At 61.4% G+C, this 57,671-nt stretch carries 48 protein-coding genes and 2 tRNA genes (1 of these 50 running past the window's edge); 17 read left to right on the forward strand and 33 right to left on the reverse strand.

Features of this window, described 5'->3' with window-relative positions:
- Window positions 1-166: 166 nt before the first annotated feature.
- The 6 genes from msrQ to IFT44_RS18320 all read right to left on the reverse strand — a co-directional run bounded on the left by msrQ (window position 167) and on the right by IFT44_RS18320 (window position 6,144).
- Window positions 167-787 carry a protein-methionine-sulfoxide reductase heme-binding subunit MsrQ gene (gene msrQ / locus IFT44_RS18295; protein WP_185795368.1) on the reverse strand — a complete coding sequence of 207 codons (621 nt, stop codon included), beginning with the start codon at window positions 785-787 and terminating at the stop codon, window positions 167-169.
- Window positions 787-1,800 (reverse strand): protein-methionine-sulfoxide reductase catalytic subunit MsrP, encoded by a 1,014-nt coding sequence (gene msrP / locus IFT44_RS18300; RefSeq protein ID WP_185795369.1) that lies wholly within the window; start codon window positions 1,798-1,800, stop codon window positions 787-789. The genes msrQ and msrP overlap by 1 nt, the downstream gene beginning before the upstream one ends.
- A 66-nt stretch (window positions 1,801-1,866) precedes the next feature.
- Window positions 1,867-2,715, reverse strand: coding sequence for a CDP-diacylglycerol--serine O-phosphatidyltransferase (gene pssA, locus IFT44_RS18305; RefSeq protein ID WP_122480158.1), 849 nt, complete (start codon window positions 2,713-2,715; stop codon window positions 1,867-1,869).
- A gap of 146 nt (window positions 2,716-2,861) precedes the next feature.
- Entirely contained in the window at window positions 2,862-3,878 is a 1,017-nt protein-coding gene (gene ilvC / locus IFT44_RS18310; RefSeq protein WP_043190697.1) for a ketol-acid reductoisomerase, read from the reverse strand.
- Between the two features lie 47 nt (window positions 3,879-3,925).
- On the reverse strand, window positions 3,926-4,417 hold the full coding sequence (gene ilvN, locus IFT44_RS18315) for an acetolactate synthase small subunit (protein ID WP_043190700.1): 492 nt from the start codon (window positions 4,415-4,417) through the stop codon (window positions 3,926-3,928).
- 2 nt (window positions 4,418-4,419) lie between these two features.
- Window positions 4,420-6,144 (reverse strand): acetolactate synthase 3 large subunit, encoded by a 1,725-nt coding sequence (locus IFT44_RS18320; protein WP_122480255.1) that lies wholly within the window; start codon window positions 6,142-6,144, stop codon window positions 4,420-4,422.
- Between the two features lie 396 nt (window positions 6,145-6,540).
- Between IFT44_RS18320 and IFT44_RS18325 the strand changes: the two genes are divergently transcribed.
- On the forward strand, window positions 6,541-6,975 hold the full coding sequence (locus tag IFT44_RS18325) for a DUF4124 domain-containing protein (protein ID WP_192056412.1): 435 nt from the start codon (window positions 6,541-6,543) through the stop codon (window positions 6,973-6,975).
- Between the two features lie 4 nt (window positions 6,976-6,979).
- Here the strand turns inward: IFT44_RS18325 and IFT44_RS18330 are convergent, their stop codons facing one another.
- From IFT44_RS18330 to mrcB, 3 genes are read right to left on the reverse strand one after another with little or no spacing between them, the layout of a single operon-like run.
- Window positions 6,980-7,309 carry a YqcC family protein gene (locus IFT44_RS18330; RefSeq protein WP_185795370.1) on the reverse strand — a complete coding sequence of 110 codons (330 nt, stop codon included), beginning with the start codon at window positions 7,307-7,309 and terminating at the stop codon, window positions 6,980-6,982.
- Window positions 7,309-8,076: a hypothetical protein gene (locus IFT44_RS18335; protein WP_192176360.1), complete on the reverse strand. Its 768-nt coding sequence runs from the start codon at window positions 8,074-8,076 to the stop codon at window positions 7,309-7,311. Before IFT44_RS18335 ends, IFT44_RS18330 begins: the two co-directional genes overlap by 1 nt.
- Window positions 8,077-8,091: 15 nt before the next feature.
- Window positions 8,092-10,416, reverse strand: coding sequence for a penicillin-binding protein 1B (gene mrcB, locus IFT44_RS18340; RefSeq protein WP_122480163.1), 2,325 nt, complete (start codon window positions 10,414-10,416; stop codon window positions 8,092-8,094).
- 119 nt (window positions 10,417-10,535) lie between these two features.
- Between mrcB and IFT44_RS18345 the strand changes: the two genes are divergently transcribed.
- Together IFT44_RS18345 and IFT44_RS18350 are read left to right on the forward strand one after the other, a co-directional pair.
- Complete coding sequence (locus IFT44_RS18345) at window positions 10,536-12,080, forward strand: AAA family ATPase (protein WP_192176361.1); 1,545 nt, start codon at window positions 10,536-10,538, stop codon at window positions 12,078-12,080.
- Window positions 12,081-12,203: 123 nt separating this feature from the next.
- Window positions 12,204-12,476 carry a TfoX/Sxy family protein gene (locus IFT44_RS18350; protein ID WP_185795373.1) on the forward strand — a complete coding sequence of 91 codons (273 nt, stop codon included), beginning with the start codon at window positions 12,204-12,206 and terminating at the stop codon, window positions 12,474-12,476.
- 214 nt (window positions 12,477-12,690) lie between these two features.
- Here IFT44_RS18350 and sfsA read toward each other — a convergent pair whose 3' ends face one another.
- Together sfsA and IFT44_RS18360 are read right to left on the reverse strand one after the other, a co-directional pair.
- A complete protein-coding gene (gene sfsA / locus IFT44_RS18355) occupies window positions 12,691-13,404 on the reverse strand; it encodes a DNA/RNA nuclease SfsA (RefSeq protein WP_192176362.1) in 714 nt (237 codons plus the stop codon).
- Window positions 13,401-14,576 (reverse strand): pyridoxal phosphate-dependent aminotransferase, encoded by a 1,176-nt coding sequence (locus IFT44_RS18360; protein ID WP_192176363.1) that lies wholly within the window; start codon window positions 14,574-14,576, stop codon window positions 13,401-13,403. The genes sfsA and IFT44_RS18360 overlap by 4 nt, the downstream gene beginning before the upstream one ends.
- Window positions 14,577-14,820: 244 nt before the next feature.
- Between IFT44_RS18360 and dksA the strand changes: the two genes are divergently transcribed.
- The 13 genes from dksA to IFT44_RS18425 all read left to right on the forward strand — a co-directional run bounded on the left by dksA (window position 14,821) and on the right by IFT44_RS18425 (window position 31,648).
- The gene (gene dksA, locus IFT44_RS18365) at window positions 14,821-15,264 is read left to right on the forward strand and encodes an RNA polymerase-binding protein DksA (RefSeq protein WP_122480168.1); all 444 of its coding nucleotides are present in this window, start codon (window positions 14,821-14,823) and stop codon (window positions 15,262-15,264) included.
- A 64-nt stretch (window positions 15,265-15,328) separates the two neighbouring features.
- Window positions 15,329-16,216 (forward strand): tRNA glutamyl-Q(34) synthetase GluQRS, encoded by an 888-nt coding sequence (gene gluQRS, locus IFT44_RS18370; protein ID WP_192104430.1) that lies wholly within the window; start codon window positions 15,329-15,331, stop codon window positions 16,214-16,216.
- Window positions 16,217-16,308: 92 nt separating this feature from the next.
- Window positions 16,309-16,485, forward strand: coding sequence for a hypothetical protein (locus tag IFT44_RS18375; protein WP_003250005.1), 177 nt, complete (start codon window positions 16,309-16,311; stop codon window positions 16,483-16,485).
- On the forward strand, window positions 16,469-19,423 hold the full coding sequence (locus tag IFT44_RS18380) for a sensor histidine kinase (RefSeq protein WP_163007662.1): 2,955 nt from the start codon (window positions 16,469-16,471) through the stop codon (window positions 19,421-19,423). Before IFT44_RS18375 ends, IFT44_RS18380 begins: the two co-directional genes overlap by 17 nt.
- A 22-nt stretch (window positions 19,424-19,445) precedes the next feature.
- Window positions 19,446-20,879 (forward strand): sigma-54-dependent transcriptional regulator, encoded by a 1,434-nt coding sequence (locus IFT44_RS18385; RefSeq protein ID WP_192056408.1) that lies wholly within the window; start codon window positions 19,446-19,448, stop codon window positions 20,877-20,879.
- 707 nt (window positions 20,880-21,586) lie between these two features.
- Entirely contained in the window at window positions 21,587-22,966 is a 1,380-nt protein-coding gene (locus IFT44_RS18390; protein WP_163007663.1) for a polynucleotide adenylyltransferase PcnB, read from the forward strand.
- A 2-nt stretch (window positions 22,967-22,968) separates the two neighbouring features.
- A complete protein-coding gene (folK, locus tag IFT44_RS18395; protein ID WP_185795378.1) occupies window positions 22,969-23,445 on the forward strand; it encodes a 2-amino-4-hydroxy-6-hydroxymethyldihydropteridine diphosphokinase in 477 nt (158 codons plus the stop codon).
- 200 nt (window positions 23,446-23,645) lie between these two features.
- On the forward strand, window positions 23,646-24,446 hold the full coding sequence (gene panB, locus IFT44_RS18400; RefSeq protein ID WP_192056406.1) for a 3-methyl-2-oxobutanoate hydroxymethyltransferase: 801 nt from the start codon (window positions 23,646-23,648) through the stop codon (window positions 24,444-24,446).
- Window positions 24,443-25,312, forward strand: coding sequence for a pantoate--beta-alanine ligase (panC, locus tag IFT44_RS18405; RefSeq protein ID WP_122480174.1), 870 nt, complete (start codon window positions 24,443-24,445; stop codon window positions 25,310-25,312). Before panB ends, panC begins: the two co-directional genes overlap by 4 nt.
- Before the next feature lie 219 nt (window positions 25,313-25,531).
- Entirely contained in the window at window positions 25,532-27,196 is a 1,665-nt protein-coding gene (pgi, locus tag IFT44_RS18410) for a glucose-6-phosphate isomerase (protein ID WP_122480175.1), read from the forward strand.
- A 110-nt stretch (window positions 27,197-27,306) separates the two neighbouring features.
- Window positions 27,307-28,323, forward strand: a complete 1,017-nt coding sequence (locus tag IFT44_RS18415; protein WP_192176364.1) for a class I SAM-dependent rRNA methyltransferase — start codon at window positions 27,307-27,309, stop codon at window positions 28,321-28,323.
- Window positions 28,324-28,436: 113 nt separating this feature from the next.
- Window positions 28,437-31,346 carry a DUF748 domain-containing protein gene (locus IFT44_RS18420; protein WP_192176365.1) on the forward strand — a complete coding sequence of 970 codons (2,910 nt, stop codon included), beginning with the start codon at window positions 28,437-28,439 and terminating at the stop codon, window positions 31,344-31,346.
- A complete protein-coding gene (locus IFT44_RS18425; protein ID WP_192176366.1) occupies window positions 31,343-31,648 on the forward strand; it encodes a DUF2845 domain-containing protein in 306 nt (101 codons plus the stop codon). Before IFT44_RS18420 ends, IFT44_RS18425 begins: the two co-directional genes overlap by 4 nt.
- A 101-nt stretch (window positions 31,649-31,749) precedes the next feature.
- On the opposite strand, the gene IFT44_RS18430 is transcribed toward IFT44_RS18425, so the two are convergent.
- The 16 genes from IFT44_RS18430 to rlmE form a co-directional block, all read right to left on the reverse strand.
- Complete coding sequence (locus IFT44_RS18430; RefSeq protein WP_192059934.1) at window positions 31,750-32,100, reverse strand: BON domain-containing protein; 351 nt, start codon at window positions 32,098-32,100, stop codon at window positions 31,750-31,752.
- Window positions 32,101-32,420: 320 nt separating this feature from the next.
- Window positions 32,421-34,526 carry a polyribonucleotide nucleotidyltransferase gene (pnp, locus tag IFT44_RS18435; RefSeq protein WP_122480180.1) on the reverse strand — a complete coding sequence of 702 codons (2,106 nt, stop codon included), beginning with the start codon at window positions 34,524-34,526 and terminating at the stop codon, window positions 32,421-32,423.
- 251 nt (window positions 34,527-34,777) lie between these two features.
- Window positions 34,778-35,047 (reverse strand): 30S ribosomal protein S15, encoded by a 270-nt coding sequence (rpsO, locus tag IFT44_RS18440; RefSeq protein ID WP_192176367.1) that lies wholly within the window; start codon window positions 35,045-35,047, stop codon window positions 34,778-34,780.
- 143 nt (window positions 35,048-35,190) lie between these two features.
- Window positions 35,191-36,108 carry a tRNA pseudouridine(55) synthase TruB gene (truB, locus tag IFT44_RS18445; RefSeq protein WP_122480181.1) on the reverse strand — a complete coding sequence of 306 codons (918 nt, stop codon included), beginning with the start codon at window positions 36,106-36,108 and terminating at the stop codon, window positions 35,191-35,193.
- Between the two features lie 5 nt (window positions 36,109-36,113).
- Entirely contained in the window at window positions 36,114-36,515 is a 402-nt protein-coding gene (gene rbfA, locus IFT44_RS18450; protein WP_122480182.1) for a 30S ribosome-binding factor RbfA, read from the reverse strand.
- Between the two features lie 111 nt (window positions 36,516-36,626).
- Window positions 36,627-39,146 (reverse strand): translation initiation factor IF-2, encoded by a 2,520-nt coding sequence (infB, locus tag IFT44_RS18455; RefSeq protein ID WP_192176368.1) that lies wholly within the window; start codon window positions 39,144-39,146, stop codon window positions 36,627-36,629.
- A 26-nt stretch (window positions 39,147-39,172) separates the two neighbouring features.
- A complete protein-coding gene (nusA, locus tag IFT44_RS18460) occupies window positions 39,173-40,654 on the reverse strand; it encodes a transcription termination factor NusA (protein ID WP_122480184.1) in 1,482 nt (493 codons plus the stop codon).
- 59 nt (window positions 40,655-40,713) lie between these two features.
- The gene (rimP, locus tag IFT44_RS18465; RefSeq protein WP_163007671.1) at window positions 40,714-41,172 is read right to left on the reverse strand and encodes a ribosome maturation factor RimP; all 459 of its coding nucleotides are present in this window, start codon (window positions 41,170-41,172) and stop codon (window positions 40,714-40,716) included.
- A gap of 131 nt (window positions 41,173-41,303) precedes the next feature.
- A tRNA-Met gene (locus IFT44_RS18470) sits at window positions 41,304-41,380 on the reverse strand.
- Window positions 41,381-41,476: 96 nt separating this feature from the next.
- A tRNA-Leu gene (locus IFT44_RS18475) sits at window positions 41,477-41,562 on the reverse strand.
- Window positions 41,563-41,616: 54 nt separating this feature from the next.
- Window positions 41,617-42,003, reverse strand: a complete 387-nt coding sequence (gene secG, locus IFT44_RS18480) for a preprotein translocase subunit SecG (protein WP_122480186.1) — start codon at window positions 42,001-42,003, stop codon at window positions 41,617-41,619.
- A 4-nt stretch (window positions 42,004-42,007) separates the two neighbouring features.
- Window positions 42,008-42,763: a triose-phosphate isomerase gene (gene tpiA / locus IFT44_RS18485; protein ID WP_122480187.1), complete on the reverse strand. Its 756-nt coding sequence runs from the start codon at window positions 42,761-42,763 to the stop codon at window positions 42,008-42,010.
- A gap of 66 nt (window positions 42,764-42,829) precedes the next feature.
- Window positions 42,830-44,170: a phosphoglucosamine mutase gene (gene glmM, locus IFT44_RS18490; protein WP_122480188.1), complete on the reverse strand. Its 1,341-nt coding sequence runs from the start codon at window positions 44,168-44,170 to the stop codon at window positions 42,830-42,832.
- Window positions 44,171-44,186: 16 nt separating this feature from the next.
- Window positions 44,187-45,038 carry a dihydropteroate synthase gene (gene folP, locus IFT44_RS18495; RefSeq protein ID WP_122480189.1) on the reverse strand — a complete coding sequence of 284 codons (852 nt, stop codon included), beginning with the start codon at window positions 45,036-45,038 and terminating at the stop codon, window positions 44,187-44,189.
- A gap of 36 nt (window positions 45,039-45,074) precedes the next feature.
- A complete protein-coding gene (ftsH, locus tag IFT44_RS18500; RefSeq protein WP_185795388.1) occupies window positions 45,075-46,985 on the reverse strand; it encodes an ATP-dependent zinc metalloprotease FtsH in 1,911 nt (636 codons plus the stop codon).
- Between the two features lie 197 nt (window positions 46,986-47,182).
- Window positions 47,183-47,827: a 23S rRNA (uridine(2552)-2'-O)-methyltransferase RlmE gene (gene rlmE / locus IFT44_RS18505; protein ID WP_122480191.1), complete on the reverse strand. Its 645-nt coding sequence runs from the start codon at window positions 47,825-47,827 to the stop codon at window positions 47,183-47,185.
- A 100-nt stretch (window positions 47,828-47,927) separates the two neighbouring features.
- Here rlmE and IFT44_RS18510 point away from each other — a divergent pair, with 100 nt between their 5' ends.
- Window positions 47,928-48,236: a YhbY family RNA-binding protein gene (locus IFT44_RS18510; protein ID WP_049858703.1), complete on the forward strand. Its 309-nt coding sequence runs from the start codon at window positions 47,928-47,930 to the stop codon at window positions 48,234-48,236.
- 139 nt (window positions 48,237-48,375) lie between these two features.
- On the opposite strand, the gene greA is transcribed toward IFT44_RS18510, so the two are convergent.
- From greA to dnaK, 6 genes are all read right to left on the reverse strand, one after another.
- Window positions 48,376-48,852 carry a transcription elongation factor GreA gene (gene greA, locus IFT44_RS18515; protein WP_122480192.1) on the reverse strand — a complete coding sequence of 159 codons (477 nt, stop codon included), beginning with the start codon at window positions 48,850-48,852 and terminating at the stop codon, window positions 48,376-48,378.
- Entirely contained in the window at window positions 48,849-52,070 is a 3,222-nt protein-coding gene (gene carB / locus IFT44_RS18520; protein ID WP_122480193.1) for a carbamoyl-phosphate synthase large subunit, read from the reverse strand. Before carB ends, greA begins: the two co-directional genes overlap by 4 nt.
- A gap of 125 nt (window positions 52,071-52,195) precedes the next feature.
- Window positions 52,196-53,332, reverse strand: coding sequence for a glutamine-hydrolyzing carbamoyl-phosphate synthase small subunit (carA, locus tag IFT44_RS18525; protein ID WP_192059937.1), 1,137 nt, complete (start codon window positions 53,330-53,332; stop codon window positions 52,196-52,198).
- A gap of 325 nt (window positions 53,333-53,657) precedes the next feature.
- Window positions 53,658-54,461, reverse strand: a complete 804-nt coding sequence (gene dapB / locus IFT44_RS18530) for a 4-hydroxy-tetrahydrodipicolinate reductase (protein ID WP_122480195.1) — start codon at window positions 54,459-54,461, stop codon at window positions 53,658-53,660.
- Between the two features lie 17 nt (window positions 54,462-54,478).
- Window positions 54,479-55,606, reverse strand: a complete 1,128-nt coding sequence (dnaJ, locus tag IFT44_RS18535; protein WP_122480196.1) for a molecular chaperone DnaJ — start codon at window positions 55,604-55,606, stop codon at window positions 54,479-54,481.
- Window positions 55,607-55,793: 187 nt separating this feature from the next.
- Window positions 55,794-57,671: the 3' portion of a molecular chaperone DnaK gene (dnaK, locus tag IFT44_RS18540; protein WP_122480197.1), read on the reverse strand. Its footprint extends 42 nt past the window's final position; 1,878 of the gene's 1,920 nt are visible here — the last part of the coding sequence; its start codon lies off the right edge, out of view — the gene reads right to left on this strand; it ends in the stop codon at window positions 55,794-55,796.

The raw sequence follows: 57,671 nt of genomic DNA on the forward strand, positions 1-57,671 counted from the left end.
CAAACCGCTGTCAACTGCCTTTTTCACCGCTTCCGACCTTGACGATCGAAACCCCACCGAGCCTTCTGAAACGGCCAACTCGTTGATTAACAAGGAGTTTATCGTTTCGGCTGCGCCGGAAGTGGGGCGAATTATAGAACGATTGGCGAGCCCGTCAACCGTTAATTCAGGTCTTTTTCACAATGGGCGGTTTTCGCCCCATTACACGGGGAATCCGCCGAGCGATGGCAGGAACGCGAAGCAGCAGGAGCAATGCACCCGCGGCAGCGTAGATCGACCATTCCTCCAGATCGGCGCGGACGATCCAGAGGAAGTGCAGCAACCCCAGGCCCAACACCACATAGATGAGGCGATGCAGCTGCTTCCAGCGCCGACCCAGCCGACGCTGGCTGTACCGGTTGGACGTCACGGCCAGTGCAAGCAGGCAAAGGAACGCAAGGCTGCCGACGATGATGTAGGGACGTTTGATCAGCTCGACCCCAAGCTGACTCCAGTCCAGCCCTAGAACGAAGAACAGATAGGCCGCCAGGTGCAGGCATACATAGGCAAAGCACCACAGGCCCAACTGCCGGCGCACTGCTATCCAGCCGGCCCAGCCGGACAACTTCTGCAGAGGCGTCATGCACAACGTGATCATCACCAGTATCAGGGTGCCCAACCCCAGCCGATCGACCAGCACCTTGCCTGGATCAGGCCCCAAGGCAAATATCCAGGCCTGGTACAGCCATAACAAAGGCCATACGCACGCCACCACGAACACACTCAGACGCCATAACGGATAACGCATCAGTAGTTCTTCCGCAGATCCATGCCGGTATAGAGGGAAGCAACCTCCTCCGCGTAACCATTGAACATCGCGGTCTCACGCACGTTGGGGCTGAACAGCCCGCTGGGCAGACGCCGTTCACGCGCCTGTGTCCAGCGCGGATGGTCGACTTCCGGGTTCACGTTGGCATAGAAGCCGTACTCGCTGGGAGCGATGTTTTCCCAGGTCGTCTCTGGCCGTTCGCTGACCAGGCTGATACGCACGATGGATTTGACGCTTTTGAACCCGTACTTCCACGGCACTACCAGGCGCAAGGGTGCGCCGTTCTGGTTGGGCAACTCGCGGCCGTACATCCCTACCCCAAGGATTGCCAGCGGATTCATCGCCTCGTCCAGGCGCAAGCCTTCTACATATGGCCAGTTGATCAGGGCAAAGCCGGAGCGCTGACCGGGCATGCTCTTGGGATCCTGCAAGGTTTCGAAGCGGATGTACTTGGCTTTCGAGGTGGGCTCGACCTGCTTGAGCAAGGCCGAGATGGGAAAGCCGATCCAGGGGATGACCATGGACCACGCCTCGACGCAGCGCAGCCGATAGATCCGCTCTTCGAGCTGATAAGGCTTCATGAAGTCTTCGAGGGCATAGCGCCCAGGCTTGGCCACTTCACCGTCTATGACCACCGACCAGGGTTCGGTCTTCAAGGTGCCGGCATTGGCTGCCGGATCGCCTTTGCCGGTGCCGAACTCATAGAAGTTGTTGTAGTGGGTAGCATCCTTGAAAGGCGTGATCGCCTCGCCTTGCACGGTGACCGCGCCCCAGCGGGTTTTACCCAGCTTGTCGTTCAACCAGGCGGGCGCACCGCTGGGGTCGACGCCTTCATAGCGCGATGGGTCGGCAGCGGATGCCCAGGAGGGAAGTGCCGAAACGGCCAAGGCTGTTGCGGTGGCGCCCATGAGCGAGCGGCGCGAGAGATAGATCGATTCGGGGGTGACTTCGGACTCTTTGCAGTCCGAAGCACGCGATAGCTTGATAAGCATGGTGCCTCCGTAGCCTTGGCTGGGTTCAACATACCAAGAGACTACGGATTATGCGTGAAATTGAATTTACTCTGCTTTTTTGTGACGACGCATGCGTAACAAATACTGTATCGGGCCGGAAGCGGCATAGGCGAGGAAGATCAGCAGCAGGATGCGGGGTGGATCGCTGAACACCACGGCGAACACCAGAACGACCGCCAGGATGGCTACGAAGGGCACACGACCTTTGAGATCCAGCTCCTTGAAGCTGTTGTACTTGATGTTGCTGACCATCAGCATGCCTGCGGCCGCCACCAGCAGGGCGACCAGGAAGGACATCTTCGAGCCCTGGATGCCGTAGTCGCTGAACGCCCACACAAGACCTGCGACCACACCGGCAGCAGCCGGACTGGCCAGGCCGATGAAGTAGCGCTTGTCGGCGGTGCCGACCTGGGTGTTGAAACGCGCCAGGCGCAGTGCCGCACCTGCGACGTAGATGAAGGCCACCATCCAGCCGACCTTGCCCATGTCGCCCAGTGCCCAGCCAAAGGCCAGCAGCGCGGGTGCGACACCGAATGCGACCATGTCGGACAGGGAGTCGTATTCCGCACCGAAGGCGCTCTGGGTATTGGTCATGCGCGCGACGCGACCGTCCAGGCTATCGAGCACCATGGCCACGAAGATGGCGATGGCAGCGTAGGCAAAATACTTGCTGGCTTCGGCAGCATTGCCGGCGCTCTGGGCACTGATCGAGTTGATGATCGAGTAGAAACCCGCAAACAGGTTTGCCGTGGTGAACAGGTTGGGCAGGAGATAGATGCCGCGGTGCCGGACTTTACGTCCTTCGGCGTCATGCCCTTCTTCGACATGCTCATCGATCGGCAGGAGGCTTTCGGCGTCAGGAGCCTTGTTTGGCTCTTCGGGACGTTCGCTCATGGACAATACCTTGCAACGGTGTGGAAAGTTTCGACAGGCGTCTGGGTCGAGGGTTCGACCGCAAAACGTTGCAGCTTTATACCAGAAGCTTGCCACCATAACGAAAAAACGCGGCCATGGCCGCGTTTTTGTCGCCTGAAACTGTATCAGTTCTTGGCTTTGTCGACGATCTTGTTGGCGGCGATCCAAGGCATCATGGAACGCAGCTGCTCGCCGATGACTTCGATGCCGTGGGCGGCATTGTTGCGACGCTTGGCGGTCATCGAAGGGTAGTTGGTAGCGCCTTCGTTGATGAACATCTTGGCGTACTCGCCATCCTGGATGCGCTTGAGTGCATTGCGCATGGCCTGGCGCGATTCGGCGTTGATGACTTCAGGGCCAGTCACGTACTCGCCGTATTCGGCGTTGTTGGAGATCGAGTAGTTCATGTTGGCGATACCGCCTTCGTACATGAGGTCGACGATCAGCTTGAGTTCGTGCAGGCACTCGAAGTAGGCCATTTCAGGCGCATAGCCGGCTTCGACCAGGGTTTCGAAACCGGCCTTGACCAGTTCCACGGTGCCGCCACAGAGAACGGCCTGCTCGCCGAACAGGTCGGTTTCGGTCTCGTCCTTGAAGGTGGTTTCGATGATGCCGGTACGGCCGCCGCCCACACCGGAAGCGTAGGACAGCGCGACGTTCTTGGCGTTGCCCGAAGCATCCTGGTAGATGGCGATCAGGTCAGGAATACCGCCGCCCTTGACGAATTCGGTACGTACGGTGTGACCCGGCGCCTTGGGCGCGATCATGATCACGTCCAGGTCGGCGCGCGGCACGACCTGGTTGTAGTGAATGGCGAAGCCGTGGGAGAAAGCCAGGGTTGCGCCCTGCTTGATGTTGGGCTCGACTTCGTTCTTGTACAGCTGGGACTGGAACTCGTCCGGGGTCAGGATCATGACCAGGTCGGCACCGGCAACGGCAGTGGCGACGTCGGCTACTTTCAAGCCATGGGCCTCGGCCTTGGCGACAGTAGCCGAGCCCTTGCGCAGGCCCACGGTGACGTCGACGCCCGAATCCTTCAGGTTGCATGCCTGGGCGTGGCCCTGGGAGCCGTAACCGATGATGGCTACTTTCTTGCCCTGGATGATCGAGAGGTCGCAATCTTTGTCGTAGTAAACTTTCATTGAATATCACCTGTTATCTAGGCCGTTTCGGCCGGTCGCTAATTGAGTTAGATGCTCAGCACTTTGTCGCCACGAGCGATACCGGTCACGCCACTGCGCACGGTTTCGAGGATCGAGGCGGTGCCGATAGACTGCAGGAAGCTATCCAGCTTGTCGCTGGTGCCCGTCAGCTGAACGGTGTAGACGCTACTGCTGACATCAACGATCTGCCCGCGGAAGATGTCCGTGGTGCGTTTGATCTCGGCGCGTTGGGCGCCAGTGGCCTTGACCTTGACCAGCATCAGCTCGCGTTCGATGTGCGCGCTTTCCGACAGGTCTACCAGCTTGACCACCTCGATCAACTTGTTGAGGTTTTTCGTGATCTGTTCGATCACTTCATCCTGCCCTACCGTGGTCAACGTCAGGCGCGACAGGGTCGGGTCTTCGGTAGGCGCCACGGTCAGGCTTTCGATGTTGTAGTTGCGCTGCGAGAACAGCCCTACCACGCGCGACAAGGCGCCGGGTTCGTTCTCGAGCAAAAGCGAAATGATGTGCCGCATGATTAGGTCCGCTCCGTCTTGCTGAGCCACATGTCGCGCATCGAGCCGTCCTTGATCTGCATCGGATAGACGTGCTCGCCGACGTCGACCTGGATATCGAGGAACACCAGGCGGTCGGTCATGGCGAAAGCTTCTTCCATTTTCGGCTTGAGATCCTTGAGATCGGTGATGCGCATGCCGACGTGGCCATACGCTTCGACCAGCTTGACGAAGTCAGGCAGGGATTCGACGTAGGAATGCGAATGGCGACCTCCGTAGCTCATGTCCTGCCATTGGCGCACCATGCCGAGCACGCCGTTGTTGAGCAGGATGATCTTGACCGGCAAGCCGTACTGCAGACAGGTAGACAGCTCCTGGATGTTCATCTGGATGCTGCCCTCCCCGGTCACGCAGGCAACGTGGGCCTCGGGGAAGCTCATCTTGACGCCCATGGCCGCTGGGAAACCGAAGCCCATGGTGCCCAGGCCACCGGAGTTGATCCAGCGATTGGGCTTGTTGAACAGGTAGTACTGGGCCGCGAACATCTGGTGCTGGCCGACGTCCGAGGTGACGTAGGCGTCGCCCTGGGTGACCTCGCACAGCGTCTCGATGACCTTCTGCGGCTTGATCTTGGAGCCATCGCCCTTGTCGTAGGGGAACAGGCCGTTTTCGCCACGCCACTCCTCGACCTGCTTCCACCAACTGGCAACGGTGTCCTTGTTCGGGGTTTCACCGATGTCCTTGAGGGTGGCGAGCATTTCGGTCAGAACGCTGTCCACCGGACCGACAATGGGCACGTCCGCCTTGATGGTCTTGGAGATCGACGCCGGGTCGATGTCAATGTGGATGATCTTGGCGTTGGGGCAGAATTTGGCGGCGCCGTTGATCACGCGATCGTCGAAGCGTGCGCCCACGGCCAGGATCACATCGGCGTGGTGCATGGCCAGGTTGGCCGTGTAGCTGCCGTGCATGCCGAGCATGCCGACGAACTGGCGATCCATGCCCGGGTAGGCGCCCAGCCCCATCAGGGTGTTGGTGACCGGCAGGTCGAGGATCTGGGCCAGCTCGGTCAAGGCAGCGGAAGCTCCACCGAGGATGACACCGCCACCGGCGTACATGACCGGGCGCTTGGCCGCCAGGAGCATTTCGACAGCCTTGCGGATCTGCCCGGAATGGCCACGGACCGCCGGACTGTAGGAACGCAGCTTGGCCTTCTTGGGATAGACGTATTCGAATTTGTCGGCCGGGTTGGTCATGTCCTTGGGAATATCGACCACGACCGGGCCTGGCCGACCGGACTGCGCCAGGTAGAAGGCCTTTTTCAGGACTTCGGGGATCTCCGAGGCGTGCTTGATCATGAAGCTGTGCTTCACGATGGGCCGGGAGATGCCGATCATGTCGGTTTCCTGGAACGCGTCGGTACCCACCAGGGTGCTGGCCACCTGCCCGGAGAGGATCACCATCGGGATGGAGTCCATGTAGGCAGTGGCGATACCGGTGATGGCGTTGGTGGCACCCGGACCGGAGGTCACCAGCACGACACCGGCCTTGCCGGTGGCACGGGCATAGCCGTCGGCCATGTGGGTGGCTGCCTGCTCGTGACGGACCAGCACGTGCTCGACAGCGGGCTCCTTGAACAGGGCATCGTATACATGCAGGAGGGCACCGCCGGGGTACCCGTAGATGTGCTTAACGCCTTCGTCGCGCAAGAAGCGGACGACCATTTCAGCGCCAGATAAAAGCTCCACGTTGTTCACCTCTAAAACGCCAGAATACCGTTCCATGGGAACGGGTCTTAATAGGTTTACTGCCAGCAGAGCATGAGCGACGGTGGTCGCCGACGTACGTCAGCACTGACTGAGCAAGTATTGGGAGTACCCAAGTGTCACGGGTTTTTCCCACCCAGCGCGAGGTAACGCGTTGCGGGTATAACGGGTCGGCGCTGGTGTGCGCCTGTGCTCTGCTGTGTGGGTCTGCTTCTGGCAGTCCCTGTACAGCGGACTTTCGATTGTTGTGATTCGTCTGCTGCAAGTCAAGCGATGCGTGCATTTTATTGCGCGCCTGCACCCAAACGGCGCAATAAACCCTGCCGAGCTGCCAGGCTATGGTAGTTTCATGCGTAACCCACCCTCAGAGAAGGCGCCATGCGTTCAACCATTGCTGTGAGTATCCTGCTGCTTGCCCTGTGCCCGTTGGCAATGGCAGGGCAAATCTACAAATGGGTCGATAGCCAAGGTGTGACGCATTTTGATGCACGACCGCCCAACGGTGTTCAGGCGACAGCCGTGGAAGGCGTTAAACCGGTGACCCCGCCCGAGCCGATCTCCAACGAAGCGGTGATGAAAGCCAGTGGCGAAGCCGAGCAACGCAGGATCGACCGCAAAGTGAAATCACAGGTTGCCGACGAGGCAGCGCGGCGCAACGAATTCTGTACGGGCGTCAGGACCAACCTGGCGCAGCTGAAGAACAATCCACGGGTGCTTCAACAGGTCAACGGCGAGGTCAAGCGCCTGACAGAGCAGGAGCGTCAGGCGAGAATCGAGGAAGTGCGCAAGGTGATCGACGAGCAATGCACGTGAAGGGCTAGCGCACCTGCCCGATCAGTTCGTCGAAGCGCGCCAGGCTGGCGCGCAGGCCGCGGCTCTGCTCGGCGCGATCGGCATAGACCATTTCGGCCATGGCCAGGATGCCCGACGCATTGGGCAATGGCAGGTCCTGCTCGATGATGGTTTTCATGCGCGGCAGGAAGATCCACTGCAGCCACTGATCGAAATCCAGGGTGTCCACGCTGAACGGCTCGACACTGGCCAGCGCTTCGGCGCTGGGTGGCACGTCCTGCCACCACCCCTGCTGGCGCAGCTCGCGTTCGATCAACAGCAGGTGTTCGGCAATCGCCAGAAAACGATTATCCATCAAGACGCGCTCTTGGCTTTCTGACGGGCCAGATTGGCCCCGGCGGCATCACCCTGCTTGTCGCGCGACTGGGCAATGGTGTTCCACAGGCTCGCCTGCAGATCCGGACGGCCATTGGCATAGGTCAGCGCCCGACGGGCCAGTTGCTCGGCCTGGGCCGCATCACCCTGGGCCAGGCGCACCTGAGCCAGCTTGTACAGAACCTGCGGTTCGCGCGGTGCGATCCGCTGTGCACGCTCCAGGCTCGATGACGCACCGTTCAAGTCGCCACCGCCCTGCTGTTGCTGGGCCGTGGTCAACAGGGCAAGCACCGGCCCGTCCAACTGCTCATCGGCGGACAGGCCGGGACTGTTGCCGCTGGCTCGCGGAATCCCGCTAGGAGCATTGGCCGGCATGTTGTAGGTCGTGCTGGGCGCCGGCGGGGCATAGGCCGGGGCCGAGCTGCTCGGGCCGGGGACGATCGGGCCTGGTGTGATCGGGCCGGTGCTGATCGGCGCGCTGTTACCCGGCGCCGGAAAGCTCTGGATCGGCTGCGAGCCTGCACCCTGCGGAACCATGACCACCACGCCGGAATCTTCGGTGATCGCCTGGGCCTGCGCCTTGGGCCGGACCACGGTGGTCTGGCGGAAGCCGCCGGTACGCGACACGCGTTCGCCATTGGTGACCGCAGAGCCGGAATCGACCACTGGAATGGAGCCACGCTCCACGCTGGCACAACCGTTGAGCAAAGCCAATGCCGTCAAGGCAGGAAACCACCACTTGTTCACTTCATTCCCCTTTGCTTAGTTCAACCAGCCTTTGACCCAGTCCATCACCGAATCGTCGGCCGCCGGATTGGCACCGCCGCATGCGGTGCCTGGCGTGGGTTCGCTGCCACGAATATACGGCATCTGCACAGCGTTGGGGCAGCTGGCATCCGAGCCCTGTCCGGTCTTGGCGTCGATCCAGGCCTGCACCACGTTTTCCGGCACCGGCGTATCCAAAGGCAAGGGATCGGCTTTCTTCATGAAGCTGGTCCAGACCTGCAGCGCACCGGTGGCACCGGTGAACGGCGTCTTGCCATTGTCGTCACGGCCCAGCCAGACCACGGCCAGAACGTCCTGGCTGAAGCCGGCGAACCAGCTGTCGCGCGAGTCGTTGCTGGTGCCGGTCTTGCCGGCCAGGTTCAGGCTGCTCGGCAGCACGTTGTAGACCGAACGTCCGGTACCTTCGCGCATCACGCGCTGCATGGCGTTCTGGATCAGGTAGATGGAGGCAGGATCGAAGCGCTGCTGAATCTGGAACGGGTAGCGCTTGAGCGGTTCGCCTTCGGCCGTGAGGACACTGCGAATGCCACGCATAGGCGTGTTGAAACCGCCGTTGGCCAGGGTTTGGTACATGGTTGCCACTTGCATGGGCGACAAGCCACCGGCACCGAGCAACATCGACGGGTAGGCTGGCCAGTCGACCTGCACGCCCAGTTCGCCGAGGGTCTTGAGCACATTGGGCACGCCCAGTTCCAGACCCAACCGAGCCGTCGACAGGTTGTAGGAATGGGCCAGGCCCTGATACAGGAACACCGTGCCATTGGAGGTACGTTCGTAGTTCTGTGGCTTCCAGATCTGGCCGTCCGCACCCTTGACCGAGAACGGTACGTCCTGCACCCAACTGGTCAGGGTGTATTTGCTCGGCTGCTCCAGCGCCGTCAAGTACACCGCAGGCTTGATCAGCGAGCCAATCGGGCGTACGGCGTCGAGCGCGCGGTTGAAGCCGGCAAAACCCGGTACGCGGCTGCCGACCAGCGCCTGGACCTCACCGCTTTCAGGGTTGGTGACGACCATGGCCGCCTCGACCTCGTCCGAGCCCTTGCGCCCGGCCAGGCGCTTGAAGGTATCGGTCACGGACGATTCGGCTTTGGTCTGCAGGATAGGGTCGAAACTGGTGAAGATGCGCAGGCCTTCTTCGGTCAAGTCCTCGTCGCGGTAGTCGTCGCGCAACTGGCGCTTGACCAAGTCGAGGAAGCCAGGGAACGAGCTGTCCGCCAGGCTGCCGCGCTTGGTCACGCCCAATGGCATCTTCTTGGCCGCATCGACCGCCTCCTGGGTCGCCACGCCCTGCTGGGCCAGCAGATCGAGTACCAGGTTGCGGCGTTCCATCGCTCGTTCCGGATTGCGCCGCGGGTTGTAGGAAGATGGCCCCTTGACCATGCCCACCAGCAAGGCCACCTGATGCAGCTTGAGTTCGGACAAGGGTTGGCTGAAGAAGAACTGGCTGGCAAGACCGAAGCCATGCACGGCGCGCTGGCCGTCCTGACCAACGAAGACCTCGTTGAGGTAGGCCTCGAGGATTTCACCCTTGTCGTAGTGCAGCTCCAGCAACACCGCCATCATCGCTTCGGTCAGCTTGCGGGTCAGGCTGCGCTCGTTGGTCAGGTAGAAGTTCTTGACCAACTGCTGAGTCAGGGTACTGCCGCCCTGGCGCATGGCGCCCGAGGACGTGTTGACCCAGATGGCGCGTGCGATCGACTTGGGCGAGACGCCAAAGTGGTGGTAGAAGTCGCGATCTTCGACAGTGACCAGTGTGTCGAGCAGGTACGGCGGCACCTGGTCGAGCTTGATGAGGATGCGGTCTTCGAGGTTTTTCGGGTACAGGCCGCCGATCAGCAACGGCTCCAGACGCACCACCGCGACCTTCTTGCCTGCGCCGCCACCCAGTTCGGAGACGTAGTCGCCGGAAAACTTCACGCGCACCGCCTGCGGCTGCTCGAGCCCTTCGTAGAACTGGAAGCCGCGGGTATTCAGGTCGACCGTGTTGCCACTGACCGAGGCGGTGCCGGGACCGTCGACGGTCGTTTGCCGACGGTAGCCGAGCGCATCGAGCTCGGTGAGAAAATCATTCTTTGCCAGTTTCTGACCGACGAACAGCTCGAGCGGGCGTGCGTAGACCTTGGCGGGAATGGTCCAGCGCTTGCCAGAGAATTTTTCCTGGACAACGGCGTCCAGGTAGACGGCAAAGCCGGCCAGGATCACCAGGCCTACCAGACCCAGCTTGAGGCCCCAGCCAAGCCAGGTGCGCAAGCCGCCGGAAGGAGGTTTTTTGGGGGTACGGGAAGATCGGGTTCGAGTCATGGCGGCGGATTATACGCACTTTGAATTGTCGCGGGCAGGGACCGTCGGCGGTTTGCATCATCGGTGGCAGTGGCCATAATGACCGCCTTGAAATCACCTCTGCCAATGAAGGATCGCCTGTGAGCCAGACCCTGATCGCCGCCCTGCAAAACCCGGCCCTGTACCCGCATCCGGTAGAAGGGTTCCAGGTCATCGAGACGCATATCTCCTGGGTGATACTGACCGGGCCTTACGCTTACAAGATCAAGAAACCGATGAATTTCGGCTTTCTGGACTTCACCGAACTGTCCGCCCGCTCCCACTTCTGCGCCGAGGAGCTGCGACTGAACCAGCGCCTGACCACCGACCTGTATCTGCAGGTTCTGCCGATCACCGGCAGCGCGCAAACGCCTCGACTGGGCGGCGAAGGCGCACCCATCGAGTATGCCTTGCAGATGCGCCAATTCGAAGGCGGCAACCTGCTGAGCACCCTGCAGGCCAATGGTGAGCTGACCCAGGAGCACGTAGATTCGCTGGCGCGGCAGATTGCCGATTTCCACCGGGCCGCGCCAGTGGTGCCGGAGGCGCACGAGGCCGGCACGCCGAAGGCGGCGATGGCCCCCGTCGAGCAGAACTTCGAACAGATTCGCCCGTTTCTCACCGAAAAGGATGATCTGGCCCAGCTGGATGCCTTGCAAGCCTGGGCCCAAAGCAGCTACGTGCGCCTGGAGCCGCTGCTGGCGCTGCGCAAGCAGGAAGGGTTCATCCGCGAGTGTCATGGCGACATACACCTGGGCAACGCCACCGTCATCGATGGCCAAGTGGTGATCTTCGACTGCATCGAGTTCAACGAGCCTTTCCGTTTCACCGATGTGTATGCCGATATCGCCTTCCTCGCCATGGACCTCGAAGACCGCGGGCTGAAAAGCCTGGCGCGGCGCTTCGTCAGCCAGTATCTGGAGCTGACCGGGGATTACCAAGGGCTGGAGCTGCTCAACTTCTACAAGGCCTACCGCGCATTGGTACGGGCCAAGGTGGCCCTGTTCAGCATGTCGCCCGACGCCAGTGGAGTGCAGCGTGCAACGACGCTGCGCCAGTACCGCAATTACGCGAACCTGGCGGAAAGCTACAGCGCCATTCCTTCGCGCTTTCTGGCCGTTACCAGCGGTGTGTCGGCCGTAGGCAAGAGCCACGTCGCGCTGCGCCTGGTCGAAGCGCTGGGCGCCATCCGCCTGCGCTCGGACGTGGAGCGCAAACGCCTGTTCGGTGCCCAGACCGCCGAAACGGGCCTGTATGACGCCAGCACCAGCGAAGCGACCTACCTGCACTTGCACGCATTGGCCGAGCACGTGCTGCGCGCCGGCCTGCCGGTGGTGATCGACGCGACCTATCTCAAGGCTGACCAACGGGCGGCAGCGGCTCGAATCGCCGAATCCACCGGAGTGCCGTTCCTGATCCTGGACTGCAACGCGCCCGCAGCCGTGATATCCAGCTGGCTGCAGCAGCGCCAGGCACAGGCCGAGGATCCTTCGGATGCTACCCAGGCCGTGATCGACGCTCAGCAGGCCGGCCGCGAGCCGTTGAGCGAAGCCGAGCTGCTGCAGACTCGCCGCGTGGAAACCAACGAAAGCGGCAGCCTGGACAAGCTGGTCAAGCAGATCCGGCAACGCCTGCCAGGGCTGTAACATACAGCCAGACCCCGAAGGCAGATCGGCCATTCGGCAGGCCGCTCTGCCACCGCTACACTGCCAGATTGGCAACTGCTTCATCGCCCCCCGCTCATTCCTTGGCCGAGGCCAGGAGGTTTGATGACCGATGAACTTCTGGCCCTGAAGAATCTGGGCAAGACATCCGCGCAGTGGCTGCATGCCGTCGGCATCCACAGTGCTTCCGACTTGCGCCGGGCAGGTGCCGTGCAGGCGTACTGCGCGGTGAAGCAGCGCGGCTTCCGCGCCTCGAAAGTGCTTCTCTATGCCATCGAAGGGGCGTTGCGCAATGTGCATTGGAGTGAGCTGTCGTGCGAACGGAAAAACAGTCTCAATAGCCAGGTCGAAGCCCTGTCGCCCCCTCGCAGGCTCTAGACCGAGGGTCCGCAGGTGGATTAAATAATTGCACGTAGCACTTGACTCTCAAATGAGAATCGTTATGATTATCACATCCAGTCGCGAGACTGGTGATCTCTGGAAGGCCCTTGGTTCGGACTTTCAGATGTCTCCTCATCAGGCTAATCACGGTTATTGACCCGGCACTTTGCCGGGTCTTTTTTTGCCTCGACTTTTGCAGCACCTCGCCCACTCAGCCTTGCAGGATTACCGGCAAGCGATGGTCGATGACAATCTCGTGCGTATCCAGATGCACCCCATAAGCCAGCACTTCAACACCAGCCTCCACTGCCTGGCGCAATGCCAATGCGTAGCCTGCGTCTATCTCGGTAGCGGGGCGTACAGCATCCACACCGTCAAGGTTGACGCAGTACAACTGCACGGCCCGCACTCCGCTGCGCGCCAGTACGGCCAGCTCGCGCAAGTGCTTCGCGCCGCGCTGGGTGACAGCGTCGGGAAACGCTGCAATGCGACTTCCGGCAAAGCCCAGGGTCACACTCTTTACTTCGACCCATGCGGACGCGCCAGGATAGTCCAGCCGGAAGTCGATACGGCTGCGCTCCTGGCCATAGGGCACTTCGCGTTTGAGCGCAACGAAGCCGGCAAGCTCCGGTATGCGACCTGCGTGCAATGCCTCCTCGACCAGAGCGTTGGCCCGCGCGGTATTGATGCATGCCAGCCGACCTTGCGGTGTTTCGCTGATCTCCCATGTGCCTGGAAGCTTGCGCTTGGGGTCGCTGGAGCGGGTGAACCACACGCGGCCACCGGGCATCATGCAGTTGAGCATCGAGCCGGTGTTGGGGCAGTGGATGGTCACTCGCTCACCGCTTTCAAGTTCGATGTCGGCCAGAAACCGCTTGTAGCGCTGGATCAGGCGCCCCTGCTCCAGGGCCGGCGAAAAAATCATCGCGCCTGCCAGCTCTGCAGGCCACGGGCAATCCGCGCCACAGCCTGCTCCAATCGGGGAAGGCTTTGGGTATAGGCGAAGCGCACATGGTGGCTGGCCTTGTAGCGGCCGAAATCCAGGCCGGGCGTGAAAGCAACGTGCTCGGTTTCCAGGAAATGCTGGCAGAACGCGAAGGCATCGTCGCTGAATGCACTGATATCGGCATACAGGTAGAACGCACCCTCAGGCTCGACCGCAATCGCAAAGCCCAAGGCACGCAAGGCGGGCAGCAGATAGTCACGGCGGTGACCGAAGGCTTCGCGGCGTTGCTCGAAGATCTCCAGCGTGGCCGGTTCGAAGCAGGCCAATGCTGCATGTTGCGCCATGCTCGGCGCACTGATGTACAGATTCTGCGCCAGCTTTTCCAGCTCAGGAATGGCTTGGGGCGGCGCGACCAGCCAGCCAAGTCGCCATCCGGTCATTCCGAAATACTTGGAAAAACTATTCAGGACGAATGCGTCGTCGTCCACTTCAAGCACGCTGGCGGCCGTCGTGCCATAGGTCAAGCCGTGGTAGATCTCGTCGACCACCAGATGCCCCTGGCGCGCCTTGACGGCCTGGCTCAATGCGCTCAGTTCGTCCTTGTTCAACAGTGTGCCGGTAGGGTTGGCAGGCGATGCCACCAAGGCGCCGACGCTGTGCTCGTCCCAGTGCTGCTCCACCAGTTGGGCGTTGAGCTGGTAGCGCTGTTCGGGGCCTACCGGCACCAGATGCGCGGCGCCCTCGACCAGGCGCAGAAAGTGCCTATTGCACGGGTAGCCGGGGTCTGCCAGGAGCCAGTGCTTGCCCGGATCGACCAGCAGGCTGGCGGCCAGCAGCAAGGCTCCCGAGCCGCCCGGCGTGATCATGATGCGCTGCGGGTCGATGTCCAGGCCGTAGCGCTGCTGATAGAAACCGGCGATCGCCTCGCGCAGCGCCGGCAGGCCTCGCGCTGCGGTGTAGCGGGTATGGCCAGCGGCCAATGCGGCCTGCCCGGCGGCAACGATGGGGGCCGCCGTGGTGAAGTCTGGTTCGCCGATTTCCAGGTGGATCACGTCGTGACCCTGGCTCTGCAGTTCATTGGCACGGGCCAACAGCGCCATCACGTGAAAAGGTTCGATGGCGCGACTGCGTGCGCTGTAGAGCGAAGCCATGGGTATTCCTTGGGACGAGGAAAAAAGCCGATTCTACCCAACCTTTGCATCGAACGTTTCGCCGAACGTGCGATCGAAACCCACCACATCGTGCCTGCGACGCAGGCGTTCCGGGCACGACAACCGGGAGTAGCGCGTGCTGGTTCGATCTGGTAAGTTCGCCGGCTTGCAGTCGCAGGGCCGGCGGGTGTCGGAGAGGGATCATCCTGCGCAATGGATTAGTAGAGCGAGAGGCGGTTGATTCATGCCCACCAATGAAAAGCAACAAAGTACTGGCAACTTTTCCGGCTTCGCTCCCTACGTTGCGACGAAGGGCGAGGAATACATGGGCGCGCCGATGCGTGCTCACTTCACCAAGATCCTGAACAAGTGGAAACAAGACTTGATGCAGGAAGTGGATCGCACCGTCGACCACATGAAGGATGAAGCCGCCAACTTTCCAGACCCGGCCGATCGGGCCAGCCAGGAAGAGGAATTCAGCCTCGAACTGCGCGCGCGCGATCGCGAGCGCAAGTTGATCAAGAAGATCGACAAGACGCTGCAGTTGATCGAAGACGAAGAGTACGGCTGGTGCGAATCCTGCGGCATCGAGATCGGCATTCGCCGTCTCGAGGCACGTCCGACCGCCGATCTATGCATCGACTGCAAGACCTTGGCGGAAATCAAGGAAAAACAGGTCGGCAAGTGACCTGTCGACAAAGGGGCGCCACGGCGCCCTTTTGTTTCTGTATTGCCCGTAGAATCCCGCACCCATGACTACCCTTCCTTATATAGGTCGCTTTGCTCCGACCCCGAGCGGCTACCTGCATTTCGGCTCCTTGGTGGCCGCTCTGGCCTCATGGCTGGACGCACGCGCCGCAGGTGGCCGCTGGTTGCTGCGCATGGAAGACCTGGACCCGCCCAGAGAAGTCGCCGGCGCACCGGCAGCGATCCTCAAGACCCTTGAGCGCTACGGGTTGCAGTGGGATGGCGAGGTGGTCTACCAGAGCCAGCGGCATGCGGCCTATCAACAGGTGATCGACCGCCTGTTGGCGCAGGGGCTGGCCTATGCGTGCACCTGCTCACGCAAGCAGTTGGAACCCTACCAAGGGATCTATCCCGGCACGTGCCGCAATGCCGGACATTCCACGCAGGATGCAGCCATCCGCCTGCGCGTCCCGGAACTGCGCTATCGCTTCGAGGACCGTGTCCAGGGAACGTATGCACAACATTTGGGCAGCGAGTCGGGGGATTTCGTCATTCGTCGTCGCGACGGTCTGTATGCCTATCAACTGGCCGTGGTGCTGGACGATGCGTGGCAGGGAGTGACCGACATCGTGCGCGGTGCCGACCTGCTCGATTCGACGCCGCGCCATCTGTATCTGCAGGAGCTGCTCGGGTTGCCGCAGCCGCGATACCTTCATGTTCCCTTGATCACCCAGCCAGACGGCAACAAGCTGGGCAAAAGCTACCGATCGCCGCCCCTGGATGCGGACCAGGCTGCGCCACTGCTGGTGCGTGCCCTGCGGGCGCTGGGCCAGCGGCCCGAGGCGGACCTGGCGCACGGCAGTGTGGACGATGTGTTGCGCTGGGGTGTGGAGCATTGGGACAGTGGTGCGATTCCCCCGGTGCGCACGGTGGCGGAAGCGCAGCTGGAGTAGCGATCGGCTGGTGCCCGGCTCTTCGCAGGGACACGCCGATCCGCTACCATCGCCGCACTGTTTTCGCACACTTACCCTACCCCGAGGCCAGCATGTATATCTATCGTTTGGTCCTGCTTCTGGTGGTGGGGATATACCTGTTCTCCCCCGCCATCATGGACTGGTGGATCGAGCCCACGGGCGCGTGGTATCGACCTTACCTGCTGTGGCTGATTCTGATCGTGGTGACCTTTATCCTGCAGAGCCAGCGTGATGCCGATGAGCTTTAGCCTTACCCAGATGCTGCTGGTCAGCGCCGCGTACCTGCTGGTGCTGTTCGCCGTGGCCTGGGTCAGCGAGCGCGGCATGATCGCGCGGGCGATCATCCGCCATCCGCTGACCTACACCTTGTCGCTGGGTGTCTATGCCAGCGCCTGGGCGTTCTATGGCACCGTGGGCCTGGCCTATCAATACGGCTATGGTTTCCTGGCTTGCTACCTGGGGGTTTCCGGCGCGTTCCTGCTGGCGCCGGTGTTGCTGTATCCGATACTCAAGGTCACCCGTACCTACCAATTGTCGTCGTTGGCAGACCTTTTCGCGTTTCGTTTTCGCAGCACCTGGGCCGGCGCGCTGACCACGGTGTTCATGCTGGTCGGCGTACTGCCTCTGCTCGCGTTGCAGATCCAGGCGGTGGCCGATTCCATTGGCATCATGACTCGCGAACCGGTGCAGAACCACGTGGCGTTGAGTTTTTGCGTGCTGATCACGCTGTTCACGATCTTCTTCGGCTCACGCCACATCGCCACCCGCGAGAAGCATGAAGGCCTGGTATTTGCCATCGCCTTCGAATCCGTGATCAAACTGATCGCCCTGGGCGGTATTGGCCTGTATGCCCTGTACGGGGTGTTCGACGGCCCGCACGATCTGGAGCAATGGCTGCTGCAGAACCAGACGGCCCTCGCTTCGCTGCATGCGCCGCTGCAAGAGGGACCCTGGCGCACGCTGCTGCTGGTGTTCTTCGCCTCGGCGATCGTCATGCCGCACATGTACCACATGGTCTTCACCGAAAACCTCAATCCGCGTGCGCTGGTCAGTGCCAGTTGGGGGCTGCCGCTGTTCCTGCTGCTGATGAGCCTGGCGGTGCCGCTGATCCTGTGGGCCGGCCTGCGCCTGGGCGCGACGACCAGCCCCGAGTTCTTCACCCTGGGCATCGGTATTGCCGCCAACAGCAAGTCACTGGCGCTGCTGGCTTATGTAGGCGGACTTTCCGCGTCCTGCGGGCTGATCATCGTCACCACCCTGGCGCTGTCGGGCATGATGCTCAACCATCTGGTGTTGCCGCTGTACCAGCCGCCGGCCGAAGGCAACATCTACCGCTGGCTGAAATGGACACGCCGGGCGCTGATCGTGGCCATCATCATGGCCGGCTATGCCTTCTACCTGCTGCTGGGCGCCAAGCAGGACCTTGCACACCTGGGGATCGTCGCCTTTGTCGCCACGCTGCAGTTTCTGCCGGGCGTGCTGTCGGTGCTGTACTGGCCCACCGCCAATCGACGCGGATTCATCGCCGGCCTGCTGGCCGGCATGGCCGTCTGGCTGGTGACCATGCTGCTGCCGCTGATCGGCAACCTGCAAGGCTTCTACATCCCGCGCCTGAACATGATCTACGTGCTCGACGATACCAGCTGGCACATGGCAGCCATCGCTTCCCTGGCTGCCAACGTATTGCTGTTCACGCTGATCTCGCTGTTCACCGCTGCCAGCAGCGAAGAAGTCAGTGCTGCCGAAGCTTGTGCCGTGGATAACGTGCGGCGCCCGCAGCGGCGCGAACTGCATGCCGCATCCCCCCAGGAGTTCGCCACGCAGCTGGCCAAACCGTTGGGCGCCAAGGCCGCCCAGCGCGAGGTGGAACAGGCCCTGCGCGACCTCTACCTGCCCTTCGACGAGCGCAGGCCCTACGCATTGCGGCGCCTGCGGGACCGGATCGAAGCCAATCTGTCCGGGCTGATGGGCCCCAGCGTGGCGCAGGACATGGTGGAAACGTTCCTGCCCTATAAATCAGGCAGCGAGAACTATGTCACCGAGGACATCCACTTCATCGAAAGCCGGCTGGAAGATTATCACTCGCGCCTGACCGGCCTTGCCGCCGAGCTCGATGCCTTGCGCCGCTATCATCGACAGACCCTGCAGGAGCTGCCCATGGGCGTTTGCTCGCTGGCCAAGGACCAGGAGATCCTGATGTGGAACAAGGCTATGGAAGACCTGACCGGCGTGCCTGCGCAGCATGTGGTCGGCTCGCGCCTGGTAACCATCAGCCAGCCATGGCGCAGCCTGCTGATCGACTTCATCAACGTGCCCGATGAGCACCTGCACAAGCAACGCCTGGCCCTGGATGGGCAGACACGCTGGCTGAACCTGCACAAGGCCGCCATCGACGAGCCGCTCGCGCCCGGCAACAGCGGGCTGGTGGTGTTGGTCGAGGACCTGACCGAAACGCAGATGCTCGAAGACAAGCTGGTGCACTCCGAGCGGCTGGCGAGCATCGGCAGGCTGGCGGCCGGGGTCGCCCACGAGATCGGCAACCCGATCACCGGCATCGCCTGCCTGGCGCAGAACCTGCGCGAGGAGCGCGAGGAAGACAGCGAGATCACCGAACTGAGCAGCCAGATTCTCGAGCAGACCAAACGCGTGTCGCGCATCGTCCAGTCGCTGATGAGCTTTGCCCATGCCGGCGGCCACCAGCACAGTGACGAGCCGGTCAACCTGGCTCAGGTAGCGCAGGATGCCATCGGCCTGTTGGCGCTGAACAGGCGCAACTTCGAGATCCAGTTCTACAACCTGTGCGATCCGGAGCACTGGGCCGTGGGTGATCCACAACGCCTGGCCCAGGTGCTGATCAACCTGTTGTCCAACGCCCGGGATGCCTCTGTGGCCGGAGGCGCGGTACGGGTCAAGACCGAAGCGTGCGAACACACCGTCGACCTCATCGTCGAGGACGAAGGCAGCGGTATTCCCAAGAACATCATGGATCGGTTATTCGAACCGTTCTTCACTACCAAGGACCCGGGCGAAGGAACCGGACTGGGGCTCGCTCTGGTCTATTCCATCGTTGAAGAGCATTATGGACAGATCACCATCGACAGCCCGGCCGATCCCCTGAGCCAGCGCGGTACCCGAATTCGGGTGACATTGCCGCGTCATGTCGAAGCGACGTCCGCTGTGAACTGAGACCGTCGAGAGAATTGAATCAATGCCGCATATTTTGATCGTCGAAGACGAAACCATCATTCGATCTGCCCTGCGTCGCCTGCTCGAACGCAACCAGTATCAGGTCAGTGAGGCCGGCTCCGTGCAGGAAGCGCAGGAGCGGTTCAGCATCGCATCGTTCGACCTGATCATCAGCGACCTGCGCCTGCCAGGTGCACCGGGCACCGAATTGATCAAGCTGGGCGAGGGCACCCCGGTGCTCATCATGACCAGCTATGCCAGCCTGCGCTCGGCAGTGGACTCGATGAAAATGGGCGCGGTCGACTACATCGCCAAGCCCTTCGACCACGATGAAATGCTCCAGGCCGCCGCGCGTATCCTGCGCGATCGCCACAACGCACCCGCGGCAGCGGTGGAGCGCCCGGCGAACAAGGCCGGTGCGGAAAAACCCGCCGCGCAGAATGCCAATGGCGATATCGGTATCATTGGTTCCTGCCCGCCCATGCAGGACCTCTACAGCAAGATCCGCAAGGTCGCCCCGACCGATTCCAACGTACTGATCCAAGGTGAGTCCGGCACCGGCAAGGAACTTGTCGCGCGGGCACTGCACAACCTGTCCCGGCGCGCGAAGGCACCGATGATCTCGGTGAACTGTGCGGCGATCCCGGAAACCCTGATCGAATCCGAACTGTTCGGTCACGAGAAAGGTGCCTTCACCGGCGCCAGCGCCGGGCGCGCCGGGCTGGTCGAGGCTGCCGATGGCGGAACGCTGTTTCTCGACGAGATCGGCGAGTTGCCTCTCGAGGCCCAGGCGCGCTTGCTCAGGGTTCTGCAGGAAGGCGAGATTCGCCGCGTAGGCTCGGTGCAGTCGCAGAAAGTCGACGTTCGCCTGATTGCCGCAACCCACCGGGACCTGAAAAGCCTGGCCAAGCTGGGGCAGTTCCGCGAAGACCTCTACTACCGGCTGCACGTGATTGCCTTGAAGTTGCCGCCCCTGCGCGAGCGCGGCGCCGATGTCGGCGAAATTGCCAAGGCGTTCCTGATTCGCCAGAGCTCACGGATCGGGCGGACCGACCTGCGCTTTGCCGCCGATGCCGAACAGGCCATCCGCCAGTATTCCTGGCCCGGCAATGTGCGGGAACTGGAGAACGCCGTCGAGCGCTCGGTGATCCTGACCGAGAGCACCGAGATATCGGCCGAACTGCTGGGCATCGACATCGAACTTGCCGACCTGCAGGACACCGATGACTTCGTCGGCCTGCCATCCCAGCAGAACGGGGCGAACAACACGGCCCACGATCCCACCGAAGATCTTTCCCTGGAAGACTATTTCCAGCACTTCGTGCTGGAGCATCAAGACCACATGACCGAGACCGAATTGGCGCGCAAATTGGGCGTCAGTCGCAAGTGCCTGTGGGAGCGTCGCCAGCGCCTGGGGATTCCAAGGCGCAAGTCGAGCGTGGCCAGCGAAAGCTGATACGTTTCAGCTCTAGCCCGCGGGTTTGCGCGGGTTGACGGGTAGCCGTGACAAACTGTTACCCTAGGCCTGCGACGTAACAAGACACGGTTCCATCGGTAACGAATACAGGGTCAATTTCAGCCCTCGATCACCGCCCTCCTCCTCGCAAAGCCCCGTTCTTGAGGGGTTTGCAAAAGTTGGCATGGGACCTGCTATATCTCTGGTACAAGAACAACAACAAGCAAGCAAACTCATAACAAGAACAAGACGAATCGACTCACGCATAACAAGAACAACACGGCGGAGGCGCAGCTAACTGATTCTTTTGGAGAGGCGTTGTTTTTGGGGAAACCCGCAGCCAGGCAGAGAACTACAACAACTGCTTTGAAGCAGATGCCAGAACTGGTTGGATCACATTGATCATCACAGCACAGCGACCAAAGCAATCCGTTTGCTCTTGCTCCCGAATAGGGAGACACCCCCGAACCCAGGTTCGGTGGGCAGGGCACTCAACAAAAACAAAAAGCCCGACAAAAAACAAAAACAGAGCACGCAACTACTTCTTGGGGAGCTTCGGCTCCCCTTGTAGTTTCCGGCTTTTGTCCTGCCGCTTGTGCCGACCGGCGCAGCCTCCTACACCATCCCTCGACTAAATGCTAGAATCCCCGCCCATCATGCGGTCGTTCTTCGTATATGGCCGAAAATCCCTTCAAACAGTGCATCCCATGCTGAAGAAGCTGTTCAAGTCTTTGAATACTCCCGCGCGTCATCCGCAGCACCGGCGTACCACGCCCGAAGTGCTCAATGCTGGCCAACACTCGCTGCAGCGCAGCCAGTTCAGCCGCCACGCCGTGGGCATCGTCGAACGCCTGCAGACTGCTGGCTACCAGGCCTATCTTGTAGGCGGTTGCGTACGTGACCTCATGCTGGGCATCGTGCCCAAGGATTTCGACGTCGCTACCAGCGCCACGCCCGAACAGGTACGGGCCGAGTTTCGCAATGCGCGAGTGATTGGCCGACGCTTCAAGCTCGTGCACATCCATTTCGGCCGCGAGATCATCGAGGTCGCGACGTTCCGCGCCAATCACCCGGAAGAAGACGACGAACAGGACGTGCATCGCTCCTCGAGCAGCGAGAGCGGACGCATCCTGCGCGACAACGTCTACGGCACCCTGGAAGACGACGCCCAGCGCCGCGACCTGACCATCAATGCCCTGTACTACGATCCGGTCAGCGAACGCATCCTGGACTACGCCAATGGCGTACACGACGTGCGCAACCGCCTGATTCGCCTGATCGGTGATCCAACTCAGCGCTATCAGGAAGATCCGGTGCGCATGCTGCGGGCCGTACGCTTTGCCGCCAAGCTGGATTTCGGCATCGAGAAGCACACGGCTGCGCCGATTCGCGAGCTGGCGCCGATGCTGCGCGAGATACCGTCGGCACGCCTGTTCGAGGAAGTGCTCAAGCTGTTCCTGTCCGGCCATGCCGCCGACACGTTCGAGATGCTGGTCGACCTTCACCTGTTCGATTCGCTGTTTCCGGCGACCACGCAGGCGCTGGAGGACACGCCGACCTACACCCATACGTTGATCAGCGAGGCGCTGCGCAACACTGACCTGCGCATCAAGCAGGGCAAACCGGTGACGCCGGCCTTTCTGTTCGCCGCCCTGCTCTGGCCGGCGTTGCCGGCACGCGTACTGCGCCTGCAGAGCCGTGGCATGCCACCGATCCCGGCAATGCAGGAGGCGGCCCATGAGCTGGTTGCCGAGCAATGTCAGCGCGTCGCCATTCCCAAGCGTTTCACCATCCCTATTCGCGAGATCTGGGACATGCAGGAGCGCCTGCCGCGCCGCAGCGGCAAGCGTGCCGACCTGTTGCTCGACAATCCGCGCTTCCGCGCCGGCTACGACTTCCTGCTGCTGCGCGAAAAAGCCGGCGAAGAGACCGAAGGCCTGGGTGAGTGGTGGACCGACTATCAGGACTGCAACGACAGTCAGCGCCGCGAGATGATCGCGGACCTGGGCGGCAAGGACGAATCAGGTGCGCCACGCAAGCGTCGTCGTACCGGCACCAAGCGCAAGCGCGCCGAGGGCGACGAATAAGCATGGTGCGCGTGCACATCGGGCTGGGCAGCAATCTGGATAGCCCGCAACGGCAATTGCATGAGGCCCTGCAGGCCCTGGCCGCACTGCCGGACACCACGCTGGCAGCGGTTTCTTCGTTCTACACCAGCGATTCACTGCTGCCCGGCCAGCCGCGCTACAGCAATGCCGTAGCAGCCCTGGACACCGGGCTGGCGCCGCTGCCACTGCTCGATGCGCTGCAGGCGATCGAGAACGAGCAGGGCCGCGAGCGTGCCGAGCGCTGGGGGCCGCGCACCCTGGACCTGGATATCATCACCTATGCCGACCGGGTGATCGACGAGCCTCGTTTGCAAGTGCCGCACTACCACCTTCAAGCCCGTGCATTCGTGCTGTATCCGCTGGCCGAAGTGGTTGAAGAGGGCTTCATGCTGGCGGACGGCCGCAGCCTGCGCGAGTTGCTGGCTGCCTGCCCGTTCGCAGGGCTGGAGAGGCTGTAGCGCAGGCAGGCCTCTTCGCAGGCTCTGTTCGCGCAGAAGCCGTCAACCCAATTGACTTCCCCGGTCGTGCTCACGACTATAGGCGGCCCGTTGCACCCCCGAGGTGCCAAACGGCGCGAAACCAACCTTTATGAGTGGGTTTCCAAACATCACGACAGATGATGTTGTGTCGACACAGCGCCAGCCCGAGGATACTTTTCATGCCCGAACTCACCCTGACCGCCCTGCAGAGCCTCAAGCTCAAGGGCGAAAAGATCACCATGCTGACCTGCTACGACGCGACGTTCGCCCACGCCGCCTGCGCGGCCGGCGTCGAAGTATTGTTGGTGGGGGATTCGCTGGGCATGGTGCTGCAGGGGCATGACAGTACCTTGCCGGTGACCGTGGCGGACATGGCCTACCATGTCGGCTGTGTGAAACGTGGCAATCAGGGGGCCTTCATCGTTGCCGACCTGCCGTTCATGGCTTATTCCACCTGCGAGCAAACCCTGGCCAACAGTGCACTGTTGATGCAGGCCGGGGCGCACATGGTCAAGCTCGAAGGCGCCGCCTGGCTCGCCGAATCGGTGCGCCTGCTGGCCGAGCGCGGTATTCCAGCCTGCGTCCACCTGGGGCTGACCCCGCAATCGGTGAACCTGCTGGGCGGCTACAAGGTGCAAGGGCGCCAGGACATCCAGGCACGCCAGATGCGTGCCGACGCCATCGCCCTGGAGCAGGCCGGAGCGGCCATGCTGCTGCTCGAATGCGTGCCCGTCGAGTTGGCTGCCGATATTGCCCAGGCAGTGAAAGTGCCGGTGATCGGCATTGGCGCCGGCAGTGCGGTCGACGGCCAGGTGCTGGTTCTGCACGACATGCTCGGGCTCTCCCTGAGCGGCCGCGTGCCGCGGTTCGTGAAAAACTTCATGGCCGGGCAGAGCGATATTCAAGGCGCACTGCGCGCCTACGTAGCCGCCGTCAAGGCGGTGGATTTCCCCGCACCTGAACATGGATTCGCCTCATGAACACCGTCAAGACCGTACGAGAACTGCGCGCCGCCGTGGCCCGTGCCCGTGGCGAAGGCAAGCGTATCGGCCTGGTGCCGACCATGGGCAACCTGCACAGCGGTCATGCCGCGCTGGTCGCCAAGGCTACCCAGCGTGTCGATTTCGTCGTGGCGAGTATCTTCGTCAACCCGTTGCAATTCGGCGCCGGCGAAGACCTGGACAAGTACCCGCGCACCCTGGCGGCCGATCAGGAACGGCTGGTGCAGGCAGGCTGCAGCCTGCTGTTCGCACCATCGGCAGCGGAAATGTACCCCGATGGCATGGCCGGGCAGACCCGAGTGAGCGTTCCGCAATTGTCCGAGGGCTTGTGCGGCAGCAGTCGTCCAGGCCATTTCGAAGGTGTGGCGACGGTGGTCAGCAAGCTGTTCAACATGGTCCAGCCGGACCTTGCCGTGTTTGGGCAGAAGGACTACCAGCAACTGGCCGTGATTCGCGCGCTGGTACGCGACCTCAATATGCCCATCCAGATCATCGGCGAGCCGACCGTGCGTGCCGAAGACGGCCTGGCGCTGTCTTCGCGCAATGGGTATCTGAGCCAGGAGCAGCGTGCCCAGGCACCTCTGCTGTATCAGGTGCTCAGCCAGGTCGCGGCGCAGATAAGCCAGGGCCGTCGCGATTACCCGCTGCTGCTGGACCATGCCAAGCAGGTCATTGCCCAAGCCGGCTTCGCTCCTGAGTACCTGGAAATCCGGCATGCGGTGACCCTGCGTCCGGCCACTGCCGAAGACCGCGACCTGGTGATTCTGCTCGCGGCGAATCTGGGTACCACACGACTGATTGACAACCTGCACCTGGACCTCGATCACGACACTCAACACAGCTGAACCGCGACAGCCTGAAAGTCCCTCGCGCATCGTTCACTAGGCGCAGACAGAACGCGCGCGGCGGTTTAAGGTGGTGCAGCGTCCGAACCGTGCATTGGCAGCCGATCAGCGGCCCGCAACCACCCTGGCCGCCTGCTGGATCTTTCGATGCAGCAGGCACGCAACCGGCCGAGCGTTCCAATGTCCAAAGGCAGTTCAAGAAAAAGGAAATTTGCAGCGATGGCGTACTACCGAACCCCGCATGACGTGACCACCCTGCCCGCTTGGCAGGCGCTAACCCAGCACCGCGCTGCCATGCAAGACTTCAGCATGCGCGATGCCTTCAATGCCGACCCTCAGCGCTTCGAGCATTTCTCCCTGAGCGCCTGCGGGCTGTTCCTCGACTATTCGAAAAACCTGATCGACACGCAGACCCGCGATCTGCTGGTGCAACTGGCCAACGAAGTGGACCTGCAAGGCGCGATCAAGGCGATGTTTGCCGGCGAACTGCTGAACGCTTCCGAAGGCCGTCCGGCGTTGCACACCGCATTGCGCCGCCCGGTGGGCGACAAGCTCAATGTCAACGGTGTCAACGTGATGCCGGACGTGCACAAGGTGCTCAACCAGATCACCGAGTTGGTCACGCGCATCCATGACGGCCTGTGGCGTGGCTACACCGAGAAGCCGATCACCGACGTGGTGAACATCGGTATCGGTGGCTCCTTCCTCGGCCCGGAACTGGTGTCCGAAGCTTTGCTGCCGTATGCCCAGAAAGGCGTGCGCTGCCACTACCTGGCCAACATCGATGGCAGCGAATTCCACGAGCTGTCGGCCAAGCTGCGTGCCGAGACCACTCTGTTCATCGTTTCCTCGAAATCGTTCAGCACCCTGGAAACGCTGAAGAACGCCCAGGCTGCGCGTGGCTGGTACCTGGCCCAGGGCGGTTCGGAAGCCGAGCTTTACCGCCACTTCATCGCGGTGTCGAGCAACAATGCCGCAGCCGTCGAATTCGGGATCCGCGAAGAAAACATCTTCCCGATGTGGGACTGGGTCGGCGGGCGTTATTCGCTGTGGTCGGCCATCGGCTTGCCGATTGCCATGTCGATCGGCATGGCCAACTTCAAGGAGCTGCTGTCGGGCGCCTACACCATGGACCAGCACTTCCAATCGGCGCCGTTCGAACAGAACATGCCGGTGCTGCTGGCCTTGCTGGGGGTCTGGTACGGCAATTTCTGGGATGCCAAGAGCCACGCGATCCTGCCGTACGACCACTACCTGCGCAACATCACCAAACACCTGCAGCAATTGGACATGGAGTCCAACGGCAAGAGCGTGCGCCAGGACGGCACGCCGGTGAATATCGACACCGGCCCGGTCATCTGGGGTGGCGTGGGCTGCAACGGCCAGCATGCCTATCACCAGTTGCTGCACCAGGGCACCCACATGATCCCGGCCGACTTCATCGTCCCGGTGGTGAGTTTCAATCCGGTCGCCGATCATCACCAGTGGCTGTTCGCCAACTGCCTGTCGCAGAGCCAGGCGCTGATGCTGGGCAAGAGCCGCAGCGAGTCCGAAGCCGAACTGCGCGAGCGCGGCATGGCTGAAGACGAGGTGCAGAAGCTGGCCCCGCACAAGGTCATTCCCGGCAACCGTCCGAGCAACACCTTGGTGGTCGAGCGCATCAGCCCACGTCGCCTCGGCGCCCTGGTAGCCATGTATGAGCACAAGGTGTTCGTGCAGAGCGTGCTGTGGGGCATCAATGCTTTCGATCAGTGGGGCGTGGAACTGGGCAAGGAGCTGGGCAAGGGTGTCTACCAGCGCCTGATCGGTGAAAACGAATCGCTGGCCGAAGATGCCTCTACCCAGGGCCTGATCAACTATTTCCGCGGTCGTCATCGCGGCTGACCCTGGATACCCCGCGGCGCTGCAAGCCAGCGTCGCGGTGGTTCGATACCCCGTTGCGCCGGGCAATTGATGTAGAATTGCCTCCCTTCTTTTTGCGTCAGGCTCCGTGCATGTCCGCTTTGATCCAGGCGCTGCGCGCCGCCCTCGACGTCCGCTCCTCGCTGCTCGAGCAACTGCATGAACAGGGCACTGATTGCTATCGCCTGTTCCATGGCAGCCAGGAAGGCGCCGGTGGCTTGACCGTCGACCGCTACGGTCCGCAATTGCTGATCCAAAGCTTCCATCAGACGCTGACACGCGAAGATCTGCTGGCCCTGTACGGCGCCGTCGAGCAACACCTGCAGACGCCGCTGCTGCTGGTGTACAACGACCGTTCGCGGGGCAACTCGCGGATCGATCGGGAAGACACGGTGTATCGTGCCGAAGACGCGGCGCTGGCCGACATGATCGGACACGAATGGGGCTTGAATTATCGCGTGCGCGGACGGCATCCCGGGCAGGACCCGTTGCTGTTTCTCGACCTGCGCAACGCGCGCGGGTGGGTCAAGCGACACAGTGCTGGCAAAAGCGTATTGAACCTGTTCGCCTACACCTGCGGCGTGGGCCTGAGCGCAGCAGCAGGCGGCGCCCGCGAGGTGTGCAACCTGGATTTTGCCGAAGGCAACCTGGCAGTCGGCGCCGAGAACGGTGCACTGAACCCCGACCTTGCGCCCATGCAATTCATCCAGTCGGATTACTTTCCCGCCATCCGCCAACTGGCTGGTTTGCCCATCACCCCGCGTCGCGGGCAGAAGCTGCCATCCTACCCGCGCCTGCAACAACGCCAGTACGATCTGGTCTTTCTGGACCCGCCCGCCTGGGCAAAGAGTGCGTTCGGCACGGTCGATCTGCTGCGCGACTACCAGAGCCTGCTCAAGCCCGCGATCCTGGCCACGGCCGACAGCGGTGTACTGGTCTGCTGTAACAATTTGGCCAAGGTCAGCCTCGACGACTGGCGTGATCAGGTGTTGCGCTGCGCCGAGAAAGCCGGGCGGCCCGTGCGTGAATGCTCGGTAATGGGCCCGGCGGCCGATTTCCCTTCCAGCGACGGCCAGCCACCGTTGAAGACGCTGATCCTGAATTTCTAGTTTTCCTACAGCAACTGGTGAAAATTCCATGACTTACGCGGCCTGAGTCATAGGAACCGCATTGACGTGCCATACTCCAAGCACCTCCGATCACGTCAGATGGCCTCTTTTCCATGTCCAAAGGATTGAAACGCACCGCCGCCACCCTTGTGGCGCTGGTAGCGCTGTACGCTCTGCTCGGCTTCCTGATCCTGCCTGGCATCGCCCTGCGGGTTGCCAATCAGCAGCTGGCAGACTATTCCACTGTTCCTGCTCAGCTGCAGCGCCTGGAATTCAATCCGTTCAGCCTCGAGCTGACCCTGTGGGGGCTGAAGATCGGTGAGCCCGGCGCGGAGCAGATCGGTTTCGAGCGGTTGTACGCCAATCTGCAATTGGACAGCCTGTGGACCGGCGCGCTGCATCTGGTTGCGGTGGAGCTGGAAAAGCCCCGGACCGAAGTGCTGTTCGACAAGACCGGCAAGCTCAACTTGAGCGGCTTGTTCAAGCTTCCCGCCAGCGACCCTGCTGCGCAGGACGCACCGTCCGAACCTTTCGCGTTGCGCATCGGCAGTATCAAACTGGTTGACGGCTATCTGCATTTCAAGGACTTGCGTCCCAGCCAGCCGATCGAGTTTCTCTACGACTCGATGAATCTGGAGCTGCAGAACCTCAGCACGCTGCCGGACGATCACGCCGACATGACCCTGGTGGCCAACAGCCCTCAAGGCGGTCGTATCGACTGGCGCGGACGTATTGGCCTGAGCCCGGTGTCTTCCCAAGGCTCACTGAAGGTGACCGATGCGCAGATGAGCGTCTGGTGGCCGTACGTGCGTGACAGCGTGCCCTTGGCCCTGGAGAAGGGCGTGTTCACCCTCAGTGCCGACTACAACCTGAACCTGGCCAAGCAGACCGAACTCACCTTGGACAAGGTGGCCCTCACCGTTGCGCCCTTTGCGATCGCCGCTCCCGATGGCCGTCCCTTGGTACGGCTCGAACGCCTTGAGGTCAGCGATACATCGGTGGATCTGGTCAAGCAGTTGGTCAGGGTTGGTCAGATACGCAGTCACGGCCTGGAAACCTGGGCCGCCCGCGAGGCGGATGGACAGCTCGACTGGCAGAAGCTGTTCGCCAGCCCAACGACGGCACAGATGCAGGCACAGACGCCGGCAGCCAGCAAGCCGGCAGCCGCGCCAGCCAAGCCTTGGCAGGTGTTGCTCAAGGATGTGCAGTTGCGTGACTACCGGGTGCATCTGGCGGACCGTGTGCCGACCGACAACGTGGCGGTGGAGCTCGGGCCCCTCAACCTGGATCTGCGTGATTTCGACAGCCTCAACGGCGCTCCCTTCACCCTCAAGCTGGACACAGGGCTGGGCAAGCAAGGTCACTTGCAGGCCAGCGGCGAGGTCAGCCTGGCCCCGGTTGGCGCACGCCTGAGGGTCAGCACCCAGGACATCGACCTGCGTGTCGCGCAGGCCTACATCAGCCCGCTGATTCGCCTGGAGCTGCGCAGCGGCATGCTCGACAGCGATCTCGCTGTGCAACTGACCAGCACTGAACCCCTGGCGATGACGGTGTCCGGCCGCGCCGAAATCGATCAGTTGCACACGCTCGATACGCTCAAGGAACGCGATTTCGTCAAATGGCAGCACCTGACTTTGGACGGCCTAGACTATCGCCATGGCGATCGTCTGGAGATCGAGCGGGTGCAGCTGCAACAGCCCTACGCGCGCTTCATGATCAACGAAGACCGTACCACCAATATCGACGACCTGCTGATTCCGCAACCGGCGCAGCCCGCCAACCCGGCCAACGCGGGGAAACCCGCAGGTGCCGAAAAACCGCTCGGTATTCGCATCGGCGCCGTGGACATCGACAATGGCTCGGCCAACTTTGCCGACTTCAGCCTCACCCCAAACTTTGCCACGGCCGTTCAGCAACTCAACGGGCGCATCGGTACGATCGACAACCGTCAGGCCAAGCCGGCACGCATCGACATCCAGGGCAAGGTCGACCGCTACGCACCGGTGACCATCGCCGGTGCGCTGAATCCGTTCGACCCGATGGCCAGCCTGGACATCACGACCAGCTTCAAACGCGTGGAGCTGACCACCCTGACGCCCTATTCGGGCAAGTTCGCCGGGTATCGCATCCGCAAGGGCCGTCTTAACCTCGACTTGCACTACCTGATCACCAAAGGCCAACTCAAGGCAGAGAACAAGCTGCTGGTGGAACAGCTGCAACTGGGCGACAAGGTCGACAGCCCGGATGCGGTCGATCTGCCGCTGCGCCTGGCCATCGCGCTGCTCAAGGACTCCCAAGGCAGGATCGCCATCGAACTGCCGGTGAGCGGCGATCTGAACAGCCCGCAGTTCAGCGTCATGCCGATCGTCTGGCAGACCCTGCGCAACCTGATGGTTCGTGCCGCTCAGGCGCCGTTCAAGTTCATCGGTGGACTGGTCAGTGGCGGCGGCTCGGAAGACCTGAGCACCGTGTCGTTCCGCCCAGGTTCGGACGAATTGAGCCCAGAGGCCCAGGCGGCCCTGGTGCAGCTGGCGGCGGCCCTGAAGGAGCGCCCGACCCTGCGCCTGGAAATCGAAGGCACCAGCGCCCAGGCCAGCGACGGCCCGCTCATTGCGCAGCAACGCCTGGAGCGCGAATACCAAAGCACCTACTATAAAATGGCCCAGCGCCGTGGCGACAAAGTCCCCGCCACCGCAGCCGAGATGCAAGTGCCTGACGACGACAAGCCGGCGATGCTCGAAGCCATCTACCGTACCCGGCTCAAAGGTCAGCCACCGGTGGAATGGCAACAGCTGGAAAGCAAGGTCCGCACCGACAAGCTACGTGAAGCGGTGCTCAAGTCCTGGGCTTCGAACAATGCATTGCTGCGTCAGCTGGGGCAGGCCCGTGCAGGCAGCATCAAGGACTTTCTGGTCGACAAGGGCCAGTTGGCGGACGAGCGTGTGTACTTCATCGATGCAGCCCTGGGCCAGGCCGAAAAAGATGGGCGCATCATCACCCCCCTGCATCTGGATGCCGAATGAACAAATTGACTTGGATGACCTGCGTGCCATTGCTGCTGGCGCTGTGCAACACAGCCAACGCCGCCTCGACGATGCGCTGTGGCAACACCCTGGTGTCGCTGAACGATCGCGCGGTTCAGGTAGAGCAGAAGTGTGGTGCGCCTGCAAGCAAGGCGCAGACAGGCTACGAACGCTCGGGGCCGATCAATCGACGCGTCGAACTGCCGATAGAAGAGTGGGTGTATGGACCTTCCAATGGCATGAGCCAATACTTGAAGTTCGTCGGCAGCAAACTGGTGCAGATCGAAAGCAGCCGCAACTGATCCATCATTGTCAAGGGGCGTTAAAGACGCTCATAAAAAAAGCCCCGTCGCATGGCGCCGGGGCTCTCAGTGGCCACGTCCCTGTGGCCTTCGCATGAAACTTACTCGGCTTTCAGGCCATCGGCGGAAACTGCTTTCACGCCTTTGATCGCCTTGGTGATACGCACGGCAGTAGCTTTCTGAGCATCGGTCACAGCAACGGTCGACGACAGGGATACCACGCCTTTGTTGGTTTCTACCTTGATGTCGGTGCCTGGAATGCCTTTCTCGGTGACCAGATCGGATTTGACCTTGGTGGTGATCCAAGTGTCGGAGGTTGCTTCTTTGGCGTGAGTCACTTCACCAGCAGCAACAACCATTGGAGCCTGGGTGGACTGTTGAGCGAAAGCAGCGTTGGCCATGGTCAAGGTCAGCGCGGTAGCAGCAGCGGCAGCAATAGCGAACTTCTTCATACGAGTCACTCCTGTTTTTTGAAAGGTCTGCAGACGTTTAATGTCTTGGCTGCAGGTGACAAGAATGTTGCAGACCTCGTGCCAACCTGCCAACATCGATAAAACCCTTTATTATCAACGACTTGAAATTCTGCCAAAAGACGTCTTTCGTGCAAGTTGCACGCCTGCGGGTAATTTTGCGTGCAAGTTGCAAGTTCACAAAAGTTCCTTGATGTTTTCGAGCGCCTCGGCTGGGCACTTTGAACAAAACGTAGACTACTGCGCAAACTCTAGTCGAAAAAAAAGAGCCCCGAAGGACTCTTTTTCTCAAGCCGGCGAGGTTAGGCGCCCGAAGCCTTTGCAGCAGCAACGTCCTTGATGGACAGCTTGATACGGCCGCGGTTGTCCACGTCCAGTACCAGTACTTCCACTTCCTCGCCTTCCTTGAGGATATCGGTCACTTTCTCGACGCGCGCATCGCTGAGCATCGAGATGTGAACCAGACCGTCTTTGCCAGGCAGGATGTTGACGAAGGCACCGAAGTCAACGATGCGCTCGACCTTGCCCACGTAGATCTTGCCGATCTCGGCTTCTGCGGTGATACCCAGAACGCGCTGACGTGCTGCTTCAGCCGCTTCCTTGGATTCGCCGAAGATCTTGATCGAGCCGTCGTCTTCGATGTCGATCGAAGCCTTGGTTTCCTCGCAGATGGCGCGGATGGTGGCGCCACCCTTGCCGATCACGTCGCGGATCTTGTCGGTATCGATCTTCATCGCGATCATGGTCGGCGCGTTTTCCGACAGCTCGGTACGCGAAGTGCCGATGATCTGGTTCATCTGACCGAGGATGTTCAGGCGCGCTTCCAGCGCCTGGCCCAGGGCGATTTCCATGATCTCTTCGGTGATACCGTTGATCTTGATGTCCATCTGCAGCGCGGTAACGCCCTTGGCGGTACCAGCTACCTTGAAGTCCATGTCGCCGAGGTGGTCTTCGTCACCGAGGATGTCGGTGAGGATGGCGAACTTGTCGCCTTCCTTGACCAGGCCCATGGCGATACCGGCAACCGGCGCCTTCATCGGCACACCGGCGTCCATCAGGGCCAGGGAAGCACCGCAGACCGACGCCATGGAGCTGGAACCGTTGGACTCGGTGATTTCCGATACCACGCGGATGGTGTACGGGAACACGTCGGCGGCCGGCAGCATGGCCTGTACCGAACGACGGGCCAGACGGCCGTGGCCGATTTCACGACGACCCGCGCCGCCCATGCGACCACACTCGCCCACCGAGAACGGAGGGAAATTGTAGTGCAGCATGAAGGGGTCTTTCTTCTCGCCTTCCAGGGTGTCCAGCAACTGAGCGTCGCGGGCAGTGCCCAGAGTCGCCACGACCAGCGCCTGGGTTTCACCGCGGGTGAACAGGGCCGAACCGTGGGTTTTCGGCAGAACACCGACTTCGATGTTCAGCGGGCGCACGGTCTTGGTGTCGCGACCGTCGATACGCGGCTTGCCGTTGACGATGTTTTCACGAACGGTGCGGTATTCGATCTCGCCGAAGATTTCCTTCACTTCGGCTGCGGTCGGCTTGCCTTCTTCGCCGGAGAACTTGGCGATCACCTGGTCACGCAACTCGCCCAGCTTGGCGTAGCGATCGGCCTTGACGGTGATGGTGTAGGCCTGGGAAACGGCATCGCCGAATTCGCCGCGGATCGCGCCCAGCAGCTCGGTGTTCCAGGCTTTCGGGGTCCAGCTCCAGGTAGGCTTGGCGGCTTCTGCAGCCAGCTCGCCGACGGCCTTGATGACCGACTGGAACTCATCGTGGGCAAACAGCACGGCGCCCAACATCTGGTCTTCGGTCAGCTCTTTGGCTTCGGATTCAACCATCAGCACGGCGTCTTTGGTACCGGCCACGACCATGTCCAGGCTCGAAGCCTGCTGCTGCTCGTAGGTCGGGTTCAGCAGGTAGCCAGTGCTCTCGTGGAAGGCCACACGCGCAGCGCCGATCGGGCCGTCGAACGGAATGCCGGAAATGGCCAGGGCCGCCGAGGTACCGATCATCGCAGCGATGTCTGGATCGGTTTTCTTGCTGGTGGAAACGACGGTGCAGACGACCTGCACTTCGTTCATGAAGCCTTCGGGGAACAGCGGACGGATCGGGCGATCGATCAAACGCGAGGTCAGGGTTTCTTTCTCGGAAGGACGGCCTTCACGCTTGAAGAAACCACCGGGAATCTTGCCGGCAGCGTAGGTCTTTTCCTGGTAGTGCACGGACAGCGGGAAAAAGCCTTTGCCTGGATCGGCTTGCTTGGCACCTACCACGGTCACCAGTACGGTCACGTCGTTATCGACGGTGACCAGCACGGCGCCGGAGGCTTGACGGGCAATACGGCCCGTTTCGAGGGTTACGGTCGATTGACCGAATTGAAACGTCTTGATTACCGGGTTCACGGTTTCCTACCTTCTGTTGGCTCTTGGGGGAACTGGTTTCTTGCGAAATTCTTGGGCAGAGCGGGGAATCGGCCCCGTTGACCGTCCAGATACAACTTGAGGCTGGAAACCTGCCCGCCCCCGCGGAAAACCCGCTGGGGTACGACAGACAACCAACCTCAGGATTGCGCGTGGCGCCCTCGCAGGCCCGGGCTTGAGCCCAGGCCTGCGAACATGGCAAACCACGCTTGTCACCGCGTGTCGAGCCGCTATTAGCGACGCAGACCCAGACGACCGATCAGGGCGCTGTAACGGGTGATGTCCTTGCCCTTCAGGTAATCCAGCAGCTTGCGGCGCTGGTTGACCATACGGATCAGACCACGACGCGAGTGGTGGTCCTTGCCGTTGGCCTTGAAGTGACCCTGCAGCTTGTTGATGTTGTGCGTCAGCAGTGCAACCTGCACTTCTGGCGAACCGGTATCACCAACAGCTTGCTGGTAGTCGGCAACGATTTGAGCTTTGTCTTCAACGCTAAGAGCCATGAGGCATCTCCACTATCAAGGGCACTGCACGCAGTGTCCAACAGGCCAGGGCAAAACCCTGTTTTCATGAGAAGAGGCGCGACCGTGCCTGTTGACAGCCGTCCTCGACCAGCCGCCACGAATACCGTGACGACCGGGATCGGTCATTCCGACCGAATCAAGCGACGTGGCGCAATGCGCCCGTCTTCGCTCACTTCACCGATTCCGATGAAGCGACCATTGTGATCCTGTACCCGCACCATGCCGAACTTGGGAGCTTCGGGAGCCCTCACCGGCTGGCCGTGGAGCCAGTAGAACGCGCTGTGCTCCGAAAACTGCAGCAGCGGCCAATCCTGCAGGCCGCTGTCCGATGGCAGCAGGAACCTGTCCACTGCCTCGTTGCCGCCTTCGGCATGCACGGCTTCGAGCTCTTCGAGCGTGACCGTCTGCGCCAGGCTGAACGGGCCCGCTTGCGTGCGACGCAGTTCTGCAACGTACGCACCACACCCCAACGCCTCGCCGATGTCTTCGACCAGGGTCCGAATGTAGGTGCCTTTGCTGCAGTCCACGGCGAACCTTGCAGTGGTCTGCTCGCAGCCAAGCAATTGCAGCCGCGCAATAGTAACAGAACGCGGCTCGCGCTCCACTACTTCACCGGCACGCGCCAGCTTGTACAATGGCTGCCCATCGCGCTTGAGCGCCGAGTACATCGGCGGTATCTGGCTGATCTGGCCACGGAAACGAGGCAATACCGCCTCGATGTCGGAGTGACCGACGGTCACCTCTCGGGTCTGCAGAACCTCGCCCTCGGCATCGGCCGTGGTCGTGGTCTTGCCCAGTTGCGCCAGGGTCTCGTAGCCTTTGTCGGATTCGAGCAGGTACTGGGAAAACTTGGTCGCCTCGCCGAAACACAGCGGCAGCACACCGGTGGCCAAGGGATCGAGACTGCCGGTATGACCGGCCTTCTCGGCATTGAGCAGCCAGCGCACTTTCTGCAGCGCGGCGTTGGAAGTGAACCCCAGTGGCTTGTCCAGCAGGATGATGCCACTGACATTGCGACGGATACGCTTGACCTGAGCCACCGGGATTACTCCTTGGTCTCTTTGGCCGACTCGTCCGCGTGATGCTGGCTGTCCTCGGCCACGGCACGCTCGATCAACGCCGACAGATGAGCGCCACGGCTCACGCTTTCGTCGTAGTGGAAGTGCAACTGCGGCACGCTGCGCAGCTTCATTTCCTTGGCCAACTGCATGCGCAGGAAACCGGCGGCCGAGTTCAACACCTTGATGCTCTGGGCGATGTCGGCAGCGCTGTCCTGGCCCATGACGGTGATGAAGATCTTGGCATGACCGACATCGCGGCTCACTTCGACCGCTGTGATGGTGACCAGGCCAACGCGTGGATCCTTGACCTCGCGACGGATCAGTTGCGCCAGCTCGCGCTGCATCTGATCGCCGATACGCTGGGTACGGCTGTATTCTTTTGCCATGTTTCATTACCTGTAACTAGAGCGGCAAACGCCCGATCAGGCTGGGCCGGATCGGGCGTTGCGTTTAGAACCGGCCCGGCGCTGGCCGGACAGGTTCCTGGAGGTCGCAGCTTAGAGAGTACGAGCCACTTGGACTTTCTCGAAGACTTCGATCTTGTCACCGACCTTGACGTCGTTATAGCTCTTGACGCCGATACCGCATTCCATGCCGGCACGCACTTCGGACGCATCGTCCTTGAAGCGACGCAGCGATTCCAGTTCGCCTTCGAAGATCACGATGTCTTCGCGCAGTACACGGATCGGACGGTTGCGGAAGACCACACCCTCGATGACCATGCAGCCGGCGATCGCACCGAACTTCGGCGAACGGAACACGTCACGCACTTCGGCGATACCCAGGATGTTCTCGCGAACATCGCTGCCCAGCATACCGGTCAGGGCTTTCTTGACGTCTTCGATGATGTCGTAGATCACGTTGTAGTAACGCATATCCAGACCTTCCTGCTCGACGATCTTGCGCGCGCCGGCATCGGCCCGCACGTTGAAGCCGAACAGTACCGCTGTCGAAGCCAGCGCCAGGTTGGCATCGGATTCGGTGATACCACCGACGCCGCCACCGACCACACGCACTTGCACTTCGTCGTTACCCAGGCCATTCAAGGCACCCTGCAACGCTTCCAGCGATCCACGGACGTCGGATTTGAGGACGATGTTGAGCGTCTTCTTCTCTTCCTGGCCCATGTTTTCGAAGATGTTTTCCAGCTTGCCGGCGTGAGCACGGGCCAGCTTGACTTCGCGGAACTTGCCTTGACGGAACAGAGCCACTTCACGGGCTTTCTTCTCGTCGGCAACCACGCTCATCTCGTCGCCGGCATCCGGGGTACCATCAAGGCCCAGGATCTCGACCGGAATGGCCGGACCGGCTTCCTTGATCGGCTTGCCGTTCTCGTCGAGCATGGCACGTACGCGGCCATAGTTCGAACCGACCAGCACCATGTCGCCCTGACGCAGCGTACCGTCCTGAACCAGCACGGTGGCCACCGGGCCACGGCCCTTGTCCAGGCGCGATTCGACGACCACACCACGGCCAGGAGCCGAGGGCGTTGCGGTCAGTTCCAGTACTTCAGCCTGCAGCAACACGGCTTCGAGCAATTCGTCGACGCCGGTACCCTGCTTGGCCGAAACCGGTACGAACGGGGTGTCGCCGCCCCACTCTTCCGAAGTCACACCGTGAACCGACAGCTCGCTGCGGATACGGTCCAGGTCGGCGCCCGGCTTGTCGATCTTGTTCACTGCAACCACCAGCGGCACGCCAGCGGCTTTCGCATGCTGAACGGCTTCGATGGTTTGCGGCATCACGCCGTCGTCCGCCGCGACCACCAGGATCACGATGTCCGTCGCCTTGGCACCACGGGCACGCATCGCGGTAAACGCGGCGTGGCCCGGGGTGTCGAGGAAGGTGACCATGCCGCGTTCGGTTTCGACGTGGTAGGCACCGATGTGCTGGGTGATACCGCCGGCTTCGCCTGCAGCAACCTTGGCACGACGAATGTAGTCGAGCAGCGAGGTCTTGCCGTGGTCGACGTGGCCCATGACGGTCACGACCGGTGCACGAGCGAACGCTTCACCCTCGAACTTCAGCGATTCGGCCAGGGAATCTTCCAGGGCGGTGTCGCTGACCAGGGTCACCTTGTGACCCAGCTCCTCGGCAACCAGCTGGGCAGTTTCCTGATCCAGCACCTGGTTGATGGTGGCTGGCGTGCCCAGCTTGAACATGAACTTGATGATCTCGGCAGCCTTGACCGACATCTGCGCGGCCAGATCGCCAACAGAGATGGTCTCGCCAATTTTCACGTCACGCACCAGCGGCCCGGTAGGGCTCTGGAAACCGTGAGCGTTGCGCTTCTTCAGCTTGCCCTTGCCACGACCGCCACGACGGAAGCCATCGCTCTCTTCGTCGGTGGTACGCGGTGCGGCACGCGGCGTCGGAGCCTTTTCCTTGACGGTGGCACGGTGAGGCTGGTTCTTGCGCTCGCCATCACTGTTGCCACTGCCGCTGCGACGGTCGTCGTTGCGCGGCTTGTCGGGACGCCGAGGCTCTTCCTTCTTGCGCTCAGGCGCCGGTGCAGGTGCCGGGGCGACCGCAGCCACATCGACGCTTGGCGCCGAAGGAGCTTGGGTTGCGGCGGCAGGGGCGTCGGCCTGAGCGGTGCTGCCAGGCGGCTTGCGCGTTTCTTCGTCGGTACGCGAACGGGTGTCCTGCTCGACCTTCTGGCGGGCAGCATCATTCGCTGCGCGACGCTCGTCGAGCTCGCGCTTCTGCTCGGCCTGGATCTCTTCCGGGCTGCGCTGAACGAATACCTTCTTCTTGCGTACTTCTACGCTGATGCTCTTGCTACCGGCCACACGCAGGGTGCTTTGGGTCTTGCGCTGCAAGGTAATCTTGCGCGGTTCTTCCGCTTTCGCCTTGTGGCTGCTTTTCAAATGAGCCAGCAGAGCCTGCTTCTCATTGTCGGTCACAACTTGTCCGGCGTCGGTGTGCGGCAGACCTGCCTCACGCATCTGCTGAAGCAGGCGCTCTACCGGTGCGGCGACCTCTTGGGCCAATTCTTTCACCGTGACTTGCGTCATGCACTTCTCTCCTCAGGCCGCGCCAATTACTCGAACCAATGGGCTCGGGCGGCCATGATCAACTTGCCGGCACGATCTTGGTCAATGCCGTCGATGTCGAGCAGGTCGTCAATCGACTGCTCGGCCAGGTCTTCGCGGGTAACTACGCCGCGCACCGCCAGTTCCATCGCCAAATCCTTGTCCATACCCTCAAGCGAGAGCAGGTCTTCGGCCGGATGGGCGTCTGCCAGCTTTTCCTCTGTAGCGATGGCTTTGGTCAACAAACGATCCTTGGCCCGAGCGCGAAGCTCGTTGACGATGTCTTCGTCAAAGCCGTCGATGTTGAGCATCTCTTCCAACGGTACGTAGGCAATTTCTTCCAGGCTTGTGAAGCCTTCGTCGACCAGTACCTGGGCCAGCTCTTCATCGACTTCCAGCTCGTCGATGAAGTTGCGCAGGATGTCACCGGTTTCCGCTTGCTGCTTGGCCTGAATGTCCGACTCGGTCATCACGTTCAGTGTCCAGCCAGTCAACTGGCTGGCCAGACGCACGTTCTGCCCGCCACGGCCAATTGCCTGGGCCAGGTTGTCGGCACCCACGGCGATGTCCATGGCATGGGCGTCTTCGTCGACGATGATGGCCGCGACTTCCGCCGGAGACATGGCATTGATGACGAACTGTGCCGGGTTATCGTCCCAGAGGACGATGTCGACGCGCTCGCCGCCCAACTCGCCGGACACAGCCTGCACACGCGAACCGCGCATGCCGATACAGGCACCTTGCGGGTCGATGCGCTTGTCCTTGGAGCGAACGGCGATCTTGGCGCGCGAACCCGGATCACGGGATGCGGCCATGACTTCAATGAGGCCTTCAGCGATTTCCGGCACCTCGATGCGGAAAAGCTCGATGAGCATTTCCGGCGCGGTACGCGAAAGGATCAGTTGAGGACCCCGGTTTTCGGTACGAATTTCCTTGAGCAGCGCGCGCAGGCGCACACCGACACGGAAGGTTTCGCGCGAAATGATATCTTCCCGAGCCAGCAAGGCCTCGGCGTTGTTGCCCAGATCGACGATGACGTTGTCGCGGGTCACCTTCTTGACCGTGCCAGAGATGATCTCGCCCAGTCGTTCACGGTAAGCATCCACCACCTGGGCGCGCTCGGCCTCGCGAACTTTCTGCACGATCACCTGCTTGGCGGTCTGGGCAGCGATGCGACCGAACTCGATGGAGTCGATCTTCTCTTCGATGACATCACCCACCTTGGCTTCGGGGTGTGTCAGTACAACCTTGCTCGGCCAGGTTTCGATGGCCGGATCGTCCAGGTCGTCTTCTTCGACGACCGTCCAGCGACGGAAGGTTTCGTAGGAGCCGGTGTGGCGATTGATTTCCACACGAAGATCCACTTCGTCTTCGAAGCGTTTCTTGGTCGCGGTCGCCAGAGCAATCTCCAGCGCTTCGAATATTACGCCTGCCGGTACACCCTTTTCATTGGATACCGACTCAACAACCAGCAGTACTTCTTTGCTCATCGTACGCCTCGCCTTTCGCAAGCCATTGGATCCGCGGGACCCGCAGTATCTGGCACGTCTCAGTCAAAACTGGGAATGATATTGGCCTTGTCGATCGAATCGATCGGCAGCAGGAATTCGTGTTCGTCTACTCGAATCACGACATCCTGGTCCTCCACACCATGGAGAAGGCCCTGAAAGTTGCGTCGTCCTTCGAAAGGGGCGCGCAGCTTTATCTTTACTTGTGCTCCGGCGTACGCGGCAAACTGTTCGATGTTGAACAGCGGGCGTTCCATGCCTGGAGAAGAAACTTCAAGGGTGTATTCGACGGTGATTGGATCTTCAACGTCCAGTACACCACTGAGCTGGCGGCTGACAATGGCGCAATCGTCCACCAGCACTCCGCCCTCTTTATCGATATAGACACGCAAAAGTGAATGGCGGCCTTGAGCCGAAAACTCAATACCCCAGCATTCATAGCCAAGGGCCACGACCACCGGGGCCAACAAGGCCTGCAACTGTTCTAGCTTGCTCGACACCTGAACCCCCTCGTGCATGCTGTGCAAATAAAAAATGGGCGAAGCGCCCATCCCGGATACGCCGTTGAATACCGGCGCTAAGAACTGTCCAGCTAACAAAAAGCCCCTTTGAAAAGGGGCTTTGCTAAAACTGGTTGCGGGAGCTGGATTTGAACCAACGACCTTCGGGTTATGAGCCCGACGAGCTACCAGACTGCTCCATCCCGCGACAAAGCTGGGGCGAAAGTATACGACCGAACCCGTTTTGGGTCAATCCAAGCTTCCACCGACAAGAAAGCCCGCAACAGCGGGCTCTCCTGATAATTGGTACCGAGAAGGGGACTCGAACCCCTACACCCTATGGGCACAACCACCTCAAGGTTGCGTGTCTACCAATTCCACCACCTCGGCAATACAACGTGTGAAACCCTTACCGCTTTTGTAACCCTGACACTCTTGCGAGTATCACTTTTGCCCTTGAGCCTGAGGAACGTCGGTAGCAGGAGCTACGTCGGTCTTTTGCTCTTGGAGCACCGGAACATCATCTGCTGCCGGCTTCTGCCTAGGTGCTTCGATGACCGCTGGATCTGGCAAACCTACTTGAGTCAGCTGTTGAGCTTTCTCTTTAGCAAAGTAACCTAAACCCAAGCTGGTTATGAAGAAACAGGCGGCAAGTATAGCAGTAAACTTACTAAGAAAGGTAGAGGAACCTTGGCTTCCGAAGACAGTATTTGATGCACCTGCCCCGAATGACGCGCCAGCGTCCGCACCTTTACCCTGTTGCAGCAAAACCAGAGCGACAACGCTCAGTGCACCCAACAGATGAAGAACGACTACGACTGTTTCCAGCATTTTCTCAGTTTCCCGCGGCGCGACAGATCGCACCGAAATCATCTGCATTCAGGGAAGCACCACCAATGAGGCCCCCATCGATATCCGGCATGCCGAACAGTTCGGCCGCATTGGCCGCTTTGACGCTACCGCCGTACAACAGCCGCACAGCTTGTGCGACCTTGGCATCTTCTGCCGTCAACTGAGCCCGGATGGCGGCGTGCACATCCTGAGCCTGTTGCGGCGTGGCAGTCAGCCCGGTGCCAATGGCCCAGACCGGCTCGTAGGCAATCACCGCATGGGTGAAAGCTTCGATACCCAAGGCTGCAATGACGCTGCCCAGCTGACGACCTACAATTTCCAAAGTCTGACCGGCTTCGCGCTCTTCAAGGGTTTCCCCCATGCAAAGCACTGGCGTCAGGCCGGCCGCTTGCGCGGCGCGGAATTTCTCGATCAGTTGCTGCTCGCCTTCGCCGATGACCTGGCGACGCTCGGAGTGACCGATCAGAACCAGCGAACAACCGGCATCGACCAACTGGCTCGAGGCGGTTTCGCCGGTCAATGCACCTTGCTCGGCCTGAACCGCGCAGTTCTGCGCACCGACAGCGATATGGCTGCCTTGCAGACCCTCGACCACACGGTCGACGAACAACAGGGGCGGGAACACCGCAACCTCGACAGAGTCGGGCAAGGACTGTTCGGACAGACCCTTGATCAGCTCGGCGACGCTGGCGCGGGTACCGTGCATTTTCCAGTTACCAGCTACCATGGGGCGACGCATGCTGTACCTCGTCGATCAAAGTGGGCGCAGATGTTACCCAACGCAACGTTCACTGGCAAGCCGTATTCAGGCGCAAACTTCACTCACCAGCCTGGCAAGCTCATCGGCGTAGCCACGCACTACTTTTTCGTCGTCGCCTTCGACCATTACCCGCACCAGCGGCTCGGTTCCGGACTTGCGCAACAGCACGCGCCCGCGACCACCCATGGCCTCGGTCACCCGCGCGCAGGCTTCCTTGACCGAGGGGTGCTCGACCGGATTGACGTCGCCGCCGGCAAAGCGCACGTTGACCAATACCTGAGGACACTTGCGCAGCCCCTGACGGGCATGTGCGAGGGTTTCGTCACGGCGCTTGAGGGCCAGCAGCACCTGCAGCGCAGCGATGATCGCATCGCCCGTGGTGGTGTGATGGCAGCAGACGATGTGGCCCGAATTCTCGCCACCCAATTGCCAGTCACGCTCCTTGAGCTCGGCCATCACGTAGCGGTCGCCGACGCTGGCGCGAACGAACGGGATGGACAGGTCCTGGAAGGCCAGTTCCAGGCCCAGGTTGCTCATCAGGGTACCGACCACGCCGCCGTGCAGCTTGCCGCGCTCGTGGAGATCGCGGGCGATGATGAACAGCAAGTCGTCGCCATCGACGATGGCACCCGTATGGTCGACCATCAATACGCGGTCACCGTCTCCGTCGAAGGCGATGCCCAGGTCGGCATGGCCTATCAGCACGGCAGCCTGCAACGCTTCCATGTGGGTCGAGCCGCAGTTGTCGTTGATGTTCAGGCCATCGGGCGCGGCAGACAGCACGGTGACCTGCGCACCCAGCTCGCGAAAGACATTGGGTGCGACCTTGTAGGTGGCGCCATGGGCACAATCGATCACCAGCTTGAGGCCAGCGAAGTCGGTGGTGGTGGGCACGCTGCTCTTGCAGAACTCGATGTAGCGGCCAGCGGCGTCGTTGATGCGCGAAACCTTGCCCAGCTTGCTGGACTCGGCCACCGTCATCGGCGCATCCATGAGCTCTTCGATCATCGACTCGACTTCGTCGGGCAGCTTGGTGCCCTGGCCGGAGAAGAACTTGATGCCGTTGTCATCGTGCGGATTGTGCGATGCACTGATGACGATCCCGGCTTCGGCATGGAACGTACGCGTCAGGTAGGCAATGGCGGGCGTGGGCATTGGGCCGAGCAACAGGACGTCGGCGCCGGCCGCGGACAGGCCGGCCTCCAGCGCCGATTCGAACATGTAGCCAGAGATCCGCGTGTCCTTGCCGACCAGCACGCGGCAAGCACCCATCTTGCGGAACGCCATGCCGGCCGCCCAGCCCAGCTTGAGCATGAAATCAGGGGTAATCGGGTACTCGCCGACACGACCACGAATGCCGTCGGTGCCAAAATATTTCCTGCTCATAAGTACTCCGTAATTCTTATTCGGCCGCTTCAACGGCGGCGATCATCCGAACGACATCAATCGTTTCGGCCACATCGTGGACGCGCAAGATCTTCGCACCCTTGGTCATCGCCAAGGCCGCCAGGGCCAAGCTGCCATTGAGGCGTTCGGCCACTGGCTTGTTCAGGGCCAATCCGACCATGCTCTTGCGCGAAACACCTACCAGCAAGGGCCGCCCAAGCGCATGCAACGCCTGCATATGCTTGAACAGGCTGAGGTTGTGCGCATGCGACTTGGCGAAACCGAAGCCTGGGTCGAGCAGTATACGCTCTGCAGGGATGCCGACCGAAGCACAGGCGTGCATGCGTTCGGACAGAAAGCCCGCCACCTCGCCCAGCAGGTCGTCGTAGTGGGGATGGTCCTGCATGGTGCCGGGCTCGCCCACCATGTGCATCAGACACACCGGAAGGCCGGTGGCCGCAGCGGCGTCCAGTGCGCCGTCGCGGCGCAGCGCGCGCACGTCGTTGATCAAACCGGCGCCGAGCCGTGCACTTTCGCGCATGACTGCCGGCGTGGAGGTGTCCACCGAAATGATCACATCCAGCTCGCGGTTGATCGCCTCCACCAGAGGGGCGACACGCTCAAGCTCTTCCACCGCAGACACCGCACGAGCGCCGGGGCGTGTCGATTCGCCACCGATGTCGATCAGGGTTGCGCCGGCATCGACCATCGCCTGCGCATGGCGCAGGGCCAGATCGCGCTGGTTGAAGCGGCCACCGTCGGAAAAGGAGTCGGGAGTGATATTGAGAATGCCCATGACATGCGTCTGGGCCAGATCGAGAACTCGGTTGCCGCAAGGCAACCGAGTGGGGTATTGCGAAGGGGTCATGTCAAACCTTAGGTATCGAGCGTTGAGGCGTCTGTATCAGACCTCGGCCGCTGGTCCACCGATGGGTGTTTCAGGACGTGGATCCGGGGCGATGGTAGTGCCCGACGAACCCGAACCACCGCCGGACCAATCGCGAGGCTCACGTGGCGTGCGGCCTGCCATGATGTCGTCGATCTGATCGGCATCGATCGTCTCATACTTCATCAGCGCGTCCGCCATTGCATCCAGCTTGTCACGGTTGTCCGTGAGGATCTGCCTGGCCGTGCCGTAGCACTGGTCGATAATGCTGCGCACTTCGGAGTCGATCACCTTGGCAGTCTCGCCCGACACTGCTGCCGCACCACCGCCGCCGCCACGACCCAGGTAACCCTGGTCTTCGTCTTCCGCGTAGAGCAACGGTCCGAGCTTCTCGGAGAGGCCCCACTTGGTGACCATGTTCCGAGCGATCTGGCTGGCACGCATGATGTCGTTGGACGCACCGGTGGTAACGCCATCGAAGCCCAGCGTCATTTCCTCGGCAATGCGCCCCCCGTACAGCGAGCAGATCTGACTGATCAAGGCGCGCTTGGAAAGGCTGTAGCGATCTTCCTCAGGCAGGAACATGGTCACGCCCAGCGCGCGACCGCGCGGGATGATCGAGACCTTGTAGACCGGGTCGTGCTCGGGCACGACGCGACCGACGATGGCATGGCCCGCTTCATGGTAAGCCGTGTTCTGCTTCTCTTTCTCGGACATGACCATGTTTTTGCGCTCGGCGCCCATCATGATCTTGTCCTTGGCGAGCTCGAATTCCTTCATCTCGACAAGGCGCTTGCCATTGCGGGCAGCGAACAGCGACGCTTCGTTGACCAGGTTGGCCAGATCGGCACCGGAGAAACCCGGTGTACCGCGAGCGATGACCGCAGGGTTCACGTCGTCGCCCAAGGGCGCTTTCTTCATGTGAACCTTGAGGATCTGCTCGCGACCGCGGATATCCGGCAGGCCCACCACGACCTGACGGTCGAAACGGCCCGGGCGCAGCAGCGCAGCGTCGAGCACGTCCGGACGGTTGGTCGCGGCAATGACGATGATGCCGTCATTCATTTCGAAGCCGTCCATTTCGACCAGCAACTGGTTGAGCGTCTGCTCGCGCTCGTCGTGACCACCGCCCATGCCGCCACCACGATGGCGACCCACGGCATCGATTTCGTCGATGAAGATGATGCAAGGCGCGTGCTTCTTCGCCTGTTCGAACATGTCACGTACACGGCTGGCACCGACACCGACGAACATCTCGACGAAGTCCGAACCGGAAATGGTGAAGAACGGTACCTTGGCTTCGCCGGCAATGGCCTTGGCCAGCAGCGTCTTACCCGTACCGGGCGGGCCGACCATCAGCACGCCGCGGGGAATGCGACCGCCCAGGCGCTGGAACTTGCCTGGATCGCGCAGGAACTCGACCAGCTCGCCGACTTCCTCCTTCGCTTCGTCGCAACCGGCCACGTCGGCCAGGGTGGTCTTGACCTGGTCTTCGGAGAGCAGGCGCGCCTTGCTCTTGCCGAAGCTCATCGGGCCGCCCTTGCCACCTGCCCCGCCCTGCATCTGGCGCATGAAGAACATGAACACCGCGATGATCACCAGGATCGGGAAGCTGGCCACCAGAAGCTGGGTCCAGATGCTTTGCTGTTCAGGCTGCTTGCCCTCGACCACGACCTTGTTGTCCACCAGGTCGCCGATCAGGCCGTTGTCCTGAATGGCAGGCCGGATGGTCTTGAAGGCATCGCCATCGGTACGCTTGCCGGTGATGACGTAGCCATCCACGGCAACGCGCTCGACTTTGCCGTCCTTCACCTGCTGGATGAAGTCGGAATAGTTGAGGGTCTGCGGCTCATTGGGGCTGGAGAAGTTGTTCATGACCGTCACCAGGACGGCGGCGATGATCAACCACAGGATCAGATTCTTTGCCATATCGTTCAATTCGCTACCCTCTGAAGCCTGCTACCCGCAACCCGCGCAGGCGTGCTTCGCATGATGTTCACCGGCCAAACTTACTACATTGCCTACGGCTCCGCAGGCGGCGTCTGTAACCTTTTGTGAAACTTTGACTGCGTAATCTTCGTTTATGCTCAGCATGCCGCGCCATTTAATAAAAGCTATCGACAGCCTCAGACCTCATGGTCCGGCTTTTCCGCGCCCTTGAAACCACGGCCCAGCAAGTACTGCTCGCGTGAACGGTCACGGGACGAGGAAGGCTTGCGCATCTGCACCTTCTCGAACATCTGCCGAACGGTCTTGTGATACACGTCGAAGCCTTCACCCTGGAAGACCTTGATCAGGAAATCACCGCCCGGACGCAGAACCCGGCTGGCCAGGTCGAGCGCCAGCTCGCAGAGGAACATTGCACGCGGCATGTCGACTGCGGCCAGTCCACTCATATTGGGGGCCATATCGGAAATCACAAGGTCGACCTGCGAATTACCGACGGCCTCGAGGATCTGCGCCAGCACTGCATCCTCGGTGAAGTCGCCCTGAATGAAGGTGACATCGGGGATGCTGTCCATTTCCAGGATATCGGACGCGATGAGTCGGCCCTGGCCACCAATCAGACGACTGGTCACCTGGGACCATCCGCCAGGCGCGGCGCCCAGGTCGATGACACTCATGCCGGGGCGGATCAGGCGGTCGCGCTCCTGTATTTCCAGCAGCTTGTAGCTTGCACGCGAACGATACCCGTCTTTCTGCGCCATCTTGACGTAGGGATCGTTGAAGTGTTCTTTCAGCCAATTGAGGCTTGTCTTGGAACGGGCCACGGGGCACCTCGAATAACGGGTCGTGATTAACTGGGCGGAGCCGAGGGCGCTCGGGTAAACTGGCCGCCGCTTTTTACAAGATCAGATGAAGGGTCAGATTATGCCGCTCACTCAAGAGCAGAAGAAACAGTACAAATCGATTGGTCACCATCTGAAGCCGGTTTTGATGGTTGCCGACAATGGTTTGACTGAAGGTGTTTTAGCAGAATTCGAACGCGCCTTGAGCGATCACGAGCTGATCAAGATCAAACTCAACATCCTCGACCGCGAACAGCGCCTGCAAGCCGTTGCCGAATTGTGCAAGGTCGGCCGTGCCGATCTGGTCCAGGTCATCGGCAAGATGGCCCTGGTTTACCGCAAGAACCCGCAAGTGAACAAGCAACTGTCGAACGTGCATCGCTTTCGCTGATGCCCGGGCCGACCCTCGAGGTCGCGCCCTGCGCGCCGCCGAGGGGCCCGGCTGCCCTACCAACACCAGGCTAACGCCCAACAGCTGGTAGCACCACAGCTGCCAGATGGCGGCGCTCACGCGCCGCCACGGCAGTCGATCAAACGTGGGCGACTTCGACGATCTCGTACTCGATCACGCCGCCGGGGGTTTTCACCGTGACCACGTCGCCTTCTTCCTTGGCGATGAGGGCACGTGCGATCGGCGAGCCATGGGACAGCTTGCCGCCCTTGATATCGGCTTCGTCCTCACCGACGATCTTGTACTTCACGCGCTCGTCGGTTTCGACATTGGCGATTTCCACGGTCGTGCCGAAAATCACCTTGCCGGTTTTCGGAATCGTGGTGACGTCGATCACCACGGCGTTCTGCAAACGCCCCTCGATGTCACGGATACGCGCCTCGACCATGCCCTGTTCTTCGCGGGCCGCATGGTATTCGGCGTTTTCCTTGAGGTCGCCCAGCTCGCGCGCCTCACCGATGGCCTGGCTCAGGCGCGGACGCTCGACCTTGCTGAGTTTTTCGTGTTCTTCCTCCAGGGCACGATGGCCCTGGACGGTCATTGGGTACTTGATCATGCGTTGAGTCCTGCGTGGAGATCCTGCAAACGGCGCACGGTCTTTTCAGGACCGAACTTGAGCGCTTCACAGATCGCTTCGCCAGCGGCAATGGTCGTGGTGCAGTAGATCTTGTGCTGCAAGGCGTTGCGACGGATCGAGTAAGAATCGGCGATCGACTGACGGCCTTCGGTGGTGTTGATGATCAAGGTGACTTCGTCGTTCTTGATCATGTCGACCACGTGCGGGCGGCCTTCGGTCACCTTGTTGACGCGACGTACCTTCAAACCGGCTGCTTCGATGACGCGTGCGGTGCCTGCGGTGGCGACCACTTCGAAGCCCAATGCGATCAGGTCGCGGGCCACGCCAGCCACCAGCGGCTTGTCGTCGTCACGCACGCTGATGAAGGCCGTGCCGCCGGTCGGCAGCACTTCGCTGGCGCCCATCTGCGCCTTGGCGAAGGCTTCGCCGAAGGTGTCGCCGACACCCATCACTTCACCCGTGGATTTCATTTCCGGGCCAAGGATCGGGTCAACGCCAGGGAACTTGGCGAACGGGAACACCGCTTCCTTGACGCTGTAGAAGTTGGGAATGATTTCCTTGGTGAAGCCGATTTCCTTCAGAGTCTTGCCGGCCATGACGCGCGCGGCAATCATCGCCAGCGAGGTGCCGATGCACTTGGACACGAACGGTACGGTACGCGAAGCACGCGGGTTGACTTCGATCACGTAGATCTTGTCGCCCTGCAGGGCCAGCTGCACGTTCATCAAGCCGATGACACCCAGTTCCAGGGCCATCTTCTTGACCTGCTCGCGCACTTCGTCCTGCACGTGGGCCGGCAGCGAGTACGGCGGCAGCGAGCAGGCCGAGTCACCGGAGTGAACACCGGCCTGCTCGATGTGCTGCATGATCGCGCCGATGACCACGTCGGTGCCGTCGCACACCGCATCCACGTCCATCTCGATGGCGCAGTTGAGGAAGTGGTCGAGCAGCACCGGGCTGTCGTTGGACACCTGTACGGCTTCACGCAGGTAGCGCTTGAGCTCGTCGAGTTCGTAGACGATCTCCATGGCGCGGCCGCCCAGCACGTACGACGGGCGCACGACCAGCGGGTAACCGATCACGCCAGCGGCGCGAATGGCTTCCTCTTCGCTGCGCACGGTCGCGTTCGGCGGCTGCAGCAGGTTCAGGCGCTGGACCATCTGCTGGAAACGCTCGCGGTCTTCGGCGCGGTCGATGGAATCAGGGCTGGTGCCGATGATCGGCACGCCGGCTTCTTCCAAGGCGCGGGCCAGTTTCAGCGGGGTCTGGCCACCGTACTGGACGATGACGCCCTTGGGCTTCTCGACGCGCACGATTTCCAGCACGTCTTCGAGCGTCAATGGCTCGAAGTACAGGCGATCGGAGGTGTCGTAGTCGGTGGACACGGTTTCCGGGTTGCAGTTGACCATGATGGTCTCGTACCCGTCGGCGCGCAGGGCCAGGGCCGCGTGAACGCAGCAGTAGTCGAACTCGATGCCTTGGCCGATACGGTTCGGGCCACCGCCCAGGATCATGATCTTGTCGCGGTCGGTCGGGTTGGCCTCGCACTCTTCCTCGTACGTGGAGTACAGGTAGGCGGTATCGGTGGCGAACTCGGCGGCGCAGGTGTCGACGCGCTTGTAGACCGGGAACACGTCCAGCTTGTGGCGGTGACGACGCAGATTCTTGTCGGTGATGCCCAGCAGCTTGGCCAGGCGCTGGTCGGAGAAACCCTTGCGCTTGAGGCGGAACATCAAGGCCTTGTCGATATCGGCCAGACCCAGGGTCTTGACCTTCTCTTCTTCCTTGATCAGGTCTTCCATCTGCACCAGGAACCAGCGGTCGATCATGGTCAGGGCGAAAATGTCGTCCACGCTCATGCCGGCGCGCATGGCGTCGGCGACGTACCAGATGCGCTCGGCGCCCGGCACGGTCAGTTCGCGCTTGAGGATGCCGCTGGCTTCGGGGCTGCTCAGATCGACTTTCGGGTCCAGGCCACTGACGCCCACTTCCAGGCCGCGCAGGGCTTTCTGCAGGGATTCCTGGAAGGTCCGGCCGATGGCCATGACTTCACCCACGGATTTCATCTGGGTGGTCAGGCGCGCGTCGGCTTTCGGGAATTTCTCGAAGGCGAAGCGTGGCAGCTTGGTGACGACGTAGTCGATGGACGGCTCGAACGACGCCGGGGTCTTGCCGCCGGTGATGTCGTTCTGCAGTTCGTCGAGGGTGTAGCCGACGGCCAGCTTGGCCGCGACCTTGGCGATCGGGAAGCCGGTGGCCTTGGAAGCCAGTGCCGAGGAACGCGACACGCGCGGGTTCATCTCGATCACGACCATGCGGCCGGTGTCCGGGCAGATACCGAACTGTACGTTGGAACCGCCGGTTTCCACGCCGATCTCGCGCAGCACTGCCAGCGAGGCGTTGCGCAGGATCTGGTATTCCTTGTCGGTCAGGGTCTGCGCCGGTGCGACGGTGATCGAGTCACCGGTGTGCACGCCCATCGGGTCGAAGTTCTCGATGGAACAGACGATGATGCAGTTGTCCTTTTTGTCGCGGACCACTTCCATCTCGTACTCTTTCCAACCGATCAGCGATTCGTCGATCAGCAGTTCCTTGGTTGGCGACAGGTCCAGGCCACGGGCGCAGATCTCTTCGAACTCTTCACGGTTGTAGGCGATGCCGCCGCCGGTACCGCCCATGGTGAACGATGGACGAATGATGCACGGGAAGCCGAGCTTCTCCAGCACGGCATTGGCTTCTTCCATGCTGTGGGCGATACCCGAGCGCGGGCAGGCCAGGCCGATGGACTTCATGGCCTTGTCGAAACGCGAACGGTCTTCGGCCTTGTCGATGGTGTCGGCATTGGCACCGATCATTTCCACGCCGAACTTGGCCAGAACGCCTTCGCGCTCCAGGTCCAGGGCACAGTTCAGGGCAGTCTGGCCACCCATGGTCGGCAACACGGCGTCCGGACGCTCTTTCTCGATGATCTTGGCCACGGTCTGCCACTTGATCGGTTCGATGTAGGTGGCGTCGGCCATGTCCGGGTCGGTCATGATGGTGGCCGGGTTGGAGTTGACCAGAATGACGCGGTAACCCTCTTCGCGCAGGGCCTTGCAGGCCTGGGCGCCGGAGTAGTCGAATTCGCAGGCCTGGCCGATGACGATCGGGCCGGCGCCAAGAATCAGGATGCTTTTCAAGTCTGTACGTTTTGGCATGGTTCTCACTCAATTGCGCAGTTCAGCCGGCTGCCCGTCTGAACTTTATTGGGCGGCGCCCTGGCGGCCTGTCCGTCTTCGACGGGGCCAGCCGGGGCGCGCGTTACACACGGGTCCGACAGTGATCAGCGGCGCTTGGCCATCGATTCGATGAAGCGGTCGAACAGCGGCGAGACGTCGTTCGGACCGGGGCTGGCTTCAGGGTGACCCTGGAAGCTGAACGCGGCCTTGTCGGTCAGCTCGATACCCTGCAGGGTGCCGTCGAACAGCGATTTGTGGATCGCGCGGACATTGCTCGGCAACGTCGCTTCATCTACCGCGAAGCCGTGGTTCTGGCTGGTGATCATCACCACGCCGCTGTCGACATCCTGCACCGGGTGGTTGGCACCGTGGTGACCATGACCCATCTTGACGGTCTTGGCGCCGGCGGCCAAAGCCAGCAACTGGTGGCCCAGGCAGATGCCGAAGACCGGAATTTCGGTCTGCAGCACTTCCTTGATCGCCTGGATAGCGTAGTCGCAGGGCTCTGGATCGCCAGGGCCGTTGGACAGGAAGACGCCATCGGGGTTGAGCGCCAGCACGTCGGCGGCCGGGGTTTGCGCAGGTACCACGGTGAGGTGGCAGCCGCGCTCGACCAGCATGCGCAGGATGTTGACCTTGACGCCGTAGTCGTAGGCGACCACGTGGTAAGGCAGCTCGCTGTTGGGCCTATCGGGGTGGCTGTCGGATTTCAGCTCCCAGACACTGGAGCGCCACTGGTAGGTGTCCTTGGTGCTGACTTCCTTGGCCAGGTCCATGCCCTTGAGGCCGGGGAAGGCGCGCGCGGCGGCGATGGCGGCCTCTTCGCTGATGTCGTCACCGGCCATGATGCAGCCGTTCTGCGCGCCTTTCTCTCGCAGGATGCGGGTCAGGCGGCGGGTGTCGATGCCGGCGATGGCAACCACGTTGTTGGCTTTCAGGTAGTCGTCCAGGGCCATGGTGTTACGCCAGTTGCTGGCCACCAATGGCAGGTCGCGGATCACCAGGCCTGCGGCCCAGACGCGATCGGACTCGGCATCTTCCGGGGTGGTGCCGGTGTTGCCGATGTGGGGGTAGGTCAGGGTGACGATTTGCTGGGCATAGGAAGGATCGGTAAGGATTTCCTGATAGCCGGTCATGGCGGTGTTGAACACCACCTCTCCAACGGTTTGCCCGTCGGCTCCAATGGCTTCGCCGCGAAAGATGCTGCCATCGGCAAGGGCGAGTATGGCTGGCTTAGTCAAGAAGACCTCCCGTAAATAAAGCCTGAAAGGGCGATCGCAGGTTGTAAAAAAGCGGAATGCCGTATGGATACGTCACCCCGCTTCTTTTCATCGAATTATCTGCGCGCTTTTAGTGGACACACTAAAGCTGTAGCTTACAGAAAAGAGGGGTTTTGGTCTACCGCGAATGCGGTGCAGACTTGAGGGAATGCGACTTTGGCGCGCCTTCCTCTGCAGGAGCGGTCATTGGCCGCGAATAGGCACCGCGGTGTGTCAGCAAGACCGCGGCGTCTGGTTCGCGGCCGATGACCGCTCCTACGGGAGGAGCGAGCCGGGCGCAGCTGGGTCAATGCAGGTCCAGCACGTCCTGCATGTCGTAGAAGCCTGGGGCGCGGCCGTCGAGCCAGAGGGCGGCGCGTACCGCTCCCTTGGCGAACGTCATGCGGCTGGACGCCTTGTGGGTGATCTCGACGCGCTCGCCGTCAGCGGCGAACAGCACGGTGTGGTCACCCACCACGTCGCCAGCACGCACAGTGGCGAAACCAATGGTCTGGCGCTCGCGCGCGCCGGTCTGACCTTCACGGCCATACACCGCCACCTTTTTCAGATCGCGACCCAACGCACTGGCAATCACTTCGCCCATGCGCACGGCCGTGCCCGAGGGCGCATCGACCTTGTGCCGGTGATGGGCTTCCATAATCTCGATATCGACGTCGTCGCCCAACACCCGCGCAGCGGTGTCGAGCAACTTCAGGCACAGATTGACGCCGACACTGAAGTTGGCGGCGAAGACGATGGGGATATCCTTGCCCGCCTCGGCCAGCAATGCCTTTTCTTCGGCACTGAAACCGGTGGTGCCGATGACCATGGCCTTGCCCGCCTTGCGGCAGAACGCCAGGTTCTTCAGCGTTACCGTTGGGTGGGTGAAGTCGATCAACACATCGAACTCCTCCGCCACCTTGGCCACGTCGCCCGACAGCGGTACGCCGATCCGCCCCAGCGCAGCCAGCTCGCCGGCATCGGCGCCGACCAGTGTACTGTCCGGCCGATCGACCGCCGCCGTCAAACCGGCGCCGGGCGCCAGCTGGACCGCTTCGATCAAGGTCTTGCCCATGCGCCCGGCGGCGCCCATCACAGCTATACGTCGCATGCTCGAATCCTTATGCCTTACAGGTCGCCGAAGAAACGCTTCACACCCTCGAACCAGCCATTGGCCTTCGGCGAATGGGATTCGTTGCCCTCAAGCGAAGTGCGGAATTCTTCCAGCAACTCACGCTGACGACGGTCGAGGTTGACCGGCGTTTCCACCGCCACCCGGCACATCAGGTCGCCGGCACCGCCGCCGCGCACGGGCGCAACGCCCTTGCCGCGCAGACGGAACTGCTTGCCGGTCTGGGTGCCTTCCGGAATCTTCAGCTTGACCCGACCGTCGAGGGTCGGCACTTCCAGCTCGCCGCCCAAGGCTGCGTCGGTAAAGCTGATCGGCACTTCGCAGTACAGATGCTTGCCGTCGCGCTGGAAGATCGCGTGCTCGCGCACGTTGATCACCACGTAGAGGTCGCCGGTCGGGCCACCCTGCATGCCCGCCTCGCCTTCACCCGACAGGCGAATGCGATCACCGGTGTCGACGCCCGAAGGCACCTTGACCGAGAGGGTCTTGTACTCTTCGACACGGCCTTCGCCATGGCACGAATCGCACGGGTCGGAGATGATCTTGCCCTGGCCATGGCAGCGCGGGCAGGTCTGCTGCACCGAGAAGAAGCCCTGCTGCATACGCACCTGGCCGATACCGCCACAGGTCGGGCAGGTGATCGGCGCCGAGCCTTTCTTCGCGCCACTGCCGTCGCAGGGCTTGCAGTTGACCAGCGTCGGCACACGGATGCTGACCGTGGTGCCGCGCACGGCTTCTTCCAGGTTCAGTTCGAGGGTGTAGCGCAGGTCGCTGCCACGCTGGGCGCCGCCGCGGCCATTGCCGCCGCGACCGCCACCGAAGAAATCGCTGAACACATCGCCGAAGATATCGGAGAAATTCTGGCCGCCGAAACCTTGGCCACCGCCACCCATGCTCGGGTCGACGCCGGCATGACCATACTGGTCGTATGCTGCGCGCTTGCTCGCATCGGACAGCACTTCATAGGCCTCGTTGGCCTCTTTGAATGCCTCTTCCGATTCCTTGCTGTCGGGGTTGCGATCCGGGTGATGCTTCATCGCGAGGCGGCGATAGGCCTTCTTCAGATCTGCTTCGCTGGAGCCGCGCTCCACCCCCAGAACCTCGTAATAGTCACGCTTTGCCATAAGTCTTTTTACTCTTTTGGGAGCCAGCACGCAGGGGCGCCGCTGACCGCGCCGCCAACATCCGATCGCTGTCGCATGTTGTTAAAATTCGTGTATTCCAGACACGCCAACGCGGGAGCAAGCCCCCGCGCGGCGACATCCTACCAGTCACCGTGCAAGCACAGTCAACCGGCCGACCAACAAGTGTTTACTTGTTGTCTTTGACTTCTTCGAACTCGGCATCGACAACGTCGTCGTGCTTGCCGGCTTCTTCCGCTGGCTGGGCAGCAGCACCTTCAGGCTTCTCGGCCTGGTCGGCGTACATCTTCTGCGCCACTGGAGCGGAGACCTTGGACAGCTCTTCGACCTTGGCATCGATGGCAGCCTTGTCGTCGCCCTTGACCGCAGCTTCCAGCGCCACGACGGCCGCTTCGATGGCAGTCTTCTCGTCGGCAGTGACCTTGTCACCGGCGTCGGCAACCATCTTGCGCGTCGAGTGCACCAGTGCATCACCCTGGTTGCGGGCAGCAGCCAGCTCTTCGAACTTGCGGTCTTCCTCGGCGTTGACTTCAGCGTCACGCACCATCTGCTGAATTTCGTCTTCGGACAGACCGGAGTTGGCCTTGATCACGATCGACTGGGTCTTGCCGGTGGCCTTGTCCTTCGCGCCGACGTGCAGGATGCCGTTGGCATCGATGTCGAAGGTCACTTCGATCTGCGGCACGCCACGCGGCGCTGGCGGGATCTCGGCCAAGTCGAACTTGCCCAGCGACTTGTTCTGCGCGGCTTGCTTGCGCTCGCCCTGCAGGACGTGAATGGTCACGGCGCCCTGGTTGTCATCGGCAGTCGAGAATACCTGCGATTTCTTGGTAGGAATCGTGGTGTTCTTCTCGATCAGCGCAGTCATCACGCCACCCATGGTTTCGATACCCAGGGTCAGCGGGCTGACGTCGAGCAGCAGCACGTCTTTCACGTCACCGGCCAGTACGGCGCCCTGGATGGCAGCACCCATGGCAACGGCTTCGTCGGGGTTGACGTCCTTGCGGGCTTCTTTGCCGAAGAAGTCGGTGACCAGCTTCTGGACCAGCGGCATGCGGGTCTGACCACCGACCAGGATCACGTCGTTGATCGCGCCAACGTCGATACCGGCGTCTTTCATGGCGATGCGGCAAGGCTCGATGGTGCGTTGAACCAGGTCTTCGACCAAAGATTCCAGCTTGGCGCGGGAGATCTTCACGTTCAAGTGCTTCGGACCGGTCGCGTCTGCAGTGATGTACGGCAGGTTGACGTCGGTCGACTGGCTCGAGGACAGCTCGATCTTGGCTTTCTCAGCGGCTTCTTTCAGGCGCTGCATGGCCAGCGGGTCACCCTTGAGGTTCATGCCGCTTTCTTTCTTGAATTCGTCTACGAGGTAGTCGATCAAGCGGATGTCGAAGTCTTCGCCGCCCAGGAAGGTGTCGCCGTTGGTGGCCAACACTTCGAACTGGTGCTCGCCGTCCACTTCGGCGATTTCGATCACGGACACGTCGAAGGTACCGCCACCCAGGTCATAAACGATGACGGTGTGGTCGCCCTTGGCCTTGTCCATACCGTATGCCAGTGCAGCGGCAGTCGGCTCGTTGATGATGCGCTTGACGTCCAGACCGGCGATACGACCGGCGTCCTTGGTGGCCTGACGCTGGCTGTCGTTGAAGTAGGCCGGCACGGTGATGACCGCTTCGGTGACCGCTTCGCCGAGGTAGTCTTCGGCGGTCTTCTTCATCTTTTTCAAGATTTCAGCCGAGATCTGCGGCGGTGCCATTTTCTGGCCGTTGACTTCGACCCAGGCGTCCTTGTTGTCGGCTTCGACAATCTTGTAGGGCACCATCTGGATGTCTTTCTGCACGACGTCTTCGGCGAAACGACGGCCGATCAGGCGCTTCACTGCATACAGCGTGTTATGCGGGTTGGTGACGGCCTGACGCTTGGCCGACTGACCGACGAGAATTTCGCCGTCGTTGGCATAAGCGATGATCGAAGGTGTGGTCCGAGCGCCTTCGGCGTTCTCGATGACCTTGGCCTTGCCGTTTTCCAGAATGGAGACGCA

Source organism: Pseudomonas sp. CFBP 13710, from assembly GCF_014842235.1.
Classification (GTDB): domain Bacteria; phylum Pseudomonadota; class Gammaproteobacteria; order Pseudomonadales; family Pseudomonadaceae; genus Aquipseudomonas; species Aquipseudomonas baltica.

Coding starts and splice junctions, on each gene's coding strand:
- folK (WP_185795378.1), top strand. CDS start 22,969: ATGGTGCGCGTGCACATCGGGCTGGGCAGCAATCTGGATAGCCCGCAA.
- msrP (WP_185795369.1), bottom strand. CDS start 1,800: ATGCTTATCAAGCTATCGCGTGCTTCGGACTGCAAAGAGTCCGAAGTC.
- IFT44_RS18330 (WP_185795370.1), bottom strand. CDS start 7,309: ATGGATAATCGTTTTCTGGCGATTGCCGAACACCTGCTGTTGATCGAA.
- IFT44_RS18390 (WP_163007663.1), top strand. CDS start 21,587: ATGCTGAAGAAGCTGTTCAAGTCTTTGAATACTCCCGCGCGTCATCCG.
- rpsO (WP_192176367.1), bottom strand. CDS start 35,047: ATGGCTCTTAGCGTTGAAGACAAAGCTCAAATCGTTGCCGACTACCAG.
- panC (WP_122480174.1), top strand. CDS start 24,443: ATGAACACCGTCAAGACCGTACGAGAACTGCGCGCCGCCGTGGCCCGT.
- dnaJ (WP_122480196.1), bottom strand. CDS start 55,606: ATGGCAAAGCGTGACTATTACGAGGTTCTGGGGGTGGAGCGCGGCTCC.
- msrQ (WP_185795368.1), bottom strand. CDS start 787: ATGCGTTATCCGTTATGGCGTCTGAGTGTGTTCGTGGTGGCGTGCGTA.
- ftsH (WP_185795388.1), bottom strand. CDS start 46,985: ATGGCAAAGAATCTGATCCTGTGGTTGATCATCGCCGCCGTCCTGGTG.
- dapB (WP_122480195.1), bottom strand. CDS start 54,461: ATGCGACGTATAGCTGTGATGGGCGCCGCCGGGCGCATGGGCAAGACC.
- folP (WP_122480189.1), bottom strand. CDS start 45,038: ATGACCCCTTCGCAATACCCCACTCGGTTGCCTTGCGGCAACCGAGTT.
- IFT44_RS18385 (WP_192056408.1), top strand. CDS start 19,446: ATGCCGCATATTTTGATCGTCGAAGACGAAACCATCATTCGATCTGCC.
- IFT44_RS18420 (WP_192176365.1), top strand. CDS start 28,437: ATGTCCAAAGGATTGAAACGCACCGCCGCCACCCTTGTGGCGCTGGTA.
- IFT44_RS18430 (WP_192059934.1), bottom strand. CDS start 32,100: ATGAAGAAGTTCGCTATTGCTGCCGCTGCTGCTACCGCGCTGACCTTG.
- IFT44_RS18425 (WP_192176366.1), top strand. CDS start 31,343: ATGAACAAATTGACTTGGATGACCTGCGTGCCATTGCTGCTGGCGCTG.
- infB (WP_192176368.1), bottom strand. CDS start 39,146: ATGACGCAAGTCACGGTGAAAGAATTGGCCCAAGAGGTCGCCGCACCG.
- nusA (WP_122480184.1), bottom strand. CDS start 40,654: ATGAGCAAAGAAGTACTGCTGGTTGTTGAGTCGGTATCCAATGAAAAG.
- mrcB (WP_122480163.1), bottom strand. CDS start 10,416: ATGACTCGAACCCGATCTTCCCGTACCCCCAAAAAACCTCCTTCCGGC.
- IFT44_RS18375 (WP_003250005.1), top strand. CDS start 16,309: ATGTATATCTATCGTTTGGTCCTGCTTCTGGTGGTGGGGATATACCTG.
- tpiA (WP_122480187.1), bottom strand. CDS start 42,763: ATGCGTCGCCCCATGGTAGCTGGTAACTGGAAAATGCACGGTACCCGC.
- carB (WP_122480193.1), bottom strand. CDS start 52,070: ATGCCAAAACGTACAGACTTGAAAAGCATCCTGATTCTTGGCGCCGGC.
- ilvN (WP_043190700.1), bottom strand. CDS start 4,417: ATGCGGCACATCATTTCGCTTTTGCTCGAGAACGAACCCGGCGCCTTG.
- IFT44_RS18325 (WP_192056412.1), top strand. CDS start 6,541: ATGCGTTCAACCATTGCTGTGAGTATCCTGCTGCTTGCCCTGTGCCCG.
- pgi (WP_122480175.1), top strand. CDS start 25,532: ATGGCGTACTACCGAACCCCGCATGACGTGACCACCCTGCCCGCTTGG.
- ilvC (WP_043190697.1), bottom strand. CDS start 3,878: ATGAAAGTTTACTACGACAAAGATTGCGACCTCTCGATCATCCAGGGC.
- panB (WP_192056406.1), top strand. CDS start 23,646: ATGCCCGAACTCACCCTGACCGCCCTGCAGAGCCTCAAGCTCAAGGGC.
- IFT44_RS18415 (WP_192176364.1), top strand. CDS start 27,307: ATGTCCGCTTTGATCCAGGCGCTGCGCGCCGCCCTCGACGTCCGCTCC.
- rbfA (WP_122480182.1), bottom strand. CDS start 36,515: ATGGCAAAAGAATACAGCCGTACCCAGCGTATCGGCGATCAGATGCAG.
- pssA (WP_122480158.1), bottom strand. CDS start 2,715: ATGAGCGAACGTCCCGAAGAGCCAAACAAGGCTCCTGACGCCGAAAGC.
- sfsA (WP_192176362.1), bottom strand. CDS start 13,404: ATGATTTTTTCGCCGGCCCTGGAGCAGGGGCGCCTGATCCAGCGCTAC.
- glmM (WP_122480188.1), bottom strand. CDS start 44,170: ATGAGCAGGAAATATTTTGGCACCGACGGCATTCGTGGTCGTGTCGGC.
- IFT44_RS18350 (WP_185795373.1), top strand. CDS start 12,204: ATGACCGATGAACTTCTGGCCCTGAAGAATCTGGGCAAGACATCCGCG.
- IFT44_RS18510 (WP_049858703.1), top strand. CDS start 47,928: ATGCCGCTCACTCAAGAGCAGAAGAAACAGTACAAATCGATTGGTCAC.
- gluQRS (WP_192104430.1), top strand. CDS start 15,329: ATGACTACCCTTCCTTATATAGGTCGCTTTGCTCCGACCCCGAGCGGC.
- IFT44_RS18380 (WP_163007662.1), top strand. CDS start 16,469: ATGCCGATGAGCTTTAGCCTTACCCAGATGCTGCTGGTCAGCGCCGCG.
- secG (WP_122480186.1), bottom strand. CDS start 42,003: ATGCTGGAAACAGTCGTAGTCGTTCTTCATCTGTTGGGTGCACTGAGC.
- IFT44_RS18360 (WP_192176363.1), bottom strand. CDS start 14,576: ATGGCTTCGCTCTACAGCGCACGCAGTCGCGCCATCGAACCTTTTCAC.
- greA (WP_122480192.1), bottom strand. CDS start 48,852: ATGATCAAGTACCCAATGACCGTCCAGGGCCATCGTGCCCTGGAGGAA.
- dksA (WP_122480168.1), top strand. CDS start 14,821: ATGCCCACCAATGAAAAGCAACAAAGTACTGGCAACTTTTCCGGCTTC.